Annotated in this window: 55 protein-coding genes, 1 pseudogene and 4 other annotated features (1 of these 60 running past the window's edge); of the genes and pseudogenes, 44 read left to right on the top strand and 12 right to left on the bottom strand. The window is 43.5% G+C overall.

The features are described 5' to 3' along the window. From QZ998_RS04405 to QZ998_RS04390, 4 genes are all read left to right on the top strand, one after another. A protein-coding gene (locus QZ998_RS04405) for a helix-turn-helix transcriptional regulator (RefSeq protein WP_296558346.1) crosses the window boundary here: on the top strand, nucleotides 1-281 show its 3' end. 1,201 nt of this gene lie to the left of the window's left edge; the window shows 281 of its 1,482 coding nt (coding positions 1,202-1,482); its start codon lies off the left edge, out of view; its stop codon occupies nucleotides 279-281. 95 nt (nucleotides 282-376) lie between these two features. Next, on the top strand, nucleotides 377-1,003 hold the full coding sequence (locus tag QZ998_RS04400; protein WP_296558345.1) for a toxin-antitoxin system YwqK family antitoxin: 627 nt from the start codon (nucleotides 377-379) through the stop codon (nucleotides 1,001-1,003). Nucleotides 1,004-1,185: 182 nt separating this feature from the next. Then, entirely contained in the window at nucleotides 1,186-2,406 is a 1,221-nt protein-coding gene (locus QZ998_RS04395) for an EAL domain-containing protein (protein WP_296558344.1), read from the top strand. Between the two features lie 306 nt (nucleotides 2,407-2,712). Continuing rightward, a complete protein-coding gene (locus QZ998_RS04390; protein WP_296558342.1) occupies nucleotides 2,713-4,182 on the top strand; it encodes a helix-turn-helix transcriptional regulator in 1,470 nt (489 codons plus the stop codon). Between the two features lie 135 nt (nucleotides 4,183-4,317). Here QZ998_RS04390 and QZ998_RS04385 read toward each other — a convergent pair whose 3' ends face one another. Beyond that, complete coding sequence (locus tag QZ998_RS04385; protein WP_296558340.1) at nucleotides 4,318-5,271, bottom strand: calcium/sodium antiporter; 954 nt, start codon at nucleotides 5,269-5,271, stop codon at nucleotides 4,318-4,320. A gap of 301 nt (nucleotides 5,272-5,572) precedes the next feature. On the opposite strand from QZ998_RS04385, the gene QZ998_RS04380 reads away from it, so the two are divergent. Then, nucleotides 5,573-5,998: a VOC family protein gene (locus tag QZ998_RS04380; protein WP_296558338.1), complete on the top strand. Its 426-nt coding sequence runs from the start codon at nucleotides 5,573-5,575 to the stop codon at nucleotides 5,996-5,998. Between the two features lie 229 nt (nucleotides 5,999-6,227). Then, nucleotides 6,228-7,829 (top strand): cation:dicarboxylase symporter family transporter, encoded by a 1,602-nt coding sequence (locus QZ998_RS04375; RefSeq protein ID WP_296558337.1) that lies wholly within the window; start codon nucleotides 6,228-6,230, stop codon nucleotides 7,827-7,829. A gap of 29 nt (nucleotides 7,830-7,858) precedes the next feature. Here the strand turns inward: QZ998_RS04375 and QZ998_RS04370 are convergent, their stop codons facing one another. The 4 genes from QZ998_RS04370 to QZ998_RS04355 all read right to left on the bottom strand — a co-directional run bounded on the left by QZ998_RS04370 (nucleotide 7,859) and on the right by QZ998_RS04355 (nucleotide 13,062). Then, nucleotides 7,859-9,064: an acetate/propionate family kinase gene (locus QZ998_RS04370; protein WP_296558336.1), complete on the bottom strand. Its 1,206-nt coding sequence runs from the start codon at nucleotides 9,062-9,064 to the stop codon at nucleotides 7,859-7,861. A gap of 216 nt (nucleotides 9,065-9,280) precedes the next feature. After that, nucleotides 9,281-10,654: an MATE family efflux transporter gene (locus QZ998_RS04365; RefSeq protein ID WP_296558332.1), complete on the bottom strand. Its 1,374-nt coding sequence runs from the start codon at nucleotides 10,652-10,654 to the stop codon at nucleotides 9,281-9,283. A gap of 166 nt (nucleotides 10,655-10,820) precedes the next feature. Further along, nucleotides 10,821-11,270 carry a MarR family winged helix-turn-helix transcriptional regulator gene (locus tag QZ998_RS04360; protein ID WP_296558330.1) on the bottom strand — a complete coding sequence of 150 codons (450 nt, stop codon included), beginning with the start codon at nucleotides 11,268-11,270 and terminating at the stop codon, nucleotides 10,821-10,823. Nucleotides 11,271-11,559: 289 nt separating this feature from the next. Further along, nucleotides 11,560-13,062 carry a carbon starvation CstA family protein gene (locus tag QZ998_RS04355; RefSeq protein WP_296558329.1) on the bottom strand — a complete coding sequence of 501 codons (1,503 nt, stop codon included), beginning with the start codon at nucleotides 13,060-13,062 and terminating at the stop codon, nucleotides 11,560-11,562. A gap of 254 nt (nucleotides 13,063-13,316) precedes the next feature. Between QZ998_RS04355 and budA the strand changes: the two genes are divergently transcribed. Next, complete coding sequence (gene budA, locus QZ998_RS04350) at nucleotides 13,317-14,111, top strand: acetolactate decarboxylase (RefSeq protein WP_296558327.1); 795 nt, start codon at nucleotides 13,317-13,319, stop codon at nucleotides 14,109-14,111. 47 nt (nucleotides 14,112-14,158) lie between these two features. Continuing rightward, nucleotides 14,159-15,238 (top strand): 4Fe-4S binding protein, encoded by a 1,080-nt coding sequence (locus QZ998_RS04345; RefSeq protein ID WP_296558325.1) that lies wholly within the window; start codon nucleotides 14,159-14,161, stop codon nucleotides 15,236-15,238. 198 nt (nucleotides 15,239-15,436) lie between these two features. Here QZ998_RS04345 and QZ998_RS04340 read toward each other — a convergent pair whose 3' ends face one another. Further along, a complete protein-coding gene (locus QZ998_RS04340; RefSeq protein ID WP_296558323.1) occupies nucleotides 15,437-15,619 on the bottom strand; it encodes a hypothetical protein in 183 nt (60 codons plus the stop codon). A gap of 192 nt (nucleotides 15,620-15,811) precedes the next feature. Here QZ998_RS04340 and QZ998_RS04335 point away from each other — a divergent pair, with 192 nt between their 5' ends. Continuing rightward, nucleotides 15,812-16,420 carry a flavin reductase family protein gene (locus tag QZ998_RS04335; protein ID WP_296558321.1) on the top strand — a complete coding sequence of 203 codons (609 nt, stop codon included), beginning with the start codon at nucleotides 15,812-15,814 and terminating at the stop codon, nucleotides 16,418-16,420. Between the two features lie 40 nt (nucleotides 16,421-16,460). Here the strand turns inward: QZ998_RS04335 and QZ998_RS04330 are convergent. Next, nucleotides 16,461-17,492 (bottom strand): annotated as a pseudogene (locus QZ998_RS04330) (branched-chain amino acid aminotransferase); the annotation flags it as partial. Between the two features lie 95 nt (nucleotides 17,493-17,587). Next, entirely contained in the window at nucleotides 17,588-18,484 is an 897-nt protein-coding gene (locus QZ998_RS04325) for a DUF445 family protein (protein WP_296558320.1), read from the bottom strand. 195 nt (nucleotides 18,485-18,679) lie between these two features. On the opposite strand from QZ998_RS04325, the gene QZ998_RS04320 reads away from it, so the two are divergent. From QZ998_RS04320 to QZ998_RS04295, 6 genes are all read left to right on the top strand, one after another. Continuing rightward, nucleotides 18,680-19,930, top strand: a complete 1,251-nt coding sequence (locus tag QZ998_RS04320) for an MFS transporter (protein WP_296558319.1) — start codon at nucleotides 18,680-18,682, stop codon at nucleotides 19,928-19,930. A 109-nt stretch (nucleotides 19,931-20,039) separates the two neighbouring features. Further along, entirely contained in the window at nucleotides 20,040-20,222 is a 183-nt protein-coding gene (locus QZ998_RS04315; protein ID WP_296558317.1) for a transcriptional regulator, read from the top strand. Nucleotides 20,223-20,608: 386 nt separating this feature from the next. Then, complete coding sequence (locus tag QZ998_RS04310) at nucleotides 20,609-21,313, top strand: ABC transporter ATP-binding protein (protein WP_296558315.1); 705 nt, start codon at nucleotides 20,609-20,611, stop codon at nucleotides 21,311-21,313. Continuing rightward, nucleotides 21,303-22,115: a protein kinase gene (locus QZ998_RS04305; RefSeq protein WP_296558313.1), complete on the top strand. Its 813-nt coding sequence runs from the start codon at nucleotides 21,303-21,305 to the stop codon at nucleotides 22,113-22,115. Before QZ998_RS04310 ends, QZ998_RS04305 begins: the two co-directional genes overlap by 11 nt. Next, entirely contained in the window at nucleotides 22,108-22,539 is a 432-nt protein-coding gene (locus QZ998_RS04300; protein WP_296558311.1) for an EamA family transporter, read from the top strand. The genes QZ998_RS04305 and QZ998_RS04300 overlap by 8 nt, the downstream gene beginning before the upstream one ends. A gap of 28 nt (nucleotides 22,540-22,567) precedes the next feature. Then, entirely contained in the window at nucleotides 22,568-23,371 is an 804-nt protein-coding gene (locus QZ998_RS04295; RefSeq protein ID WP_296558309.1) for a class I SAM-dependent methyltransferase, read from the top strand. A gap of 86 nt (nucleotides 23,372-23,457) precedes the next feature. Here the strand turns inward: QZ998_RS04295 and QZ998_RS04290 are convergent, their stop codons facing one another. Next, nucleotides 23,458-25,020 carry a Na+/H+ antiporter NhaC family protein gene (locus QZ998_RS04290; protein ID WP_366512390.1) on the bottom strand — a complete coding sequence of 521 codons (1,563 nt, stop codon included), beginning with the start codon at nucleotides 25,018-25,020 and terminating at the stop codon, nucleotides 23,458-23,460. Between the two features lie 228 nt (nucleotides 25,021-25,248). Here QZ998_RS04290 and QZ998_RS04285 point away from each other — a divergent pair, with 228 nt between their 5' ends. From QZ998_RS04285 to QZ998_RS04270, 4 genes are all read left to right on the top strand, one after another. Continuing rightward, nucleotides 25,249-27,096, top strand: coding sequence for a TIGR03960 family B12-binding radical SAM protein (locus QZ998_RS04285; protein ID WP_296558307.1), 1,848 nt, complete (start codon nucleotides 25,249-25,251; stop codon nucleotides 27,094-27,096). Continuing rightward, nucleotides 27,089-27,772, top strand: a complete 684-nt coding sequence (locus QZ998_RS04280) for a TIGR03936 family radical SAM-associated protein (protein WP_296558305.1) — start codon at nucleotides 27,089-27,091, stop codon at nucleotides 27,770-27,772. Before QZ998_RS04285 ends, QZ998_RS04280 begins: the two co-directional genes overlap by 8 nt. Before the next feature lie 745 nt (nucleotides 27,773-28,517). Further along, complete coding sequence (locus tag QZ998_RS04275) at nucleotides 28,518-29,009, top strand: nucleoside-diphosphate kinase (protein WP_296558303.1); 492 nt, start codon at nucleotides 28,518-28,520, stop codon at nucleotides 29,007-29,009. A gap of 207 nt (nucleotides 29,010-29,216) precedes the next feature. Continuing rightward, on the top strand, nucleotides 29,217-30,632 hold the full coding sequence (locus tag QZ998_RS04270) for a sodium:alanine symporter family protein (RefSeq protein ID WP_296558302.1): 1,416 nt from the start codon (nucleotides 29,217-29,219) through the stop codon (nucleotides 30,630-30,632). A 120-nt stretch (nucleotides 30,633-30,752) separates the two neighbouring features. Here QZ998_RS04270 and srtB read toward each other — a convergent pair whose 3' ends face one another. Beyond that, on the bottom strand, nucleotides 30,753-31,487 hold the full coding sequence (srtB, locus tag QZ998_RS04265; protein WP_296558298.1) for a class B sortase: 735 nt from the start codon (nucleotides 31,485-31,487) through the stop codon (nucleotides 30,753-30,755). A 252-nt stretch (nucleotides 31,488-31,739) separates the two neighbouring features. On the opposite strand from srtB, the gene rplU reads away from it, so the two are divergent. The 25 genes from rplU (at nucleotide 31,740) to zapA (ending at nucleotide 54,852) form a co-directional block, all read left to right on the top strand. Continuing rightward, on the top strand, nucleotides 31,740-32,057 hold the full coding sequence (gene rplU / locus QZ998_RS04260; RefSeq protein ID WP_296558296.1) for a 50S ribosomal protein L21: 318 nt from the start codon (nucleotides 31,740-31,742) through the stop codon (nucleotides 32,055-32,057). A gap of 6 nt (nucleotides 32,058-32,063) precedes the next feature. Then, nucleotides 32,064-32,396 carry a ribosomal-processing cysteine protease Prp gene (locus QZ998_RS04255; protein WP_296558294.1) on the top strand — a complete coding sequence of 111 codons (333 nt, stop codon included), beginning with the start codon at nucleotides 32,064-32,066 and terminating at the stop codon, nucleotides 32,394-32,396. A gap of 12 nt (nucleotides 32,397-32,408) precedes the next feature. Then, complete coding sequence (gene rpmA / locus QZ998_RS04250) at nucleotides 32,409-32,696, top strand: 50S ribosomal protein L27 (RefSeq protein ID WP_014356380.1); 288 nt, start codon at nucleotides 32,409-32,411, stop codon at nucleotides 32,694-32,696. Between the two features lie 112 nt (nucleotides 32,697-32,808). Then, nucleotides 32,809-34,092 carry a GTPase ObgE gene (gene obgE / locus QZ998_RS04245; RefSeq protein WP_296558290.1) on the top strand — a complete coding sequence of 428 codons (1,284 nt, stop codon included), beginning with the start codon at nucleotides 32,809-32,811 and terminating at the stop codon, nucleotides 34,090-34,092. A 51-nt stretch (nucleotides 34,093-34,143) separates the two neighbouring features. After that, nucleotides 34,144-34,506 carry a YhbY family RNA-binding protein gene (locus tag QZ998_RS04240; protein ID WP_296558288.1) on the top strand — a complete coding sequence of 121 codons (363 nt, stop codon included), beginning with the start codon at nucleotides 34,144-34,146 and terminating at the stop codon, nucleotides 34,504-34,506. A 16-nt stretch (nucleotides 34,507-34,522) separates the two neighbouring features. Beyond that, nucleotides 34,523-35,164, top strand: coding sequence for a nicotinate-nucleotide adenylyltransferase (nadD, locus tag QZ998_RS04235; RefSeq protein ID WP_296558286.1), 642 nt, complete (start codon nucleotides 34,523-34,525; stop codon nucleotides 35,162-35,164). After that, the gene (yqeK, locus tag QZ998_RS04230; protein ID WP_296558283.1) at nucleotides 35,151-35,735 is read left to right on the top strand and encodes a bis(5'-nucleosyl)-tetraphosphatase (symmetrical) YqeK; all 585 of its coding nucleotides are present in this window, start codon (nucleotides 35,151-35,153) and stop codon (nucleotides 35,733-35,735) included. Before nadD ends, yqeK begins: the two co-directional genes overlap by 14 nt. A 51-nt stretch (nucleotides 35,736-35,786) precedes the next feature. Then, entirely contained in the window at nucleotides 35,787-36,131 is a 345-nt protein-coding gene (rsfS, locus tag QZ998_RS04225; protein ID WP_296558281.1) for a ribosome silencing factor, read from the top strand. A gap of 274 nt (nucleotides 36,132-36,405) precedes the next feature. Then, the gene (gene ychF, locus QZ998_RS04220; protein WP_296558279.1) at nucleotides 36,406-37,503 is read left to right on the top strand and encodes a redox-regulated ATPase YchF; all 1,098 of its coding nucleotides are present in this window, start codon (nucleotides 36,406-36,408) and stop codon (nucleotides 37,501-37,503) included. Nucleotides 37,504-37,603: 100 nt separating this feature from the next. Continuing rightward, complete coding sequence (locus tag QZ998_RS04215) at nucleotides 37,604-37,885, top strand: cobalamin B12-binding domain-containing protein (protein ID WP_296558277.1); 282 nt, start codon at nucleotides 37,604-37,606, stop codon at nucleotides 37,883-37,885. 19 nt (nucleotides 37,886-37,904) lie between these two features. Beyond that, on the top strand, nucleotides 37,905-39,314 hold the full coding sequence (locus tag QZ998_RS04210) for a DUF4080 domain-containing protein (protein WP_296558275.1): 1,410 nt from the start codon (nucleotides 37,905-37,907) through the stop codon (nucleotides 39,312-39,314). A 155-nt stretch (nucleotides 39,315-39,469) separates the two neighbouring features. After that, nucleotides 39,470-39,708, top strand: a binding site (T-box leader). Nucleotides 39,709-39,895: 187 nt separating this feature from the next. After that, nucleotides 39,896-41,812, top strand: coding sequence for a threonine--tRNA ligase (gene thrS, locus QZ998_RS04205; protein ID WP_296558274.1), 1,917 nt, complete (start codon nucleotides 39,896-39,898; stop codon nucleotides 41,810-41,812). Between the two features lie 111 nt (nucleotides 41,813-41,923). Beyond that, nucleotides 41,924-42,165: a binding site (T-box leader), on the top strand. Between the two features lie 138 nt (nucleotides 42,166-42,303). Continuing rightward, nucleotides 42,304-43,299: an ABC transporter substrate-binding protein gene (locus tag QZ998_RS04200; RefSeq protein WP_296558273.1), complete on the top strand. Its 996-nt coding sequence runs from the start codon at nucleotides 42,304-42,306 to the stop codon at nucleotides 43,297-43,299. Nucleotides 43,300-43,387: 88 nt separating this feature from the next. Next, on the top strand, nucleotides 43,388-44,284 hold the full coding sequence (locus QZ998_RS04195; protein ID WP_296558272.1) for an ABC transporter permease: 897 nt from the start codon (nucleotides 43,388-43,390) through the stop codon (nucleotides 44,282-44,284). 1 nt (nucleotide 44,285) lies between these two features. Next, nucleotides 44,286-45,080: an ATP-binding cassette domain-containing protein gene (locus QZ998_RS04190; protein ID WP_296558271.1), complete on the top strand. Its 795-nt coding sequence runs from the start codon at nucleotides 44,286-44,288 to the stop codon at nucleotides 45,078-45,080. A 43-nt stretch (nucleotides 45,081-45,123) separates the two neighbouring features. Continuing rightward, nucleotides 45,124-45,255: a sequence feature (ribosomal protein L20 leader region), on the top strand. 7 nt (nucleotides 45,256-45,262) lie between these two features. Further along, nucleotides 45,263-45,787, top strand: coding sequence for a translation initiation factor IF-3 (gene infC / locus QZ998_RS04185; RefSeq protein WP_296558457.1), 525 nt, complete (start codon nucleotides 45,263-45,265; stop codon nucleotides 45,785-45,787). Nucleotides 45,788-45,900: 113 nt separating this feature from the next. Then, a complete protein-coding gene (rpmI, locus tag QZ998_RS04180; RefSeq protein WP_026393216.1) occupies nucleotides 45,901-46,104 on the top strand; it encodes a 50S ribosomal protein L35 in 204 nt (67 codons plus the stop codon). Between the two features lie 23 nt (nucleotides 46,105-46,127). Further along, nucleotides 46,128-46,484, top strand: coding sequence for a 50S ribosomal protein L20 (gene rplT, locus QZ998_RS04175; protein ID WP_296558454.1), 357 nt, complete (start codon nucleotides 46,128-46,130; stop codon nucleotides 46,482-46,484). Between the two features lie 131 nt (nucleotides 46,485-46,615). Beyond that, nucleotides 46,616-47,992 carry a TrkH family potassium uptake protein gene (locus tag QZ998_RS04170; protein ID WP_296558266.1) on the top strand — a complete coding sequence of 459 codons (1,377 nt, stop codon included), beginning with the start codon at nucleotides 46,616-46,618 and terminating at the stop codon, nucleotides 47,990-47,992. A gap of 14 nt (nucleotides 47,993-48,006) precedes the next feature. Then, nucleotides 48,007-48,675 (top strand): TrkA family potassium uptake protein, encoded by a 669-nt coding sequence (locus QZ998_RS04165; protein ID WP_296558264.1) that lies wholly within the window; start codon nucleotides 48,007-48,009, stop codon nucleotides 48,673-48,675. Nucleotides 48,676-48,677: 2 nt separating this feature from the next. After that, nucleotides 48,678-49,469, top strand: a complete 792-nt coding sequence (locus QZ998_RS04160) for an RNA methyltransferase (protein ID WP_296558452.1) — start codon at nucleotides 48,678-48,680, stop codon at nucleotides 49,467-49,469. Between the two features lie 79 nt (nucleotides 49,470-49,548). After that, nucleotides 49,549-49,777, top strand: a binding site (T-box leader). A gap of 81 nt (nucleotides 49,778-49,858) precedes the next feature. Further along, a complete protein-coding gene (gene pheS / locus QZ998_RS04155) occupies nucleotides 49,859-50,881 on the top strand; it encodes a phenylalanine--tRNA ligase subunit alpha (RefSeq protein WP_296558263.1) in 1,023 nt (340 codons plus the stop codon). A gap of 13 nt (nucleotides 50,882-50,894) precedes the next feature. Then, the gene (gene pheT, locus QZ998_RS04150; RefSeq protein WP_296558261.1) at nucleotides 50,895-53,273 is read left to right on the top strand and encodes a phenylalanine--tRNA ligase subunit beta; all 2,379 of its coding nucleotides are present in this window, start codon (nucleotides 50,895-50,897) and stop codon (nucleotides 53,271-53,273) included. A 42-nt stretch (nucleotides 53,274-53,315) separates the two neighbouring features. Continuing rightward, nucleotides 53,316-54,194 carry a DNA-processing protein DprA gene (locus tag QZ998_RS04145; RefSeq protein WP_296558259.1) on the top strand — a complete coding sequence of 293 codons (879 nt, stop codon included), beginning with the start codon at nucleotides 53,316-53,318 and terminating at the stop codon, nucleotides 54,192-54,194. A gap of 97 nt (nucleotides 54,195-54,291) precedes the next feature. After that, a complete protein-coding gene (zapA, locus tag QZ998_RS04140; RefSeq protein ID WP_296558258.1) occupies nucleotides 54,292-54,852 on the top strand; it encodes a cell division protein ZapA in 561 nt (186 codons plus the stop codon). Between the two features lie 76 nt (nucleotides 54,853-54,928). On the opposite strand, the gene lexA is transcribed toward zapA, so the two are convergent. Continuing rightward, entirely contained in the window at nucleotides 54,929-55,573 is a 645-nt protein-coding gene (gene lexA, locus QZ998_RS04135) for a transcriptional repressor LexA (protein WP_296558256.1), read from the bottom strand. Nucleotides 55,574-55,750: 177 nt separating this feature from the next. Further along, nucleotides 55,751-56,734 (bottom strand): tyrosine recombinase XerC, encoded by a 984-nt coding sequence (locus QZ998_RS04130; RefSeq protein ID WP_296558254.1) that lies wholly within the window; start codon nucleotides 56,732-56,734, stop codon nucleotides 55,751-55,753. Between the last annotated feature and the right edge of the window lie 937 nt (nucleotides 56,735-57,671).

The following is a 57,671-nucleotide window of genomic DNA, read 5'->3' as shown; positions in this document are numbered from 1 at the left end:
GACGGCTTCTTTTTGCCCTTGATGATGACAAGCTTTTTTTAAATTCAGCGGTAGAATTCATCTATGAAAGCGACTGCTGCTTACGACTGATTCTGCATTATAAAATTGATGGTCGGGTGGTTTATAAAACCGTTGAGCTTCGCGAACCCGGGATCATTGCGGCATTTAAAGATTTTTTTTGCAATCTGCCGGACAGTGATTACGTTCTGCCGACCGAAAAAACACTGGCAGAAATGGATGCGATGATTCAGGAATACGAATTTGCCGCGGTTACCGGATAAACCTGACAGAGGCTAGCTTAATTTAACAGAAAAACGGGTCGGATTAAGGCAAAAAGGTTTATAATAAAGGTATCAAATCATAAAGCGAGGTAGCTATGGGCGGCATTATTTTTCTTATCCTGGTGTTCATCGTTGGCGTTGGCATCTGGCTCTATCTGCGGTCATCACATAACAGCAGCGGCAGCAGTCAGCAACCGCTGATAAAAATTCCCTGCAAGGACGGTTATATCATGGGTTATTATCTCGGTAGCCGTTTTTTTGGACAACGCTTTGTCAATAACCGACTGGCCTCGGAAGGGGTATTTGTAAATGCCCTCCAGGTCGGAACAGGCAAGGAGTATTACGAAAACGGGACGCTCAAATACGAAGGCTCCTTTGTTAATGGGTTGGCCTCCGGTCAGGGAAAGCTCTATGAGGAAAACGGCAAGCTCAAATATATTGGTAATTTTGCCAATGGTTACGCTTCCGGTCAGGGGCGGATCTTTGATAAAAATGGCAAACTTAAATGCGAAGGCAACTTTGCCCGGCTCCCCAGTAATCAGGAAAAGATCAAAGATCCATCGGTACCGACCGGGTATTGCAAAGAGTATTACGATAATGGCCAGCTCAAATATGAGGGCGAATTTGTCAATGGCGTCTGGCATGGTGAAGGCCGTTCCTATGATCGCAATGGCCGACTTGTTTTTAGAGGAAAATTTAGCAATGGAAAGCCGGCCAAATAAAGCCGCAAGTCGTAGCTGGGCTGGCTTTTGCTGGCAGCACCGGTTCTCTTATTTCAATTACAACGATTCGAGTTACTTGTTAATTTGCATCGCTTGTGCTAAAATATAATTATTATGAATTAGCTCAAAAGTATGATCAATTTTGAGCGGTGAAGCGCAACCGACGCTTCAAAAGGAGGATCATGTTTATTGCGAGACAACCAATTTTTAACGCTGAGCTTGAAGTCTATGGCTATGAGCTTTTATTTCGGCTCAATAATCAGTCTACTCAATTTGGTGGGGTATCATCGCAGGGGGCAACGGCGGGAGTTATCACCGGCCTCTACGAATCGGGGATTGAAAATATCGTTGAAGACAAGCTGGCCTTTATTAATTTTGACGAATTGTTCATCCATTCCAATGCCCTGGAGCTGATCAAGCCCGATCGGATGGTCGTCGAAATGCTCGAAAAAATTCGGATTGATGAAGGCTTAATTGAGCGCCTTAAAGCAATCAAGGAAAAGGGCTATCAGATTGCCCTGGATGATTTTGAAGAAGCCTACCAGAGTTATCCGCTCAGCCCCTATGCCGATATTATCAAGTATGACCTGATGACGACACCATTGGGAACGATTACGACCGATGTCGCTTTGGCGCTGGCGCAGGGAAAAACCCTGTTGGCCGAAAAGGTTGAAACCCAGGATGAATTTAAGCAGGCTAGCCTAATGGGTTTTACCCTGTTTCAGGGTTGCTTTTTTAGCAAGCCTATTATTGCCGGCCATTCGGTCAGCAAGTCGCCGACTAAGCTGCAATATTTCCGACTGATTGCTGAGCTTAAAAAAGAAGATCCCTCCTATGAGACCCTCGCCGATCAGATCGGGCAGGATGTCACCCTGACTTATCGGGTCATGCGGATGGCCAGTGTCCGCTCTAATCACGACCTCGTCAGTTCGATCCGCTATGCCCTGACCTATATGGGGCTTAACGAAATTGAACGGTGGCTGACAATATTAATGCTCCAGGATCTTGGCAAGGACAAGCCTGACGAATTGATGAAAATCTCACTGATCCGTAGTCGCTTTGCTCAAATTGTCGCTAAACGGGCGATGATGTCTTATGATTTCCAGCACGCCGCCGGGATGATGGGCTTGTTTAGTGTCCTCGACGGTATTCTTGATCAATCGATGGCCGAGGCCTTGGCGGGTATTTCCTTACCGCCCTCGATTCCCGAAGCACTGCTTAATGGCAGTGGTCCCCTTTATCCGATTTATGAATTAATCCAAGCCTATGAAAAAGGTGACTGGACAACGACGCTGAACCGTTCCCAGGAGCTAAAAATCGAAAACTATAATTTGTATCACGATTATCGTGAGTCGATCGCTTGGGCCAATGAAATCATCGCCAGTATCAGCCTGGAGCCGTAAGTCGGACTAAGATCGACTCAATCGAATTGAATTAAGATAAATGTGCATTAAAATTGAATTGCATTAGAATAAAATAGAATTATTTCAAAAATAATCGTTTTTTTCAGTTAAGCTGAATAAAGCGATTCTTTTTGATTCTGGATTTGGCATCACCAATGGTCAAGCGCTAAGAAATAAAAATACAAAAAAACATTGGCACACCAAACGCCACATCTTGTTTTAAAGACAAACAGGGCTATAATAAAAGTATCCGATAGTTTTACAAGGTATGATAAAAGTTTAAATAAACCCGAACAGGAGCTGAGCATGACACAATTTAGTAAAAGAATATCAGAACTGATTGACGAGAGCGGCGAAACGATTCAATCGCTAGCAGAGATGGGAAGAATAAACCGTACCACCCTGCAGCGGATTAAAAGCGGGGAGCGGCTGCCCACCAAAAGAGTCTTTGACAATTTGTTAAAAGCATTGCGTCTTTCAAGTGTTGAAGCAGAAGAGCTTCAGACGCTGCTAGAAATAAGTCAGGTAGGTGAACGAGTTTATTATAACCGTCAAAAAATAATCGAGCTGATCGCGATTATTTATGAGCTGACCACTTACCAGATTCCCTTTTCAAAGGAAATTAAGCAAGCGCCGCGGGAAAACATGACGACCCTTTCCCAGGAGCAAATCGAGATTGTCACTGGTCAGCGACCAGTCCTTGCGATGATCGAAAACAGTATCGACCGGGAGCTGTTTGTTAACGATTCGCCCCATTTAAAGCTGGCTATTCCCAGCCATTTTGAACAGGTTTACCATTATATTTTTGGGCAGATGTTAGGAAATCGGAAGCACCTGAGCTTACAGGATGTTCAAAGTTTTCCTGAAACCGGCGACCAAACTGCAGCCGATCCTGGTCTGGGGGCGCTCAAAACACTGATTGGCCTGAGCTTGCTCGATAATGTTACCTATCACTCCAATTACTATTATCAGTCACCCGCTGATAACCAGGAAATCAATGTGCTGTTTCCATATTTTATCCTGACATCGGAAGATGTCGTGACGATTTCCCGCGATTTCAGCCGCGCGGTCCGCTATCATGATCCCGACCTTTATCATTTTTACCAACAGGGATTTGTGACGATCCTGCAACAGACCGAGCCCTTTATTGAAGAAAGCCGCGACCTATTTGCGATCTATTCGCTTGATAATACCTATCGCATCCGTCAGGTGGTTGAACCCTTGCCTTGTTTTGCCTACTATGCTAGCCATCAGATGGTCGCCGACAAGGTACGCAAGGATTTACCCTTCTATGAACCGCTAGTGGCCGCCACCAATCGCTTTTATGATTATTTTAAACAGGAAAACCGCGCCATGATCAATGTCTTTTCGCTCAAAAATCTGGAAACATTTATGGAAGATGGTAATATGTATTTCCCTGAGGAGATCTGTGAACCCTTTAGCGCGGCGGAGCGGTTGATGCTGATAAAACAAGTCAGGGACGATATTGAGGCCGATAACCGCAAGACCTATGCTTTCGATGAAGAAAAAATTGTCCTCAATTCAGCGGTTGAATTTATCAACGAAGCAACCCTCGTTCATTTTATATTGCATTATAAAAATGCTCATAACCAGGTCTTTAAGACGATTAAATTAAAAGAAGCCAACATTGTCGCAGCCTTTGATGACTTTTTTAGAAGCTTGCCCGGTAGTGACTATGTGCTGCCCAAAGAAGTGACGGTCGCGGCGATTGATGGGCTGATTGGCAAATACGAAAGTCGAGCATCGCTTTTATAGCAAATAGATTTAGAGCAAATATTTTTTAGCAAGTGATTCTTAGTAAATAAAAAAACGCGGGTATAAACCGGCGCTTTTTTTATTTTAGGTTCTATTTGTATTTAGGTACTTACCAGTCTTTAAGTTCTTATCAGTTTAAGACACCGCCCGGGTAATAATGAAGACCGTATAGGCGACATAGCCGAGCATCATCAAGACCCCTTCCCAGCGACTGATTTTTTTTGAGGTATACATCATCGGCACGACAACCAACATCGCAGCTAGCAAGATCCACAGATCAGCATAGTTTTCGATGGCAATATCAACGGGATAGATTACCGCGGAAACACCCATTACAAAAAGGACGTTAAAAATATTGGAGCCAACAATATTACCGACGGCAATATCATTTTCACCCTTCTTCGCTGCCACCACCGAGGTGATCAGTTCTGGCAGCGAGGTGCCAATGGCGACGATGGTTAAACCAATCAAGGTTTCCGATAAACCAAACAAAGCGGCGATCTCACTGGCTCCGTTAACCACCAGGTTAGCTCCAAAAATAATTGTTAGCAAGCCACCAATGGTAAAAATAACACTTTTGGGCATCGGCAGGACAAGGATCTCTTCTGCTGATTCTTCTTTTCCCATAATCGAAATCTCGACCATCGAATACAGATAAATCGCAAATAACAACAGTAGAATCCAACCTTCGGAATGGGAGATCACACTGATCGGGTCACCGTTGATCAGGCCATCCATGACCATCAGCATTAATGCGATGGTAGTCAGGATCGCAAAGGGCATTTCTTTAAAGATTGTTTTCGATTTGATACTGATGGGGGTGATAAAGGCCGAGATCCCCAGAATAAAGAGGATGTTGACAATATTGGAACCGACCACGTTCCCAAAAACAATCCCATTGGCCTGATTCAGTGATCCCGAAACACTGACAGCCAGTTCCGGAGCACTGGTGCCAAAGGCCACCAGGGTCAAGCCGATAACCATACTGGGTATATTAAAACGCTTGGCAATAGAGGAAGAACCTTCCACGAAATAATCAGCGCCCTTGACTAATAGTACCAGCCCGATAATTAAGAACAATATACTCACAAAAAACCTCCCAATTTATAATAGTCTTGTTAATTTCAGGCAAAAGTTGTCTACAACCAGATAGGAATGAATAAAAATAAAACTGCCTTTAAGACCCTTATAACAATAACAGCAGATTCGCGTTTGGTCAATTTTATTTTACAGAAATATGTAAAAATTTTACTCGTAACCGTTTAAATTGTAAAATCAAGGCTATATAATGTATCAAAGTGTCTTGGTTCTGTAAAATTGATCCATATTGAAATAACGGCGCGAGCCACAAAAGCTTTGTGTTCGTAGCGAAACAAAAAGGAGTGTTGAGATGCAGATACAACCCTATCTTAGTTTTAATGGAAATTGTCCGGAAGCGATGGAATTTTATGCGGATGTTTTCGGTACTGACCATCCGGAAATCAACTTGTTTGGTGAAATGATACCAGAACAGCAAAAAGCAACCGCGGATCAGATAACCCATCCGGCGGAGTCTGAATCCGATGGTACCCGAGTATTATTCTCAGATATCGCCCCCAAACCTTGGGATGTCCAAAAAAACAAGATTACCCTGGTGATCTTCAGTGACGATCTTGATGAGATTGAAATGCTCTATAATAAATTAAAAGATCAGGGTATCGTGGAGGTCGAACTCCAGGAAACCTTTTGGAGCAAGGCCTATAGTTCAATTATCGATAAATATGGGGTGGTTTGGCAATTAAATTATGATGACGGCCGCATGCATCAGGTGGTATAATAGAGACAAGCTTAGACTAGGATTTACCTCTGATGATAACAATTGCTCAATTAAGACGAATAACACAGGGTAGCACTATCCTGTGTTATTTGTGCGAAAGCCCCCAGCCGATGCTGGCCAAGTTTTTATTGAGATCTTTTATTGAGATCCTTTTTTCCAAATCCGTCAACAGTCAGCGGATGGTTCTTTAAGAATCGCAGTCTTAAGCTACAACGCATAAGGGGGAACCATGGAAATAAAAAAAATCTTACCACTGCAATTATCCAGCCTCGATCAGGCCAATGGCTTTGTTGCGGAGCTGCTCCAAAAATACAAGTGTCCCAAGTCCGACAATATCAAAGCGCAGCTCTTTGTCGAAGAAGCGATTGTCTATTGGGCGGAAAAGGCGGAAGCCAATGCCAGTTTTGAATTATCAATTCAGAAACGCTTTAGAACCATTACCCTGACGATGAACTACTGGGGCAATCCTGAGAACCCATTGACCTTGCCAGAAACCTCAGACGATGAGCAGGCCGACTACCGCCTGATCGGTCAGAATATTTTAATTGGCTTGTCTTCGGTCACCTACTCTTATGAAAAGGGCTGTAACAATGTCTCCTACACCCTCAAACAAAAACCACTTAATCCGGCGCTGACCACCACAATCGCCCTGGTTGGGGCGATCATGACCGGGCTGCTTTTTCAGGCACTGGCACCAGCGCTCGGCAAACAGCTCGGCAGTGTTATACTGACTCCGATTAGTAGTACCTTTTTTGGCTTTCTTAACGCGATTGTCATCCCAGTGCTGTTTTTCTCGGCGATCGGCAGTATTTTCAATATGGATAACCTGGCTCAGATGAAGCGGATCTTTCGGCTACTGCTGACCTGGTCGATGGCAGTTATCCTGGTGGCGGCGGCAGTTTCGCTGGTCGTCGCGCAGCTTTTTCTGCTGGGCGAATCAGGCGCGGCGATACAAGGCGGCCAGAGTGATCTGTGGAATCAGATCGGCGTGATGGTCTTTGGGATTATCCCGACCAATATTATTAAGCCCTTTCTCGACGGCAATACCCTGCAGATTATCTTTCTGGCGATTATCAGCGGGATTGTGATGTTGACCTTAAAGGGTCGCTTTCCGTCGATCACGCGGGTGATTACTGAAGCCAATCTGATCTTTTCAACGATTCTCGATGCGGTCTGCGCGCTGATGCCCGGAGTCGTCTTTATCAGTATCCTGAACATGATCATCTCTGGTGAAGGCACCGCTTTACTGGGGGCCTTTCGACTGATAGCGTTGATTCTCGGCGCCTTTTGGTTAATCGATCTGTTGATGCTATTGAGCCTGGCTGTTTATGAAAAAATCAGCCCGCTAACTTATTTGAAAACCGTATCGCCATTCCTGCTGATTGCCTTATCGACCGCCAGCTCCAGCGCTACCTTTGCCAGCCATACCGCGACCGCCCTAAAAAAACAGAAGATCCGTGATTATTTGGTTCATTTTTCAATCCCGGTCGGGGTGCTCTTTAATAAGCCGCGGATCATTCCGCTGTTATTGTTGACTTCTGTCTTTGTCGGGAATATTTATGGCATCGCTTTTTCATTGCCAGAAATGATTCCGGTGGTGATCTTGTGTATGATTCTCTCGGTGGCGGTGCCGCCCTCGCCGGGAATGGGCGCCTTTCTCTTTACGATTGTCTTCAACCTGCTGGGGATTCCGATCGAAGGCTTGGCGCTGGCGGTCACGATTGCGATCTTTATGGATTACCCGGCCACCACTGGCAACGTGATGACCACCAATATCGGGATGGTCCACACCGAACACCGGCTCAGAGCCATTGAAGCAAAAAAAGCTTGAGCCTCGGTTAAGGATTGCAGCCACTAGATTTATTGATCATGACCATCCAGGATGGCAAAGGTGTCGGCGGCAATAACCTTTTCTTCATTGGCACTGACGACCAGAATTTGAACTGCAGAATCGGCCGTGCTGATCATCCCTTGGCCAGACAGGTTGCGGTTTTTTTCAGGGTCTAAGACAAGGCCCATAAATTCAAGTCCGGTGCAGACGGCTTCGCGGATATACCAGGCATTTTCACCGACCCCGCCGGAAAAGAGCAACAAATCGAGACCGCCCATTTCAGCTGCATAGGCGCCAATATATTTACGAAAGCGGTGACAGACGGCGGCGATGGTATCGCTAGCGCGCGAATTGCCATCTAATGAGGCCTGATAAATTTCACGCATGTCATTGCCGATCCCTGATAAGCCCAGCCAGCCGCTCTTTTTATTGATCAGCGTATCAGCTTGGCTCAGGGAGAGCTGCTCTTTTTTCATTAAATAAAGCAAGGCAGCGGCATCGATGTCACCAGCGCGGGTCGACTGGATCAGGCCTTCCTGAGGGGTGAAGCCGGTACTGACGTCAATCGATTTGCCATAATAAACAGCATTAGCGGTGGTACCACTACCCAGCATCATATTGACAATCCGATAGGCTTGGTAATCCTGGGGCAGTAATTTTTCAGCCTCAGCTACCATGCTGCGAAAAGCGATGCCATGAAAGCCGTAGCGGCGGATTTTATGCTTTTCGGTAAGCTCCAGCGGCAGGGCATACAAATAGGCATGGCGGGGCAGGGTCATATGGAAGCCATTGTCAAAGGCCGCGATCTGAGGAATGCCCGGTAGCAGCTTTTGACAGGCATAAATGCCAGACAGATGATGGGGGTTGTGGAGCGGCGCCAGCTCCTTAATGCTTTCGATATAGTCAATGATGGCGGGCGTAATTTGAATCGACTCATTACACTGTTCACCGCCCTGAACGACTCGATGGCCAACGGCAGCGAGATCAGTCAGGGCAAAACCTAAGGACTTTTCGCGCGACTTTAAGGTAGCAAGAATCAGATCGATAGCGCTCTCGTGATCGGCTATCGGCAGTGTTTCCTGGACTTGGATGTGATCCTTGATTTTTAGTTTGAATTCGGCATCGGCGTAGCCGATCTTTGCGATTGAACCTTTGACCAGCACCTGATAGTCGGGCATCTGACAAACCTGAAATTTCACCGACGAACTTCCACAATTCAAGACAAGCATAATCATGGTTGACCCCCTTATTAATTTGATATAATGGTTATACCCGAATTAGCCGTGTTCATCCATTCATTATCGGTTTAAATCAGCACACTAGTAATAATGGCTGATCAAAAAACGAATTGAAAAAAAAGTATTTCATCTAAAAGCATTTCAACTAAAAGTATTTCATCTAAAAGCATTCAAAACAAAAAAGCATCCTATCGATTAGGATGCTTTTTTCGTTTAGGCCAGGCCGTCTTCGATGACTAGCGAAAGCGGTTCGGCTTTGCTGGCACGCAGTTTGCGGTAGGTGACGGTGTACATCGACACTGCCAGCACGATCGAGAAGACATCGGCCAGCGGCTGTGCCCAGATCACACCTTGAAGCTGAAATAGTGAGGAGCCGATAATCAGAATCGGGATAAATGCCAGACCCTGTCGGCAAACCGTAAGGATCAGTGAAGGAATGGCCTTGCCGAGCGATTGATAGACGGTCGTAACAATAAACTGAAGCCCCAGAAAGGGGCTGACCAGCATCTGGATTACCAGAATATAGGCTCCGATTTCAACCACTTCGGGATCATTGATAAAAAAGGAAATAATTTCGGTCGCGAAAATCATCGTCACTACCATCACCACAGCTCCCATGATCATCCCGATGACGGCAGCAAATTTGATCGCATCATTCATCCGTTGATAATTCTGCTGGGCGTAATTGTAGCCAATAAAGGGTTGTATCCCCATCGCCAGACCTAAAGCCAGCATCACCACGATCGAAAAAACCCGACCGGAAACGCCGAAAGCGGCAATCACGATATCGCCATATGAGGAAGCAAAATTATTCAGAATCATCATTGAGAAACTCATCAGAATATTATTGATCGAGGCTGGCAGACCGATGGCAAAGGTATTCTTGGCGATGGCGCTATCAAATTTTAAATCGCGGGGCGAAATCGATAAGACATCGGTTTTTTTAGTCATATAATAGATAAAATAAATGACGGCACAGGCATTTCCAATCACTGTTGCCCAGGCTGCCCCGACAACACCCATGTTAAGTGTTAAAATCATAATCGGATCGAGGATAATATTGACCACGGTTCCAATCATCATCCCGATCATCGATTCTTTGGCCGCGCCAACTGAACGGACGATCTGAGCCAGCGAATTCTGAAGGCAGATGGCAACAGCGCCATAGGCAATTACCGTCAGATAACCCTTAGCAAAACCAATCGTGTTATCACTCGCTCCTGCCATCCGCAGTACCGGTTCCATAAACAGCAGGAAGGCAGTCATACCAATTAGCCCCAGTGCAATAGAGCCATAAAAACTAAAGGCGGAGGTGTGTTTGATATCGCTGTTGCGGCGTTCGCCCAAAAGCCGGGAGATATAGGATCCGCCGCCGATCCCAAAAATATTGCCAAAGGCCATCAGCAGGAAAAATATCGGCATCGTCAGCGAGACTGCCGCCACCTGATTGGGGTCTCCGGTTTGGCCGACAAAAAAAGTGTCGGCCATGTTGTAGACGATCGTCACCAGCATGCTCAGCATCGTTGGAATGGCCAGGGTTAGCACCGCCTTGGGGACGGGGTACTTTTCAAATAAATCGTTTTTCATCATTGTTCCTTTCGTTAATCACAGTGATTGATGATTGCCAGGTAAGCCGAGGGTCAAACTAAATCTTTAATCTAAGTCTTCAAATAAAATAGTCAATCAAGATAACCATTGAGCCAGGCATCATCCAGTCTTATCAATTTTCCAGCCATTCTAAGAAGGCTTAGTCCTATTCAGTAGTCGGGGAGGGGTCGGTGAGGTTTTTTAGAATTTGGGAAAGGAGCGCTTCGAGCAGATCAAGATGGTCGTCTGAAATACCGCGAAGGGTAGCAGCTTCGAGTCGGGTGATCTCGGCGCAGACAATCGTTTCTAGCGCCAGTCCTTTTTCAGTCAGCTCCAGATAATTAATCCGCCGATCCAGAGCATCTGGCCGCCGTCGGATAAAACCCTTTTCGACTAAGCGTTTGACAATCCCGGTAACCGTTGGGCCTTTAAGTAAGAAGGCCGTTTCAATCATTTTTTGATTAATTTCCTGATCCTGATTGTGCAACAGATACATAATCACAGAAAACTGCGATGAGGTCAGATCCCATTGTTTCAACGAATGATTGAATTGCATTTCCATGATATTGTTTAATTGTTTCACCGTTTTTCCAAAATTAAAGCTTTGTTTATTCATCACGCCTCCTCAATACATAGCATGCTATCTATATTAACGAAAGAATTTTTAATTGTCAAGTCAACTTTTGCACGCATCGTTTTCATAAAATAAAATCCCGTAAATGAGATAAAAAAAGAGTCGCAGATATCAATACAGTACCTTGACAAGCCCCCGGGTTGACGTGATGTAATGGGTTCATCCAACGTTAAAAAATCAAATAATCCCAACAAAAAAATAAAAGGCCCATGATTATCGTCTACGATGATCATGGGCCTTTCGCGTTACGGGAGACTAGGTGGTATTGATTTTAAAGATCGTCAGGCAGTGATGAGGGTTGGAGCTGATCCACATCCGGTCGGCCGTGTTTTAAGATCAGCACCATATAGAGTATCGACGCCGCTGCACCAACCAGATAGGACAGGATATAAGAGTTGGGGTCAATGCCGACCAAAGGGCCGAGTCGCGGTTCCAGCCCCAGACCAATCGGGGCATGACAGATATAACTAATCACGATAAAGGTGTAAAACATCCCCGGGATTAGGGCAATCCAGACTGTTTTTTGCTTGCTCATCAAATAGACCGCTGCCATCGCCAACGCGAAAAGAGCCACAAATTGATTGGTAAAACCAAAATACTGCCACAGTAAATTAAAACCATTAGGCGAGGTTTTAGCAAACACCAAAATCACGATCGCCGGGACAAAGATGATCAGGGTGGTTAGCAAGCGTTTTTTGAGGTTGGTCTGATCAATGTTGAAGGTCTCGGCCATCATCAGCCGCAGCGAACGAAAAGCGGTATCGCCGGAAGTGATTGGTAAAACGATGACTCCAAGGATCGCAAAATAGGCACCGATTGGTCCCAGAAATTGCTGCGAGATCAGGCCGACCATGGCGGTCGCCCCGGTGCTTAAATCGACGCCCTGATCAAACAGAATCATCGCTCCGGCAGCCCAACACATCGCAATGAAGCCTTCCACGATCATCATATTGTAAAAGGTTCCGCGCCCCTCTTTCTCCGAGGCCATCGTCCGCGAAATCAGGGTCGCCTGGGTACCATGGAAACCGGAAAGGATCCCGCAAGCAACAGTGATAAAGAAGACAGGAACAAAGCTCTGGCCGAGGGGGTGCTGGGGTAAGGTTTCCCAGGATAAGTTTACCAGATTGATTCCACCATTTCTTAAAACGCCGACAAAAATTCCAACCGCTGAGATGATTAAAAAGGCACCAAAAATCGGATAAACGCGGCCGATTATCTTATCGATTGGAAAAAAAGCGGCGATTAAATAGTAGATGAAGATACCGCCATAAACAATCCAGACGGTTAAGCTCTGGGGGCTGGCATCCTGTTTTAGGATATCTTTGGTAATCAGATCGCCAGGCGTATAGATAAAAACGCCGCCGACTAGAAAAAGTAGCAACCATAACACCAGGGTATAAAAACGCTTGGTTTTGGTGCCCAGATACTGGCCAATCAGCCGCGGCATTTGGGCGCCACCGTTGCGAATCGAGATCATTCCAGTAAGATAATCATGCGCCGCCCCGGCCAGCACGCAGCCGATCGGGATGGTAATAAAGGCCAGCGGCCCAAACAGAATCCCCTGAATTGGACCGAGCACCGGACCGGTACCGGCAATATTTAGTAACTGAATTAACTGGTTTTTCCATTTTGGCATCACGACAAAATCGACGCCATCGGCCTGGCTGATGGCCGGGGTCGGCCGATCATCTGGGGCAAAGACCCGCTCGACCAGCTTGCCGTAAAAAAAGCCGCCCAGGATTAAAATAAGTAGTCCGATAATAAATGTAGTCATAATTCCTCCTTTGTGGCTGTCAGGGCTTTTGTAGGACGAAAGAAGCCATAGTCTCAACCGCTATCATTTTAGCATTGCTTAAAACCGCCGTCAATACCGATCAGTCGTTGCCAAATTAATTTATTTGCGTTTTTTTGGTGGACAGCAAGAAACATTTGATTATTTCGATTGCATCGATTGGAATTGCGGTGTAAAATCGGATTATTAATTTGAATTATTATTTTCGAATTATAAATACAGAAATGAGGAGCACTATGAAAACAAAAATTAAAGTAATCGTTTTATCGCTGCTAGCGGTCTTAAGCTTTGCCGGATGTGCGGCAACTACCAGCAGCAGCGATAGCGCCGCTGTAAAAGAAGAAACCCTCTTCCAGGTGTCGACCATTAATTCCCTGCTAGCCGGCAATTACGACGGCTTTGTCAGCTTTGGCGAATTAAAGCAACACGGGGATGTCGGCATCGGCACCTTTAACGCCCTCGACGGCGAGCTGGTGATGATTGACAAGACTGTCTACAAGGTTAAAGCCAGTGGTCAAGTGGTGGAAGTTCCCGATACTGAGACTACCCCCTTTGCCGCAGTTACCTATTTTGATGAGGAGTTCACCCAGTCGCTGGGAAAAATAGCCAGCCTCGAAGCCCTGCAAGAAGAACTCGACAAACACATAACCAATCCGGCTTCTTTTTATCTGTTTCGGATTGATGCCACCTTTAATACCATTAAAGCGCGGTCAGTAGCCAGCCAGCAAAAACCCTATCCGGTGCTTTCTGAAGTTGTCAAGAACCAGTCGATTTTTGACTATCAAGAGATTCCAGGCACCTTAGTGGGATTGTGGTGCCCGGAAGAGATTGGTGGTTTAAATGTCAAAGGCTATCATTTTCATTTTATTTCTGATGACCGCAGCAAGGGCGGGCACCTCCTGGATGTCAGCTTTGATAGCGCTGAGGCCTTTATCGATCAAACCAATGGTTTTTTCATGACCCTGTCGCCAACCACCCCCGAGAAAACCGTCGACGATGCCGAATCGGCCATCGATGCGGTTGAGAAATAGTTTTTGTGATCAAGAGAAAATAAATTTAACCGGAGGAAAGGAGCGCCATGACAGATCAACAAAATTCCCGAGAAGTAAAAGTACTAAAAACAATCTTAGCGGTTTATATCATTCTCTGTCTGATCATTGCCGGCCTAAATTTTGGTTATCTCAGTCGCGCTAGCCCTCAAGTGGCGGCATTTATCACCTGGTTATGGGGATTTTATGAAAACTGGGTCAAGACCATTTTTATTGTTGTGGGCAGCTTTTTAACGCTGCGAATTATCGGCTCATCAAAACGGACTGTGATGCGAAAGCGCAATCTGATCGGTTTTATCCTAGCGGCCTTGGTCGTCCATATTTTTGGGCCAATTCTATTAAACAATCAGGAGCTCTACTTTTTTGCGATGCCGCTACCCTGGACTACCATCCCGCTACAGCTGATCGACCCTAACACCGCCTTTTATCTTAAATATTTGCCGATCTTTGGCCTCACCGGGATCTCTTTGGCGCTGCTTTTTTATCTAATTGTCACCATCTTGGTCTTTGTCGGAACCTTGCTATTGGGACGACGCTGGCAATGCGCAACGCTGTGCTTGTTTAATGGTTTTGCCAGCGAGGTTTTTGATCCAGTTTTCCCCTTGCTGGGTCAAAAGAAAAAAGTTAAGCCCGGTGGTTTGAAAATCTTTGCGATCCTGCGCTGGCTTTTTCTGGCGATTGCCGTCGCTTTTACTGCCTATTGGTTCTTATCTTTGTTGGGAATGCCAATGAACATCAGTGATACGGTGGCAAAAATTGAAACCTATAAATATCTCTCGGCCGAGCTGCTAATGGCAATGTTTTTCTGGGTTGTCTTTATTGGACGGGGCTATTGTTTTTATTGTCCGCTGGGAACGCTTGTCGGCCTGCTGGGCAAGTTGGCTGGTCAGAAAATAAAAACCAATCAGACCAATTGCATCCAATGCGGAAGCTGCAATAGCGCCTGTCCGATGGCGATCGATATAAAATCGATTGCCGCCACCGGCAGTCCTGTATCCGAGCTGCGCTGCGTCGGTTGTGGTCACTGTGTCGATAGCTGTCCGACTGAGACCCTGGCCTATTCAACCGATTTTCTGGAGCGGTTAGAAAAGCCTGAAAACAGAAAATAAAAGGCCGTAAAAACGGATTAACAAAAGAGCAGCGCTGTAATGCGCTGCTCTTTTGTCGCTAACGGGCAGTTTTTGAAATGGCAATAATGCTTAGGGTAAGGGCGGCTGCGCCGAGCACAAGGGCAACCATACTGGATACAAAAGCGGCTACTTTCATCGAAATTACCTCCTTAATTTTTTATTTCCTTTTAAACATTGTTAATCTTCGTCATAATAACCGCTCATTGAATAATCTTCAAGCGCTTCCAATAAAAAGACAAGACTTCCGGTCATGCTTTCAGCGGTGGTCACTACAATTTCTTTTTCTTCTTCGGTCAGCTCCATGAATTCTTCTTCGAGATCACATAGGCGTTTAATTAGGAATAATAATTCTGTTTTCATAATTCTCCTGTCCATTGTCTGTTGTTATTATAATACTATCGATTTATCATAAGAATTGCAAGAAAAATTGTCTTTAAATGGTTTAATTGAATCTTTTATCTCTGCGTGATGCCATAAGCAAGTTTTTATTATTTTTAATATCATCGTAAAACTGTTATAATGGTTCAATCGCAAATAAAGGAGAAAAGCTAAATGAGTAAAACAAAGTGGCCAGGATCGGTGCTATTGGCGCCGGTTCCGCCGGTATTGGTAAGCTGTGGCGAGGCGGCCTCGGCTAATATTCTAACCGTTGGTTGGACTGGGGTTCTCAATACCAAACCGCCGATGACCTATATTTCGCTGCGACCGAGCCGTTTATCCTATCAAATTATCACCAAAAGCCGGGAGTTTACGATCAATCTTTCGACCGAAGCCTTGGTTAAGGCGGTTGATTTTTGTGGGGTACGGTCTGGCCGGGAGATCAATAAATTTGAGACCATGAAGCTCAAAACAACCCCCGGAGATACGGTGGCCTGTCCGATCTTGTCAGATAGCCCGCTCAGTTTAGAATGTCGGGTCAAAGAAATCATCGCGCTGGGTACCCATGATCTGTTTATCGCTGAGATTCTGGCGGTCCATGTGGAAGATACGCTAATTGACGCCAATGGCAAACTCCATCTCGATAAAGCCAAGCTACTGGCCTACGTTCACGGCGAGTATTTTGGGCTGGGAGAAAAGCTCGGCAGCTTTGGATATTCAGTCCGGAAAAAGAAAAAGCAGAAACCACCAGTTCACAAAAAGCAAAAAAACGATGGGAAATAAACCCATCGTCTGAAGTAGTCAAAACCTACCGTACCGACAATTATAGTTTCGTAATCCAGCCTTGTGGCGCTTCCAGATCGCCGAGTTGGATGGCGGTGAGGGTGTCATAGAGTTTTTTGGTTACTGGACCGACCTCGGTTTCGCTGTAAAAAACGTGGAGTCGGTTGTGATGAAAAATTCCGCCGATCGGGGTGATCACAGCGGCGGTGCCACAGGCGCCGGCTTCGGTGAACTGATCCAGCTCGTCAATGAAAACATCGTCTTCCGAGACGGCCATGCCTAAACGATGTTCGGCCAGATACAGCAGTGAATATTTGGTGATGCTGGGTAAGATCGAGGGCGAAGCGGGGGTGACAAAGCGGTTGTCTCTGGTTATCCCAAAGAAATTGGCCGCCCCAACCTCTTCGATCTTGGTATGGGTGGTAGGATCCAGATAAATGCAATCGGCAAAGCCTTTTTTGACGGCAATTTCGTGTGCCAGCATCGAAGCCGCATAGTTGCCGCCAACCTTTTGCTGGCCGGTTCCGTTAGCGGCCGCCCGATCATAGTCGGTTACCATGAAATTGACCGGTCGCATGCCGCCCTTAAAATAGGAGCCCACCGGCATACAAAAAACGGTGAACAGGTATTCGGTGGCTGGCTTAACGGCCATGCTATTATTTACCCCAATCATCATTGGTCGGAGATACAGTGAGCCGCCGCTTCCATAAGGCGGAATATAGGCTTGGTTGGCCTTGATGACATCGAGGCAGGCGCGAATAAAGGTCTGCTCCGGAATAGCGGGCATTAGCAGCCGCTGGCAGGATTCCTTAAAGCGGCGGGCATTTTGTTCAATCCTGAACAAATTAATCGCCCCATTTTTAGTTCGATAGGCCTTTAATCCTTCAAAACATTGTTGCCCGTAGTGTAAACAGGGCGCTGCTTCGCCCAGGTGCAGGACATTGTCTTCGGTTAATATACCATCATCCCAGCAGCCATCTCTCCAGAAAGACAGATAGCGATAATCGGTTTTAAGATAATCAAAACCCAGTTGATCCCAGTTAATTTCTACTTTTTTTGTCATTACTAGCTCCTTTTTTAATAGCTGTTTTAAAACCTGTTCAAATCAATCCGCGGGGTTATTCAGATCGATGATCACTTGCGAAATTATTCTAATTTAAAATGCGCTTAGACAAAGGACATAACCAGTCCCATGATGCAGCCCAATAAGCCGCCCAGCCAGACAATCGCGTTTAGTTCTTTGCGCATGATTGCCAGAATCAATTTTTCAAAAGTCAGGACATCGTAGCCGTTAATCTGATCTTCGACCAGTTTTGAAAGATTCAGGGCGTGAATTAAGTTGCCGATATTTTTATCAATCAGCTGATGATAGGTCGAGATAAGCCAGGTGACAAATTCAGGAATCCGATCTTGGTATTCCGTATAAAGATCGCAAAGCCGTTTGTCCAAGAGGTTGTTACTTTCTTTTTCAAAGATACCAGCCAGGATCCCTTGGCCTTTGTCAACCACCATCGCTTCAATGATTTCAGACATTTTAAGCTTGGCCGAATTGATCAGGTTTTCATTGATCAGCATGGCAAACATCGAACCCTGAAGATTATTGACAATTTCGGTTACCGCAATTTCTGATAATAGCGGACCCAATTCCATTTTTACCATCCGCTGATAAGAAAAATCGACCATTTTATTGGTAACATCCGTGATCATTAGCTGACCGCGTTCATCGCCAGAAAATGAGTAAAACAGCTCCCGCAGGGTTTCCTCGCTGGTGCTTTTTTTAGTGATCAGATCATTGACGGCAAGGGCAATCTTATCGTCCATTTCGCGAGACAGCAGACCATTCTTAATCACGTCCTGATGCAAGAGATTGTTGGCTACCACATCTCCTAATGATTTGGCGATTCGTTCTTTTTCTTTGGGGATTAAGCCCGGGGTAAAGGGTAGGGTCAAGCCAAAAACCCGGATCGCTTTTAATGGGCGAAAGAGCATCCGAATAGCGATGCCGTTGGTGATCAGGCCGATAATGCCGCCGAGTATCGGGCCGATAAAAAATGTATAATCCATAGTTTCCTCCTGTTGTAACCGCCTGTAACTGCTATTTTAGTAGCTTCGGGTCTATTTTAATCTTTTTATAACACGCTGTCCAGTAGAATGATAAACAACAGTAAGATGTTAAACGATTACTGGTATTTGTGATTGTATTTACTTTAGCTAGCTGATACAATAAAACAAGAAAATTTTTGGAAGCAGAGGGAAATGATGAAAAATGAGAATTTAAAACGATGGATCTACCTATGTGTTGGAACCATTATGCTGTTGTTCCTGGGGTTATTGTATGCCTGGTCAATTTTTCGGGCACCACTGAACAAGGTCTTTGAGACATGGACAGTTACGGACTTATCACTTAATTTTACAATTTCAATTATCTTTTTTTGCATTGGCGGTTTTGTCAGCGGACAATTAACCCGCTTTATTAAAAACCAATACATTGTTTTAATGGCCGCAGCAATGCTGTTTGTTGGTTTTTTCGGGGTCTCGAAAATTGATCCGAGTCAACCGGGACAGAGTTTAATACTGCTGTATCTGTTTTATGGAGTGCTCTGTGGAACCGCCGTCGGGATGGGCTACAATTCGATCATCAGTGCCGTCGTGCCGTGGTTTTCAGAAAAAGCCGGTTTAGCATCGGGGATTTTGCTGATGGGTTTTGGTCTGGGTGGCTTAATCCTCGGAACCATGATCAACTCTTTGATTGGTGTTTTTGGAGTCTTAGAAACATTTTTTTATCTGGCAATTATGGGAGCGGTAGTGATGGCGCTGGGATCGTTCTTTATTAAAAAACCAGAGATGGCTCCGAAAAAAGCTGTCACTGCGGATGGGCAAGCCAGTCAGAAGAAAGACTATAGCGCAAGAGAAATGTTAAAAACCGGGGTATTCTGGACCTATTTCTGCTGGGGAATCATGATTACTGCATCGGGCTTACTGATCATCGGCAGTGCCGCAACGATTGCGGTGGCCTTTGGAGCACCGGCACAATTAGGGCTGCTGGTTTCTGTCTTTAATGGCGGTGGCCGGGTTGCAATTGGAACCTTATTTGATAAGGTTGGCCGAGCTAAGACGATGGCAACTAATACGATTCTGCTGCTGTTGGCAGGCGTGGCATTGTTTTTAGGAGCGTCCACTAATAATGTTATTTTAATCTTTGTCGGGCTCTTATCGGTGGGAGTCACCTATGGTGGGGTGCCAGCCTTATCCTCGGTGGTTATCAATTCCAGCTTTGGTTCAAAAAACTACCCACTAAATTTTAGTTTATCGAATTTTTTACTGGTACCGGCGGCAATCATCGGACCAATGATCTCAAGCTATTTACTGCAAAGCTCTGGCGGCAGTTACACCTCTACCTTTATCGTAATCATCGTTTTTGCAGCCATTGCTTTAGTGCTAAATTACTTATTGGGGCTGCAAAGTAAAAAAATGAATCAAGCTGCCGTTATTGCAATTGTCGAAAACTAATGCGTTTGAATTTTATGAATTTGAATAAATTCATTGGCATAAATTAAAACCCGAATTAAGACTATTTTGCTATAATTCTTAAAATTAGTGAATGAATCGGGAGGTTATTATGGAACTGAAGGATAAAATTTTAGCCTATATGGAACAGCATGGACAACCAATGACGGCCGGTGAAGTTGAAAAAGCTTTAAAGGTTGATCGAAAAGAAATCGACAAAGCCTTTAAACAGCTAAAAAAAGAAGAAGCCATTGTCTCCCCGGTACGATGCAAATGGGAACCAGCCAAAAAATAATTCAGAAAGAAAAGGTGACACTAAACTACCGTACCGACCAATTATTAATCTGTTGTTTGCTGCGCTATGCGAAATCCGCTACGCTCCTTTCGCATGAGTCGCGAGCAGTCGCCAACTACAAGCAAGCTTGTGATTGGCTCGTTGCTTTCGCGAAGAATCGGACAGGTTTAACAACCTGTTCGCCCCAATGCAAATAACATGATGTAATAATTGTCGGTACTGGGTTACCTTTTTTAACAGTCAGAAGAAAGGGAAACCTTTCTTTTTTTTCGAGCTGATCTGGCTTTTCGGTGATTTATTCGATATACTGATAGTAGCAAAATAATAGTAGCAAATAACTGCATCGGCAGCGACGCCGATAGGATGATAAAAGAAGGACTAAAAAGATGAAACATTTTATCGAATTTAAAGACGTGCATAAGCGCTATCATATGGGCGAGGTGACCATCAACGCGGCCAATGGGATCAATTTTTTTATTGATGAAGGCGAATTTGCGGTGGTTGTTGGCCCCAGTGGGGCTGGAAAAACGACGGTTCTCAATATTCTTGGTGGCATGGATAACTGCGATGAGGGTCAGGTCATTGTTGGTGACAAAGATGTGGCGGCCTTAAGCCGCCGGGAGCTGGCGGAATACCGGCGTTATGACACCGGCTTTGTTTTTCAGTTTTATAATCTGATCCAAAATTTGACCGCGGTTGAGAATGTTGAATTGGCGACCCAGATCTGTCATGATCCGATGGATGCTGAAAGCGTCTTAAAAAGTGTCGGCCTAGAAGAACGGTTGGGAAATTTTCCTTCGCAGCTTTCTGGCGGCGAGCAGCAGCGGGTGGCGATTGCCAGAGCCCTGGCCAAACGGCCAAAACTGCTGCTTTGTGACGAACCGACCGGCGCCCTGGACTATAATACCGGAAAAAATATTTTAAAACTGCTCCAGGAAACCAGCCGCAAAGAAAAGATGACGGTTATTCTGATCACCCATAACCAGGCCATTACCCCGATGGCTGACAAGGTCATTATCATGAAAAATGGTCAGGTACAAAAGTCTTATCTCAATGAGAAACCCTTATCGGTTGATGAGATTGAGTGGTAGCCGTCTAGGCACCCTCCGGGGAGCCCTAGCCCTTAATCATTTTGTGCTAATAAAAGCACTGGGTCAGGGACGTTTTGGCAGCTGCTATCTGCTTAGGCGAGATGAAAGCGACTATGTCTTAAAAATATTTAATGCCAATGACGTCAAGCGCCGCAAAGAAAAACTGGCACGGGAAGGCCGGTTTCTAAAAACAATCGACCATCCGGCAATTCCGAAATTGATTGAGGTGATTGATCGGGATGGTTTTTATGGACTGGTGATGGAAAAAATGCCCGGTCATTCGCTGGCAGATTTGTTGGAATGGGATCACGCCTTTAATAAAGCTGAGATAACAACCATCCTGGCGCAAATAATTGTCGTGATGGATTACTTGTCGGGGCTTAACATCAGTCACCGCGATATCAAGACCGACAATCTTTTATGGACTGGCCAGCAGCTGTCGCTAATTGATTTTGGTTCGGCCAGCGCTAAGTCACGGCTTAACAGCCGCTTTAATCCCGACTTCTGGGGTCTTGGCGATGTTTTTTTGCGACTGGCTTCAAGTTGTGACGACCTGATCAGCCAAGCAAATGGTTTATCGATCGCCCTGCTCGATTTAAAAAAAGACCAGCGAGGTGTCATCCAACGGCTGCTTTATATTGAAAAACCCTATTGCGATATCCGGGCTTTAACTGAAGATTTTAAGCAGGCCTGGCTAAAAAAGAGTGACGAAACGAGCGATTGTCCGCAAACAAAAGCCGACCATCTGGCGATTGGCCAAACCGTAATAATCGAAAGGGGAGGGCTTAACTGCTGTGAATGAAGCAACCTACTATCTACCGATAATTCTAATTGTCACGGCCAATGTGTTTTATAATATCTGTACCAAGTCGACCCCGGAAACCGCCAATCCATTTTTGTCACTGCTGGTTACCTATCTGGTGGCGGCACTATTGACACTGATCCTGATGGTCAGCAATGGTTTGGAAGAAGGAATTGTCCAATCATTTAAACGGCTTAATTGGACAAGCTACGCCCTGGGGATCTCGGTTGTGGCTCTGGAGTTTGGTTATATTACGGCCTACCGGGCCGGCTGGGATATCAGCCTGGGTTCACTGGTGGCCAATATTTCATTGGCAATTTTGCTGATACCGATTGGGATGCTGTTTTACAAAGAGGTACTGACCGCCAATCATCTGGTCGGAATTGCGCTTTGTCTGGCGGGATTGTTTTTTATTAATCGATAATTTAAGAAATAAAGGAGAATAATCGCGGATGCATTTAAATACCGAATATTTTGAAGAACTCTGGTTAAGTGATGACCAGAAAAAAGAACCAACCGTTGAATTTTGGGACTTCCGGGCGGAGGACTACAACCTGTCGTCGTCAACTGATGATGCCCAGTTAAAGCGAACCGAAAAGGTTCAGAGCTTACTCGACAAAGGGATCATCAGTGCCGAATCAAGGGTTCTGGATATCGGCTGTGGGTCGGGACAATTTGCGGTTGAATTGGCCAAAAAAACCAAAAAAGTGGTTGGTCTGGATTTTTCCGAAAAGATGCTATCTTATGCCAGCCAAAATGCCGCGGCCGCAGGACTAAAAAACACCGTCTTTATTCACACCGATTGGGACAGCTTTTTATCCGCGGAACCCTTTGATCTGGTCATTGCCAGTATGTCTCCGGCCATTCATAAGCCAGACCATCTCTATAAGATGATCGATTGCTCCAGAGGCTACTGTTATTTGTCATCTTTTGTGGAACGCCACAGCAGTCTAAAAGAAGAACTCTACCGCCTGACCGACCAGAGCTATGTGCGTCAGTTTAATAAGCTAAACTATATTTTCAACCTTTTATGGACTAAGGCCATGTTCCCGGAACTGACTTACGAAACTGGCATTCATAAACGGGTCTTTCCCTTAGCCAAAGCAAAGGAGATTTACGCCCGGGAACTGTCCGTATTGGAGAATCCAGACCAGTCCAGCCGGATCGTTCAATACCTTGAAGAAATTGCCGAAAATGAAGTCATTATCGAATCATTAAAGCAGCGAAAAGGTGAACTAATCTGGAGCTGTCGTTAGTTTAAAAAAGTGCCCAATATTTCAGTAGAAAGAAATATTGGGCACTTGAATTGTAGTGGTTATTTTTTCGTTATTTCTCACAAAATTTAGAGATTATTGACTAGCTCGTTGTGGTCAAGTTTCTTTTTTGAAATACGATGCAAAACGACTAAGGAGACAATTAAGAGTCCGATCGCCGATAGCCAGGTAAATAAAAGATTTCCGTAAGTAAAGCCAGCAACAAGATAGCCGACAAAACTACAGCCGGCAACTACAATCGCATAAAGCATTTGCGTTGAAACATGCTGGATATGGTCGCAACCAGCCCCAGTTGAGGACAGGATGGTGGTATCTGATATCGGTGAACAATGATCGCCAAAAACGGAACCGGCCAGGGTCGCCGACAAGGTCACAACCATCAGTTCCGGGGCAGCATACTGAGAAATCATCACGACGATTGGAATAAAAATCCCAAAGGTTCCCCAGGCGGTACCGATCGAAAATGATAAGAGTGCCGAAACAAGAAAAATAATCGCTGGTATTAAGCCCACCGGGATACTGCTTGATTGCACCAATTCGCCGATAAATAGGCCTGTTCCGAGCAGATCCTGACATAGTGCGCCGATCGTCCAGGCGAGCGTCAGGATGATGTAAGCCGGTACCATCGTTTTGATGCCTTCGCCAATGCCGCTCATAAATTCTTTAAAGCCGATCAGTTTGCGGGGCACAAAAAGAAAAAAGGTAACGACCAATGCCCAGAAACCACCCATCACCAGTGCAGCCGAGGCGTCGCAATTGCCAAAGGCCTCAGCCAGGGACAAGCCTTGGCCAGACCAGTAACCGCCGTTGTGAAGCATGGCAAGGACTGAGAACACAATCAGTGCGCCAATCGGAATAATTAAGTCCCAAATGGTGCCATTGCCATCGTTAAGAATATGATCATCGAGGGCAGTGTCGACCGCGCCAAGATTGCCAGTCGCTTGGGCGTGTTTTTCAATTTTTGCCATCGGCCCAAATTCCAGGTTGGTTACCGAAAGAATAATGACCATTAAGATACATAGGATGGCGTAAAGGTTATAGGGTATCGTGGACACAAAAGCGCCCAGTTCATTTTGAAAAGCGCCGGTTTCATAAAGCGTCGATCCGACTGCGGCAGCCCAACTCGAAATCGGCGCGATGATGCAAATTGGTGCTGCGGTTGAATCAATAATATAAGCCAGCTTTGCCCGCGAAACATTATATTTATCGGTAACTGGTTTCATCACCGTGCCAACAGTCAGGCAATTAAAATAATCATCAACAAAGATGATTGCCCCGAGTGCTGAGGTTGCCAGCTGCGCGCTACGTCTGGATTTTAGCTTGGTACATGCCCAATTACCATAGGCTCTTGAGCCTCCGGCAATGGTTACCACATAAACCAGGGCACCCAACAGGGCGAGAAATAAAATAATATTAAATTTGCTGGGAACCCCAACTGTGTCGGCCATCAAGCCAAAGGCAACAGTCCCCATTTCGATGATGCCGCCTCCGCTGGCCAATACATATATCAACGATCCGGATAAAATGCCGATTAATAAGGCAGAAATAACTTCCTTGGTTATCAGCGCTAAAATAATTGCAATCATCGGAGGAACAATCGATAAGACCCCTACATCTACTGTTTCAATCAATTTAGTCTCCTTTCAAAAGATTAGATTTTCAAAACAGAGTGTAGTTTATCATATTTAATAACCTTTATCAAATGAACTTTTTCGCTTAGTAGCCGGTTTTGTTGTGAGCAAGTGAATATTTATTCTGGGGCGGGACTATACAAGCTTATCAGAATCATGTAAGATAAGGTGTGTTAAAATCAGCAACTAAAAAAAAAACAATAAAAAATTATAAATATGAGGAAATGAATGAATAATTTTATCGAAAAAAATATTTTACCGCTGGTCACCAAACCAATCACCTATCTTGGCAATGAGGTCAATGCGGTGCATAAGATCCCGAATCCGGAAATGATTCGTTATGCCTTTGCCTTCCCTGATACCTATGAGGTGGGCATGTCTCATTTGGGCATGAAAATTCTTTATGGATTACTAAACGAACAAGCAGATATCTGGTGTGAGCGGGTCTTTGCTCCCTGGGTGGATATGGAAGAGCAATTGCGGCACCATGATCTGGCTCTCTATGGGCTGGAATCAATGATGCCCTTACATGAATATGATTTTGTCGGATTTACGCTCCAATATGAAATGAGTTTTAGCAATATTTTAAACATGCTGGCATTGGGAAAGATTAGCCTGCGTAGCGCTAGCCGAAAAGAAGATGAGCCCTTTGTTATGGCTGGCGGCCCCTGCGCTTATAATCCTGAACCGCTGGCCGACTTTATTGATCTCTTTGTCATCGGCGAAGCCGAAGAGGTGATCCTTAAAATCATGACCGCCCACCGAGCGTGGAAAAAAACTGGTGGCAACCGTCACGATTTTCTTAAAATGGCAGCACAGATTGAAGGGGTGTATGTCCCCGCTTTTTATACGGTCAGCTATGATGAAAACACCGGGGTGATTACCGGATTTACGGCGATCGTTGATGAAGCACCAGCGACCATCCGCAAGCAATTTATCGAGGATCTCGATCAGGCTTATTTCCCCGATAAAATTGTCGTGTCCTACACTGAAACGGTTCATGATCGGATCAGCTACGAAATTTTTAGAGGCTGCGGACGGGGCTGTCGGTTTTGCCAGGCCGGGATGATTTATCGTCCGACCCGCGAAAAAACCTTAACCACCATCCAGTCAAAAATTAAAGCCCTGATTAAAGCGACCGGTTACGACGAGGTTTCGCTGTCATCCCTGAGCACCGGTGATTACAGTGAAATTGAAGCCCTGATCAAAAACCTGGTTTGTGACGATGAAACCGGAAAAGTCAGCATTTCACTGCCATCGCTGCGGATTGATTCGCTAAGCATTGAGATGTTAGAAGAAATTCAAAAAGTCCGCAAAGCCGGACTGACGCTGGCGCCGGAAGCCGGAACCCAGCGGATGCGTGATGTCATCAATAAGGGTGTGACCGAAGAAAATCTGATCGATACCGTAAAAACCGCCTTTGAAAAGGGCTGGGGCCATGTCAAACTGTATTTCATGATTGGTCTGCCGGGAGAAAACTTAGAAGATATCGAGGGGATTGCCGATCTTGGTCAAAAGGTCGTTGACGAGTATTATAAAATTGATCGGGAGTCCCGTAATAAAAGTCTGAAGGTTGTTTTAAGTGCGTCTTCTTTTGTGCCAAAACCGTTCACCCCCTTCCAGTGGATGGGACAAAACAGCCCCGAAGAATTTAAGAACAAACAGCGTCATTTAAAAGCCAGCATCAAAGAGCGTAAGATTTCTTATAGCTGGCATGATAGCGGGGTCAGCTATCTGGAAGCTGTTTTTGCCCGGGGTGACCGCCGTTTGGGCTTGGTACTTGAAAAAGCCCATCAAATCGGCTGCCGCTTTGATGGCTGGGGCGAATATTTTGATCTGCAAAAATGGAGCGAAGCTTTTGAAAGCGCCGGGATCGATCCGGATTTCTATGCCTTACGAAACCGTGACTTTGACGAAATCCTGCCCTGGGATTTTATTGATACTGGCGTCACCAAAGAATTTTTAAAAGCCGAGGCACAAAAAGCCGAGGCGGCTTTAACGACACCCTTCTGCCCCGAAAACTGCTCAAATTGCGGCATGCTAGATTTTAAGAAAGGCTGGAAATGCAATGGTTAAAATACAATATCAGTTTAAGCGCACGACAGCCCTGCGGTTTTTATCGCATTTGGATCAGCAGCGTTTGTTTCAGCGGGCTTTTCGGCGGGCTGACATCCCGGTTGAATGCTCCCAGGGCTTTAATCCCCATCCGCGGATGTCATTTGCCCTGGCCATGTCTGTCGGTTTGACTAGCGACTCGGAGTATGGCGAGGTGATTGTTTCAGAGGACATCGAAGTGGCAGCGTTTATTGATCGGATGAATCAGGTGTTGCCTGGTGGTCTGGAAATCACAAGCGCAAAAATCTGTGGCGAAAAGGCGATCTCCCTGTCAGCATCACTTTGTAAAAGTGTCTATCGGATTCGGATCACAGTTGTGGCTGGAACAGATTTAAAAGCATTAGCCCAAATCATCGACATGTATCTGGAACAGCCGCAGGTTTTGATGCTGAAAAGAAATAAAAAAGGTAAGTTTGTCGAGAAAGATATTCGACCCTTTATCGAATCGATTTCAGTGTTTGCTGACCCGGAAAAAGACAAGTGCAATATCAAGATGACATTGCACTATATTGAGCAACAATGTGTCAAACCGGAACAGGTTTTAGATAGTCTTAATAACCAAAATAGCCAGCTCTTTCTGATTGATCCGACGATTGAAATTCATCGCCAAGAACTGCTGATTAAAGCCGATGCTTAAGGTTTACAAAAGAAATAAAAACGTTTACAAAAAAAGTCTTTACATTTCAAAAAAACGTGCTATAATTTAGCTAAATCAAAGATCAAGAGAATCCTTTTCGAGATTGACTGATACGGTCATAAAAAAGTGAATAAACCTTAACTAACGATAGAATTAAAGAAAGACGGTGGTCTGTAAGAGATTAAAATTTTTCATGGTGCCGAGAACAAGTATTTTATTTTATCGATTGTTAGCTCCTGATATGCCTTAAAATCAAGATTTAATTGCCTAAGTGGCTATTTTGATCGATTGCATATTCGCTCTTGGTGTGATTGATTGGAGATCGGTATTTACATTATGGAAGTTAAGCATCATGTTTTCAGTGATGTGGCCATACATAGAAATAATAGATCAACGATAGATAATCCGCAGGACAGGAGATTACAATCACCACAGAAAAAAAGGAAAACGATCAAAGGAAAAGGATCAAACGAAAAAAAATTAGATAAACAATCCCAAATAATTTAGTTTCAGTTTCCAGGTTAAGTGTTTATAACTTAGAAAAGCGAGCGAAGATTTTTGAAATGTAGTTGAAAGGGGTGAGTCCAAAAGGAATGACATCTGAAATTGAAAGCTAAAGCCGGTTCTGCATCGCGATGCGGGATCGGCTTCAGTATTTTTTGGATTTAATTACTTCGGTTAGCTTATCAAGTTCAAACAAATGAAAAAATTAGAAAGCACAAAATAGAGAAAGCGAGGAGCGGTGATGAAATCATACGCCTTAATTATTTTAAAGCCGGACGCACTGGCAGAACAATTAGTGGAGCCGATTATAAAACGGTTCATTGAGCACGACTATCAGATAGAGATGATCGGTTTTAAGTGCCCCGATGAAGGGTTGATCTTAACCCATTATGGCCACGTGGTTGAGAAATTAGGGGATCCTTTCAAGAAAATGGCAATTGCGGCTTTTGTTGGCAAGCCGATGATTCCGATTATTCTTAGTCAGAAGGGGGCCGATGCGATTGCCAATTCGCGGGAATTAACCGGTGCAACTGATCCAGCCAAAGCTTTAAAGGGTACGATCCGTGGTGATTTGGGGACAGATTCAATGGAAAAAGCTGACCGCGATGGCCGCTGTTGCTTTAATCTGATTCATTGTAGTGATTCAAATGAAGCCATATTAACCGAAATGAAGCTTTGGTTTGATCCTGAAACCGATGCCGTTTTTGCGCCTTTAATTTACCCGGCTGAATAATTACTAACGTAGGTCGCAGTTTAAGCAAGACTGAAGCTGTTAGCGTGATCTAAAAATTTTCAAAAAAATGACAATATTTACCTCTTCGTCAGCAGTTGCAAGCGCTGACAGTAAATACTTGTCATTAACACGTTTAGCTTAATTTAGCCTTGTGAAGTGAGAAAAATAATGATAAAATGATCCCACTATATTTTTAAGGGGGTTAAGATGAATTTTTCGGAAATTATTGCAGCTGTCAACAATTTTGTTTGGGGGCCTGTAATGCTGGCATTACTCATGGGAACCGGTATCTTTTTAACAATTCGGTTAAAATTTTTACCATGGCGAAACCTGGGTTATGCCTTGAAGTCGGTTTTTGCCAAGCAGGATCCATCAAAAAAAGAATCGAGTGGTGATATTTCACCCTTCCAGTCTTTGATGACAGCTTTGGCGGCAACCATTGGAACAGGTAACATTGTTGGTGTGGCAACAGCCATGGTTTTGGGTGGACCCGGCGCCTTGGTCTGGATGTGGATCAGCGCATTATTTGGTCTTTCGACTAAATATGGCGAAAGTGTCCTGGCGGTTAAGTACCGTGAAACAAATAGTGAAGGCGAAATGGCCGGCGGACCGATGTACGCGATGAAAAATGGCTTCAAGAACAAGACTATCGGATCGATTCTGGCGGTACTATTCTCGGCCTTTGCGGTAGTTGCATCTTTTGGAATCGGTAACATGACCCAGGCAAACTCCATTTCTGGTGCTGTGCTAGGAACCTTTGGCATCCCAACCTGGATTACCGGGGCGGTGATTACGATCTTGGCAATTGTTGTATTGTTAGGCGGAATTAAAAGTATTGGACGAGTTTGTGGTATTTTTGTACCATTTATGGCAGTATTTTATTTTGTTGCTGGGATAATCGTTATTATTATTAATTTTGCAAATTTACCAGCAGGACTCGCACAGATCTTTACGATGGCCTTTTCGCCAACAGCGATGGCTGGTGGTGTCGGTGGTACTATCATTGCTAGCATGCTCACCGCGATGCGTTGGGGAGTTGCCCGCGGGGTATTCTCAAACGAAGCCGGTTTAGGTTCGGCACCAATTGCTGCTGCCGCTGCTAAAACCGATCACCCATCACGGCAAGGTTATATCAATATGACTGGGACATTCTTTGACACCTTGGTCGTTTGTTCGATCACTGGACTGGTCATTGCATCTTCAGGGGTTTTAGGGACCATGACTGAAGCCGGCAAATTGCTCAGTGGGGCAGACTTAACGATTGCTGCATTTGAATCAGCACTGGGACCCATTGGTGGATACATTGTTACCATTGGTATTATGTTGTTTGCTTTCTCAACAATTCTAGGTTGGGAATATTATGGCGAAAAATCACTGGAGTATTTAATAAAAGCACCTATTGCTATAAAAGCATATCGGTTATTTTATAGTTTAGTTGCGTTTGTTGGTGCAACCACAGCATTACAAATCGTCTGGGACTTCTCCGATACGATGAATGGCTTGATGGCTATTCCGAATCTTATTTCACTGCTGGTGTTAAGTGGTGTTATCGCTAAAGAGTGTTTTGATTATGAAGATACGATAATCAAGCCCGAGCGCGCACTAAGAAAAGCCGGAAAATAAGCGGTCATTGATTATCAGTTGATGATAGTGAATGAGTTGATTATGAACTAGATGATTATAAATTAAAGTGTCCGCTACTAAAACATCACAACCGATGTTTTAGGGTAGCGGACACTTTTTTTATTTCACCTTACGCGCATGAACGGCAAAGCGGGCATCGTCAAAGGTGTAGATACAGGTAGAAAGCGTTAATACCTCATCGTCGGGATTAATGACGACTCCGGTGTCGTAGAGCGATCGCGCCTTCAGACGATTCATGTAGTGGGTAAACTCGCTATCATTAATAAATTCAGGCTGCCGATAATTGTAGTTGGCTTCGGTGACATAAACCGAGAAGATCTCCCAATCACCGGGATTACCAGGTTGATCAAACTGAATGATCGGATGGAGCGCAAAATAGGCCTGATCCTGATAATTCCACAAACTGCCAAATATCGATTCATCAGACATATAATGACCATAGAGGACGTGATTCCGGGTTGTTGTTGTGTTACTCAGGTAGTCCCGGAAAACGGCACCCTCAAACGATTCTTCCTTTAAAAAATTGTGGGACAGGTAGTAACTATTGTTATCCGTTTGAACGACCGGATACTCTAAGGGTGTTCCGGCGATTGAAACCCAGCCGACGGTGTCGGGATTAATCGCCAGTAAGGCATTAAAATCAATCCGATCGGCAATCTCATCGGCAATTTCATCGGCAACCACAATGGGACTTTCTTTGGCAACGGCAATAATGTTATCCTTTTGGACGGATTGATTGATCTTTGGATAATAATTATAAATGATGAAGCCCACGGCCAGGGCAATTAATAAGACGACGGCTACAATTTTAATTTTAGGCATACTTTTTTGCAATTTGATTTTCCTCCTTGGTTCTTGATAAAGTTCTACAAACTTAATTATACCCAATATTCCTGAAGAACCGCCAAATAAATAAAATATTTCGTTCTTTTTATCAATTTAACCAAGCTAGACGGTATTCTGATTATTTTAATTGACTTTATCCCTTGCCCATGTTATTATTTATAAAGTTATGTAGCCGCACACACAAGGTTTTAAGTCGAAAGCACCTGATGTGGCGAGTCTGGTATGAGGAGGTGTAGAATCATGTATGCAATTATTAAAACAGGTGGTAAACAATACCGCGTTCAAGAAAATGATGTTATTCAAATTGAAAAAATCAATTTCACAGAAGAGAATGTCAAAGAAATTACTTTTACTGAAGTTTTAGCAGTCAACAAAGATGGCGAAATGATCATTGGTAGACCAGTGGTAGAAAATGCTGTTGTTAAAGCTGAAATTTTAGAAGTTGCAAAAGGACCTAAGGTTATTATTTTCAAGTATAAATCTAAAAAAGATTATCGAAAAAAACAAGGTCATCGACAACCATTCATGAAAGTTAAAATTACTGGCATCCAAGCCTAGTCGGTTATGATTTCAGTTAAGATTCAAGGTAAGAATAATAAAGCAAATGAAATAAGAGTATCTGGCCATGCCGGTTTTGCGGATCATGGGGAAGATATCGTTTGTGCGGCTGTATCGGTTTTAACGATCAGCATCTTAAACGGACTCACCGAAATTGTTGGTCGAAAAGATCTTGGCGAAGTGGTAGAAGAAGGCTATGTCCACTTTACCATTCCCGAAATCACAGATGAACCAATGAGTTTAAAAACAGATACACTGATTTCGACCTATCTCCTGGGAATCCGGGGGATCAAGGAAGCTTATGGAGACTATATCCAGTTTGAAGAAGTATATAAATAGGAGGTGAACAACATGTTAAAAATGAACCTTCAACTATTCGCCCATAAAAAAGGGGTCGGTAGTTCAAGAAATGGTCGTGACAGTGAAGCCAAACGTCTTGGAGTAAAAAGAGGAGACGGTCAATTCGTACTAGCAGGAAATATTCTTGTTCGTCAAAGAGGAACAAAAATTCACCCAGGTACCAACGTTGGAAAAGGCGGAGATGATACATTATTTGCTTTAGAAGATGGTATCGTACGTTTTGAAAGAAAAGGCAGAGACAAAAAACAAGTAAGTATTTATCCTCGGGAAGCCATCTAGTTTTCCAGTGACAAAAATAATACATCCATAAAACCTCTTATGCTCGTTTTTACAAGATAAGAGGTTTTATTTTTTGTTGTTTGGGTAGATACCAAAAAAAAGCGAGGTAGCAATGTTTGTAGATAAAGCAGAGATTATTCTGAAGGCTGGCAACGGCGGACATGGCGGGATGAGTTTCCGCCGCGAAAAATATGTTCCCAATGGTGGTCCCGATGGCGGTAACGGAGGGCATGGCGGCAATATTGTTTTTATGGCCGACAATGGCTTTCGGACCCTGATGGAATTTAAATATAAGAGAAAACACAAGGCCGAAAATGGTGAAAACGGAACCGGCTGTCGTTCGACCGGTAAAACCGGAGCAGATCTGATCATCAAAGTACCGGTCGGAACGATAATTAAAGATAAAGAAAGCGGCCGGATCATCTGCGACCTTTCAGAACACGGACAAAAATACCGGGTCGTTGAAGGCGGCCGGGGTGGTCGCGGTAACATGAATTTTGCCACCGCCACCAGACAAGCACCGCGTTTTGCCCAGGGTGGCGTCAAAGGTCAGGAACGCACCGTAATTCTTGAGCTGAAGCTGCTGGCCGATGTCGGTCTGATTGGTTTTCCCAATGTTGGCAAATCAACCTTATTATCGGTGATCACCAAAGCTAAACCGAAGATTGCCAATTACCATTTTACCACCATCGTGCCTAATCTGGGGGTAGTTGAATGGCGAAATTTTGATCCTTTTGTGATTGCCGATATTCCCGGATTGATTGAAGGTGCCCATGAAGGTACCGGACTGGGCGACCAGTTCCTCAGACACGTCGAACGTACCAAGCTGCTGATTCACCTGCTCGATGCCTCTGGCAGTGAAGGCCGGGAACCCCTCGATGATTTTAAAAAAATCAATTATGAATTGGAAAAATACAACGAAAAACTGGCCAAGCGGGTTCAGATCGTCGCCTTGAACAAGGTTGACCTCTTGTCTGAGCCAGAAGAAACCGATGAGTTAAAAGCTGAGCTGGAAAAATTGGGCTATGAAGTTTTCGTCATTTCGGCTGTCACTGGTCAGGGGCTCAACGAACTGTTAAGCCGGACGATCAGCTTACTCGATGAAATCGGTGAAGTAGAACCGATCTTTGACTTTGAACCGGAGGCAGAAACCATTTTCACCCCGGACTTTAAAGAAAAGCAATTCACGGTTGAAAAATTCGATCATCTATTTGTCGTTAAGGGTGCCTTCCTAGAGCGGCTGATTACTTCGGTAAACTTTGAAGATTTGGATTCGATTGGCTTCTTTCAACGGGTTCTAAAAGATAAGGGCGTCTTTGAAGAGCTCGAAAAAATGGGCATCCAAGATGAAGATGTGGTTCAGTTAGAAGAGATCGAATTTGAGTATTTTAAATAGATTTCCCGCTTTATTATATGTTATAATAGCGTCGTAGAAAGTAGAGAAAAAATGTTAACAAGTAAACAAAGAAGTTATTTAAAAAAGCTTGCCATGGATATTCCTGATATCATTTTTGTCGGCAAGGATGGCATCACCCCGCAAGTCATCGTCCAGACCAGGGACGCCATCATTGCCCGGGAACTGATCAAGGGAAAGGTTCAGAATAATTCACTAGAAGATGTCGATAATGTGGCGCGGGAATTAGCTGCGGCTACAAAATCTGATATTGTCTGCACCATCGGCAATAAATTTATCCTCTATAAAAAGAATTTATTGAAAACCAAAATTGAGGTGCCGACTAAAAATCAGAAACCCCTTAAGCGGGTCAAGAAAAAAGCACTGAGTCCATCACGAAAATTCACTAATTCATAATAAGTAAAGGTTTGAGATGAAGAAAAAAATCGGTCTTCTGGGAGGAAGTTTTAATCCCATCCATACGGGTCACCTGCTGCTGGCGGAGTCGGCTCGCGATCAATACGAATTGGATATGGTGTTGTTTATACCCACCGGGAATAACCCATTTAAATTGTCACAGGATGAAATTGCCAGAAAACACCGGCTAAAAATGGTTGAGCTGGCGATTGCCGGCAATCACAACTTTGAAATTTTAACCCATGAAATTGATCAAAATGGCGTCACTTATACCATTGATACGATCAATAGCATTAAAGAAATCTATCCCGATTGTGATTTTTATTTCATCGCCGGGGCTGATTTAATGTTTGAAATCACCTTATGGAAGGGTGCCCCGGAACTATTAAAGTTGGTCAAGTTTATCACCACCTTCCGGCCGGGCTATAGTCATGATCGCTTGGATATGCGGATTAAAGAGCTGCAGGAAATTTATGGTGCTTCTATTTTTAAGCTGTACGCCACCGAAATGGACATCGCTTCTTCTGATATCCGGTCGCGCGTCAAAAATGGTTATTCAATTCGCTATCTGCTCCCTGAAACGGTGGAAGCTTACATTCATGAACACGGTCTCTATTTGCCAGCATACTCCAGTGGGGATAGCGATGAATTGGACTGAGATTGAGGATGATCTAAGAAGGGTGCTAAGCCCGAAACGGTTTAGGCACACCCAAAACGTCGTTGAAGTCGCCCATCAGCTGGCTGATCGCTTCGGATGCGATCACGAGCAGGCCAGGTTAGCGGCACTACTTCATGATTGTGCCAAACATTTATCCGGTCAGCAACAGCTTGATTACGCGAAAAAGCACCACATCAACATTGATTCTGTCTGTCAAAATGATCCGCAATTGCTGCACGGACCAGTCGCTGCGGTGCTTGCCAGCCAACGCTATGGGATTAAAGATCCGGCGATTCTAAAGGCGATTGATTGTCATACGACCGGGTCTAAAAATATGACCACCCTCGATAAGATCATTTATCTGGCTGACTATATTGAAAAAGATCGTTGTTTTCCAGGCGTCGATGCGATTCGACAGATGGCCGAAAGTGATTTGGATCGCGCCACCATTATGGCACTAACCAACTGCATCTGTCATGTCGCCGAAACGGAGGCGCTACTGCACCAAAATACGATTGAAGCACGAAATGATTTAATTATAAAACAAAAAAACTTACTGCAAAAAACTTAGTAAAAAAAATAGCATAAAAAAATAGCATAAAAAATTTATCAAAGAAAGGAAGTGATTTTTATTAATCCAGAAGAATTTGCAAAAAAAATAGAAGCGTGGATTGAGGCAAAAAATGGTGATGAGATTGAAGTGATTAACGTAACCGAAATGACCACCATTGCCAACTATTTTGTGATCGCCAGCGGGAACTCTGAACGTCAGGTAAAAGCGATTGCTGACAATGTCGAATATGAAGCGAAAGAATTGGAAATATTCCCCAAAAACATCGAGGGTCAAAGAGAAGGCCGGTGGATCTTACTCGATTACTATGATGTGATTGTCCATATTTTCCATACCGAAGAGCGTCAGTTGTACAACCTCGAAAAGCTTTGGAAAAACAGCCCAGTTACGCGCTAGGCAAAGTCTAAAAATCTGCTTGATGGTCATTTGTAGCCCCGTGAATTTTAAGAAGCGGGGGATGTGGCAGATGACAAGCTGATCGGCATCAAGTGAATCTACTTACTCAATTATAATGGTGGCACTTCTTGATCCTTCGGGACAGGAAAACCCACCTTTTTACATGCCAGGATTAATTTTTGCCAGACAGCAGTTTGCTTTTACTAAACAAAAATAATTTTAGTGATATGAAATTAAAAAAGAAAAATTGAATGAAAATTAGAAAGAGGTAACTATGAAAATAGGAATCGTTGGCTTACCCAACGTCGGGAAAAGCACCATTTTTAATGCATTGACGAAGGCTGGCGCAGAGTCGGCTAATTATCCATTTTGCACGATAGACCCCAATATTGGAGTTGTTACGGTACCAGATCCGCGGCTGGCGGTCTTGGAGAAAATGCACAACTCAAAAAAAGTCATTCCGACAACCATTGAATTTGTCGATATTGCCGGTCTGGTACGCGGGGCCAGCAAAGGCGAAGGGTTGGGTAACAAGTTTCTTTCGCATATTCGCGAAGTCGATGCGATTGTTCATGTCGTTCGTTGTTTTGAAGATGATAACGTCGTTCATGTGGAGGGGAAAATCGATCCCATCGATGACCTGGAAACCATTAATCTGGAACTGATTTTTGCGGATATTGAAATGCTCGATCGACGGATTGAGAAAAATAAGAAACTGGCCAAAACGAATCCTCAAGAAAAAGCAAACATTGACGTGGCAATGCGGCTGCGGGAAATTCTTGAGCTTGGTAAAATGCCCAATGATGACGATTTTTCTGCTGAAGAATGGGAATTTATTCAAACCATTCAGTTGATCTCGATTAAACCGGTGCTTTATATCGCCAATGTTTCCGAGGATGATCTCCATGAAGATAATGAAATGGTAACCCGCCTCAAAGCGACTGTTAGAGAAAATCACTCGGGTAGTCACAAGGATATTATTAAGATATCGGCAAAAATTGAAGAAGAGATTGCTCAGTTTGATGATGTTGAAAAAGCAGAATTCTTATCCGATATGGGATTGGCCGAATCGGGACTGGATCAAGTTATCCGTTGCGGCTATAAATTATTGGGTCTAATCACCTTCTTAACCGCTGGTCCCCAGGAAGTACGTGCCTGGACGGTTACCGAAGGCACGAAGGCGCCCCAGGCCGCCGGCAAGATCCATAGCGATATTGAGCGTGGTTTTATTCGCGCTGAGATTACCGGCTTTGAACAATTAATAGCGGCTGGTTCGGAAGTGAAAGCCAAAGAAAGCGGTGTTACCCGGGTTGAAGGAAAAGATTATGTCATGAAAGATGGCGATGTTACCTTTTTCCGATTCAATGTATAGCGCAGTAGGAAGTGTTCATCTCATTTCTGGCTAAGAATAAACTTCCGGGAAATGATGAACAGTTTTCGACCTATGCCACCTGATAAGCTTGGAGGCTCTTGTGAAAGATCTTGTTTTAGTCGCAATTAATGCAAAATATATCCATACCAATCTGGCGGTGCGTTCACTGAAGGCACAACTAGCGGATTTTGATGTCGAAATTGTGGAAGTCTCGATTAATGACCCGCTCCACCGGATCATCAAGTTGCTCCTCGATACCGATGCCAGGCGGATTGGTTTTTCCTGTTATATCTGGAATATTGAGATGGTTCTTAAGCTTGCTGAAGTGCTCAAAAAAGCCAGACCGCAGCTGCAGATTATTTTGGGGGGGGCCAGAGGTTAGTTTTGATGGCCTGGGATTAATGAAAGAACACCGCTTTTGCGATTTTATTATTCAGGGCGAAGCGGAAGATAAACTAAAAGCTTTGCTTAAGAGTGGTGACAATCTGCAAAAATTTTTTCAGGTGCCGGGTCTTTGTTATCGCAATTTGGCTGGCGAAATCATCGAAAACCCCGATGCTGAACCCGCCCCCTTAAATCAATTGGTTTTTCCCTATGCTAATGTCGATCTGGATCGTCTAAAAAATAAGATCATATATTATGAAACGATCCGGGGTTGTCCCTTTGCTTGTTCCTATTGTCTTTCTTCGACCAAGCCGGGCTTAAAGCTACTCGATCTTGATCGGGTTCTTAGCGAACTGGATTTCTTTATCGGGGCGGGTGTCAAGCAGGTGAAACTGGTCGATCGGACTTTTAACTGTGACCTGGCTCGTGCCAAAGCAATATTTAAACATTTGATTAAAGGCGGCGGTGATACTAATTTTCATTTTGAAATGACCGGCGATCGGATCGATGATGAAATGATCGACTTGCTAAAGACGGCACCACCAGGACTAATCCAGTTTGAAATTGGCGTTCAAAGCACGTCGCCGGATACGCTCACGGCGATTGGTCGAAAAATCAGTGTCAGCCGAACCGAAGAACATGTCAAAAAACTGCTTGACCAAGACAATATCCATATTCATCTGGATTTGATTGCGGGCTTGCCCCACGAAAGCTATGAACTTTTTAAATCATCCTTTAATCAGGTGATTGCGCTCCGCCCGGATATGCTGCAACTGGGCTTTTTGAAATGTCTCAAAGGGACCCGTATTCGCAGTCAAGCAGACCTCCATGACTATCAGTATGCCAGCTTTGCGCCTTATGAAATCATTTCAAATAAGTACATCAGTGCTAAAGAACTGTATCAATTGAGGCAAATTGAAGTGTTGGTCGATCGTTACTTCAATAGCGGCGCATTTAAAGATAGCCTGGCTTTTATTTTCACTGCGCAAATTTATCCCACCCCCTTTGATTTTTTTGAAGCCTTTTCGATTTATTGGGAGAGCTGCGGTTATTATGATCTGGGAAAATCAAAGGAACAACTCTATTTAATCCTGTCCGATTTTTTTGCTGGTCACGAAAAGAGCCAGCTGATCGGCGACTGGATAAAATTTGATTGTCTTGCTCAGGGCAATCTCAGACTGCCAATCGGTATGGCTGACACCAGTCCGGCAAAGGAATGGATCTTTGAATTTTTAAAAGAACCGCAAAATATAAAAAAATACCTGGCTCGCTTTGTTAATCTGGCACCCAAAAAAATCTATACACAGGTCAAATTTCAATATTTTTCGACGGCCTTTCTGAGCCAACTTTCCGGACAAGCTGCTTTGTCACACGATGGGCAGGGGTTGATGGTGTTTTATGAAGGCGGCTTTGAAATTATCAATTGAAATTATCAGTTCAAATCATCAGTAAATTGGATAAATGGATTCAAACATAAACTGATTCAAAAAAATGATTTGAAAAATAATAAGAAAATTAATTATACGAAAAAGTATTGATTCTTTTTTAGATAAAGGTTATACTAAAAGACAATTAAAATAGAAAAAAGACGCTGATAAGGACGAGTAAGTTATCCACCGGATTCAGAGAGTAGGCAACTTGGCTGTAATTGCCTAACCCAGAGATAACCAAAAACCACCTTGGAGTCGAAACCTGAAAGATTGGCATGCTGCATGCAGCTGCTTTTGATTAGGGTTTTACGGAGCTGACCGTTATTCAGAACTTAAGTGGATTCACGAAGGTGGATCAAATTGGGTGGAACCGCGTTTATACGTCCCTTTGTTTGACAAAGGGGCTTTTTTGTTTTAAAAATAAATGTTTTCATGAAGCAAAACGCAATACGATAGCGATTGAGGCGGTCGACATTCGGATAACCCCTACCGGCAATTGGTCGGCACAGGGGGTGTCAATACCCTAAATCGCTGGAAATTAAGTTGCTTTCATAATAAAAAATTAAAAGGAGAAAATTATGATTACTATTACGTTAAAAGACGGATCCATAAAGACTTATGAACCCGGAATCACGGTGCTTGAAGTTGCCACTGATATCAGCCCCGGTTTAGCCAAAAATACCATGGCGGGGGAACTAAATGGTCAGCTTGTCGATGTCCGTCAGGCGATTAGTGAAGATGCCACCCTCAATCTATTAAAATTTGAAGATCAGGGCGGCAAGCATTCCTTCTGGCATACTGGTTCGCATCTGCTGGCTCAGGCGGTAAAACGACTCTATCCGCAGGCAAAGCTAGCGATTGGCCCGGCGATTGAAAATGGTTTTTACTATGATATTGATGTCGATGTGATTATCACGCCAGAAATCATGGAAAAAATTGAAAAGGAAATGGCAAAAATTGTAAAAGAAGGGCTTGAAATTACCCGCTATGAACTAAGCCGAAACGATGCCCTGGCAAAGGTAAATGCTGAAGGAGAGATTTACAAAGCCGAACTGATCGCAAATCTACCGGAAGACGCGGTCATCAGTTTTTATAGCCAGGGTGAATTCTCGGATCTTTGCGCGGGTCCCCATATCCAAAATCTTAGTGGCATTAAGGCGATTAAGCTCTTAAGTCTGGCCGGTGCCTATTGGCGCGGTGATGAAAAAAATAAAATGCTGCAACGGATCTACGGGATCACCTTCCCCAAAAAAAGTGAATTGGAAGCCTATTTAACCCGTCTGGAAGAAGCCAAAAAACGTGATCACCGGAAGTTGGGAAAAGAACTGGATCTTTTCTCACTCCAGGAAGAAGGACCAGGCTTTCCTTTTTTCCATCCCAAGGGAATGATAATCAGAAATGAACTGGAAAATTTCTGGCGACAGATCCATCAGCTTCGCGGTTACCAGGAAATTAAGACCCCAATTATCTTAAATGCCGATCTCTGGAAACGTTCGGGTCATTGGGATCATTATCAGGAAAACATGTATTTCACTGAAATTGATGAGGCTTCTTATGCCGTTAAACCGATGAACTGCCCCGGCGGCATGCTGGTTTATAAACGCAAGGGTCATTCCTATCGCGACCTGCCACTAAAGATGGCGGAACTGGGTCTGGTGCATCGGCATGAACTGCATGGTGCTTTGCATGGACTGATGCGGGTGCGAAACTTTACCCAGGATGATGCCCATATCTTTATGACCCCGGATCAAATAGAAGCGGAAGTCATTAAGGTCATTGATCTGGCTGATGACATTTATAGGGTGTTTGGCTTTAACTACAAGGTTGAACTGTCAACCAAACCAGAAAAAGCGATTGGGTCTGACGAGGTTTGGGAAATAGCAACCGAAGCGCTAAGAAATGCGCTCGAGAAAAAGAACATCGACTATCGATTAAACCCAGGTGACGGGGCATTTTATGGACCTAAAATTGACTTCCATCTGGAAGACAGCCTCGGTCGTACCTGGCAATGCGGCACCATTCAGCTGGACTTCCAGATGCCGGAACGCTTTGACCTGAACTACATTGGTTCCGATGGTGAAAAGCACCGCCCGGTGATTGTACATCGAACAATACTGGGCAGTATCGAACGGTTCTTCGGGATCTTAATTGAGCACTTTGCCGGAAAATTCCCGGTTTGGCTGGCTCCGGTTCAGGTCGTAATTATTCCGGTTGCCGATGCCCACCATGATTTTGCTAACGGGATTGAAGCACAACTTACCGCAATTGGAGTCCGGGCTTCGGTCGATGACCGCGGTGAAAAGCTGGGTTACCGCATCCGCGAAGCACAAATGCAAAAAATTCCCTATATGCTGGTGATTGGCGATAAAGAAGCCGAAGGCGGCGATTTAGCGCTTAGAATCCGCGACACTGGCGATGCCGGCCTGATCAGCCTGAGCGATCTCAAAGAAAAACTGATTGAAAAAATCAAAACCAAATCTTTAACCTTAGACTGAGACTGGAATTATTTAAGAATTACTATCGAGTTTAGGTCAAGTGCTTAATAATAGGGGTCGAATTTGCAATAATGGTTGACAAATTCGACCCCTATAAATATAATAAAAAATAATATAGTGATGATCAGGAATAAGTAATAATAGGATGATCTTTTCAGAGAGCTTTCGGTTGGTGCGAGAAAGCGAGACACCGTTATGAATACACCCTGGGAGCTGCTCACCGAAATGGCTATGCCGTTCGGCTGGGTCGGATGCCAACCGTTATCGTGGCTAAGTGACTACGGTTGCTTGCAGAGCGTGATGCGTCAGCATCAAAGGCAAGGTGGTACCGCGAATTTTTATTCGTCCCTGTTATACAGAGACGAATTTTTTTTACGTGAAGGCAAAAAAGACACTTTAGGTGAACTGAGAATGCTTCTCATGAAAAGAAGGCCAACAATTCAACCTGAAAAGGTTTTATTGAATAAAATTTACAAAATGGAGGAAAAGAAATGAGAACACAGGGAAAAAAACGAATGACGCTACTTCTCGTTGCAGCAGTGGTTGCCTTAGGGGCTGGTTGCACCAATTCGGGAACATCAGGAACAAAAGAAGAAAGCAAGAGTGCAACCATCGGGATTGTTCAATATGTTGATCACGTCGCCTTAGACGCTGCCCGGGAAGGCTTTGTCACTGCGCTGGCCGATAACGGTTATACCGATGGTGATAATATTACCATTGATCTTCAAAATGCCCAGGCTGATCAAAGTAATTTATCAACCATCAGTGATCGTTTTATCAGCAACAAGGTTGATATGGTACTGGCCATTGCGACCCCGGCAGCCCAAGCCATTGCTGGCAAGACGACCGAAATCCCAATTCTGGGAACCGCGATCACCGATTATGAAGCAGCTCGTCTGGTTGACTCCAACGAAGCACCAGGCGGAAATGTCAGTGGGACAACCGACATGAACCCAATCAAAGAACAAATGGATCTACTGGTAAAATTGGTGCCGACAGCTAAAACAGTTGGTGTGCTTTATACTTCTAGCGAAGATAATTCGGTCATTCAGGCTAAAATTGCCAAAGAAGCAATTGAAAAACTTGGCCTTAATTATGTTGAGGTAACAGTGACCAATTCAAATGATGTTCAACAGGCGACCCAATCGATTGTCAGCCAATGTGATGCGATCTACATTCCCACCGATAATGTCTTTGCCTCAGCAATGCCACAGGTTCAAAACATTGCCTCGCAGTCAAAAACACCTGTCATCTGCGGTGAATCGGGAATGGTTGAATCCGGTGGATTAGCAACTTTAGGAATCAGCTACGCCGATCTCGGTTACCAGACCGGTCTAATGGCCGTCAAAATTCTTAAAGGCGAAGCCGAACCAGCAACCATGGCGATCGAATCAGCGACTAAATTTGAGTATGCAATCAATGGCGCTGTAGCCGAGGAAATTGGTTTAACCATTCCTGATGACTTAAAACAATACATCATAAAATAAGCAACATATAACAAGCAGTCATCGACAGCATGACTGCTTGCTAAAATTATAAAACAACATAATCATAGATAAGAAGTGAGGCAAAATAATGTTTGAGATTATACTAGGTGCAATATCGCTAGGCCTTTTATGGGCAATCATGACAATCGGCGTTTATATCACCTATCGGATCCTCGATATTGCTGATTTAACAGTTGAGGGAAGTATTGCCATGGGAGCTGCCATCGCAGCTTTCTCAATTTTTAATGGTATGAATCCTTTTATCGCTACCTGTTTAGCCTTTGTTGGCGGGATGCTGGCGGGATTGGTTACCGGAATTCTTCATACGAAATTAAAAATTCCTGCCTTGCTGGCGGGTATTTTAACGATGATTGCACTTTATTCTGTTAATCTGCGGATCATGGGAAAAGCCAATCTGTCGCTGCTGCGGATTGATACGGTCTTCACACCACTGGGTAATTTGGGAATAAACCCGACCAATGCGGTGATCCTCTTTGGATTGATCGCAGTGATGGTCATTATTGGTCTCTTATACTGGTTTTTTGGAACCGAAATCGGCTGTGCGATCCGCGCTACCGGAAATAACCCGCAAATGGCACGAGCCCAGGGGATCAATACCAATAATATGATTATCCTAGGCCTGGTGATCAGCAATGGTCTGGTGGCGCTTTCCGGTTCATTGATTGCTCAGAGTCAGAGCTTTGCTGATATCCAAATGGGAATCGGATCAATTGTCATCGGTTTAGCCTCAGTTATTATTGGCGAAGTTATCTTCGGCACCCGTAATTTTTTCAATTGTCTGATTTCCTTAGCTTTGGGCGCGATTACCTATCGTATTATCATCGCCCTGGTATTAAAATTGGGGATGCCGGCCAACGATTTAAAATTGTTCACCGCGATAACGGTGGCCATTGCCTTGTCACTGCCAGTCTTTAAAAGCTATCTGCGCCCCCTCAAAAAATCGATGAATGGAGGCGGTCAATAAAATGTTGGTAATCAATAATATCGAAAAAAAGTTTAATGCGGGAACGGTCAATGAAAAAATCGCCTTAAGTCATTTTAGTCTGTCGCTGGCAGAAGGTGATTTTGCAACCGTCATTGGTGGTAATGGTGCTGGTAAATCGACATGTCTCAATTGTGTGGCGGGCGTCTTTGGTGTTGATCAGGGCACCATTCTGATCGACGGCGAAGATGTCACCAAGCTGCCCGAACACAAGCGCTCTAGCCTAATCGGCCGGGTCTTTCAGGATCCGATGATGGGCACGGCTGGTAATATGGGAATTGAAGAAAACCTCGCCCTGGCCTATCGTCGCGGTAAGACCCGGTCACTGAGCTGGGGCATCAGCAATAAGGAACGCGAAATTTACAAAGAATATCTCAGTCATCTGGACTTGGGGCTGGAAAATCGCCTGCATGCCAAGGTTGGTCTATTGTCGGGGGGGCAGCGTCAGGCCTTGACCTTATTGATGGCGACCCTTAAAAAACCAAAGCTTTTGTTACTCGATGAGCATACCGCTGCCTTGGATCCTAAAACAGCCGATAAGGTGCTAAGTCTCAGTGATCGTTTCGTCCATGAAGGAAATCTGACGACCCTGATGGTAACCCATAACATGCGTCATGCCATCGAACATGGCAATCGCCTGATTATGATGCATGAAGGACGGGTGATCCTTGATATCAGCGGCCAAGAAAAACAGAAGCTGACGGTTGAAGATTTACTCAAACGATTTGGTCAGGTCAGCGGCGAAGAGTTTGCCAATGACCGGGCGCTACTTTCTTAAAAAAACAGTTGACAATAAGCGTGAATAGGCATATAATAGTCGAGTAACAAAGTAGAGGAATCCCACTTCTCACCTCATTTCTCAGGGAAATAGGTAAATATGAATGAACGCATTACAGATGTTCGTTAGTATTTTTTTGCAGGTGGAGTAACTCTACCTGCAATTTTTATATATGGAGGTATATTACTATTAGCAAAGATGTTCAACACGAAATTAATAACGAGATCCGCGATCGCGAAATCCGTGTCATTGACGAAGCCGGTGAAATGCTAGGAGTCATGATTACAAAAGACGCTCAGAAATTAGCCGATGAAAAAAATTTGGATCTAGTGAAAGTTTCACCAAACGCCAAACCGCCGGTTTGTAAGATTCTTGACTACGGAAAGTTTCGCTATGAAGAAATTCAACGATTAAAAGAAGCTAAGAAAAATCAAAAAGCTGTGGTTATTAAAGAAATTCGTATGTCGGTTCGAGTTGAAGAGCATGATATTAATGTTAAAATTAAAAATTGCATCAAATTCTTGGAACAAGGTAGTCGTGTCAAAGTGGCGATTCGTTTCCGAGGTCGTGAAATGGCTTACACAGAACAGGGAAAAGAAGTATTGCTTGATTTTGCCGAACGTGTTTCAGATCTTGCCGTGGTTGAAAAAGCCCCTAAAATCGAAGGCCGAAATATGGTTATGTATTTAGCCCCCAAGCAAAAATAAGTAAATCAACGTGTTAATTGACTATCTGCTACCGGAATTTAGCGGTCTTTGATTAAGTTCTGCAGATATAGTTTTTTATAAAAGATACCTTGTACAGGGAGGAGGAAATAGTTATGCCAAAAATGAAAACACACCGTGGTGCTGCAAAGCGTTTTAAAATAAAAAAATCAGGTTTTATTAAACGGACAAAAGCAGGAAAACGTCATATTCTTAATAAAAAAAGCAGTAAGCGAAAAAGAAACTTAAGAAAAGCAACTGGCTTGGCTCCTGGAGATGCTAAAGTCGTAATGAAAATGATCAAAATGGTAAAAAGATAATATTTGAAGATAGGAGGAAATAAATAATGCGAATTAAAAAAGGCGTAAATGCCAAGAAGAAACACAAAAAAGTACTTAAACTTGCAAAAGGCTATTATGGAGCCAAGAGTAAGTTATATAGATCAGCGAATGAAGCCGTTATGCGAGCACTCAGATCTTCATATGTTGGCCGAAAAGAAAAGAAGCGAAATTTCAGAAGATTATGGATTACCAGAATCAATGCTGGTGCCAGAATGTATGACTTAAGCTATAGCAAATTTATGTTTGGTTTAAAACAAGCTGGTGTTGAAATTGACCGTAAAATCTTAGCTGATTTGGCCATGAATGACAGCAATGCATTCAAAGACTTAGTTGAAGTATCAAAGAAAAACATGAACTAATCGTACGAAAAAAACTTCTCAACGGATTATCCATGCTTGGGAAGTTTTTTTATTGTAGATTATTGTTGCTTTTTCATAACAGCGTGTTAAAATGAGTATGGTTGTTAAATATTTTAGGTGGAGACAAGATCGTGGCAGAAAAATTACGTTGGAAGTTCAATAAGTTTGTTGGTCAGCGCTCCCCCGCGGAAATGCTGATTTATGGATTTGCCCTGGTGATTCTGCTCGGAGCAATCCTGCTTACCCTGCCGATAGCCAGTGCCTCAGGAGCGAGTGGTGGTTTTGTCAACGCTTTGTTCACCGCGACCTCAGCAGTCTGTGTGACAGGCCTGGTGGTTGTCGATACCGGAACCTTTTGGTCAAGTTTCGGGAAAATAGTTATTATTTTTTTGATTCAGATTGGCGGCTTGGGTTTTATGTCATTGACGACGATGTTTTTTGTGTTGGCCGGGAAACGGATTACCATCAAAGATCGGCTGTTAATACAATCTTCGGTGAATATGGATTCGATCTCAGGGATCGTCAAATTTACCAAGTATATTTTCTTCTCATCGCTGGTGATTGAAGCAATCGGGGCATTACTATTGGCACTCGTTTTTATTCCCGAATACGGGTTTTTACAGGGCACTGCCTATAGCGTTTTTCATGCGATCTCAGCTTTTTGCAATGCCGGCTTTGATCTGTTTGGGAACTATGCCAGTTTAACAAAATATGTCGGTAATTTCATTATTAATTTTGTTATCGGTGGTTTAATCATCCTCGGCGGCTTGGGTTTTGCGGTTACCAGTGATTTAATTAATGTCCGCAAGTTTGAGAAAATGAGTATGCATGCCAAGCTGGTTTTAACAGTCACTGGGATTTTTTTGATTATTGGATTTGTTTTCTTTTTTATTTTTGAGTATCATAATCCCAAAACGCTGGGCAATTTATCCCTGCCGGTAAAATTCATGGCCGCTTTTTTTCAGTCGATAACACCGCGAACTGCTGGCTATAATACCATCGATATCGGCGCCCTGACAGCTCCGTCCTTGTTTTTAACCATGCTTTTGATGTTTGTCGGTGCTTCGCCAGGCTCGACCGGTGGCGGTGTTAAAACAACCACCTTTGCGATTATCGTGATGACGGTTGGCTCGGTGTTGCATGGGAAAAAAGATGTTATTGCCTTTAAACGAACAATTATGGATCCCGCTATCCGGCGGGCAATTTCAGTTGTTGTGATTGCGTTGGCTATTGTCATCTTGATGATTTTTGTGTTATTATGTACTGAACCAGATGCTTCTTTTGAAACGATTGTTTTTGAGGTGCTTTCGGCATTTGGCACGGTCGGCTTAACAACCGGATTGACCCCGCAATTATCAATCGGGGGAAAAATAGCGATCAGTATTACCATGTTTGTCGGTCGACTGGGTCCTCTGACGGTAGCCTATGCGATATCACGTAGTGAAAAGCGATCGCGCGAAAACGTCGGTAATTTTAAATTGCCGGAAGGCAATATTATGATCGGCTAGAGGAGGAGTATTAATTGAAAGAAAAGCAGTTTGCAGTCCTTGGTTTAGGGCGTTTTGGTGAAGCACTGGCCATTACCCTGAGTGAGTTGGGCTGTAATGTTGTTGTTGTCGATAAAGACGAAGAAAAAATTCAAAGCATTGCAAACCAGGTTACTTATGCCGTTCAAGCGGATGTGACCGATATCAACACGCTCAAGTCGATCGGCTTAAAAAATGTCGATGCTGTTGTTGTTTCGATCACCTCTGATATTAATAGTAGTATCATGGGAATTGTCAATGCTCAGGAGCTGGGTATCAGCGAGATCTATGGCAAAGCCAATAATGCTCAGCATGAAAAGGTATTGCTAAAACTCGGGGTAAAGAAAGTCTTTTCTCCGGAGCGCGATATGGGTGAGCGGGTTGCACATAACCTTTTTTCAGGCGATTTTATCGATATTTTAGAGCTCGATACCAATCACTCGATTGTCGAAGTCGAGTCGCTTCATGCCTGGGAAGGCAAAACCCTCGATCAATTGAATCTTAGAGAAAAGTATGGCTTAAATGTGATTGCCATTCGCACCCTCGATGTTTTGAATGCTTCACCCTTAGCTAGTGATATCCTTCATAATAAAGATAAACTGATTGTCATGGGCGAAAACCGCTCGATTAATGAGATCAATAAGCTATCCCGAAAAGATCATTAGTGATGTTTTTAGAAATCAGCTCAAAAAATAATGATCAAATCAAATATTTGCGGAAACTCAGTAGTAAGTCTTTCAGGGATGGGCAAGCTGCCTTTGTAATCGAGGGAAGCAAGCTTTTTTTAGAGGCATACAAAAAGCAATTGCGCTTTAAACAGGTCTTTGTAACAAAAGAATGGTTAGCAATTAATCCGGATTTGGTCAGCCAGTATCTAATGGTTTTAGCTGGGAATGGTGTCAGTATCGCGGTTGTTGAGATGTCAATTTTGTCATCTGTTTCCAGTTTGCAAAAACCGGAAGGGATCATCTGTGTACTCGACAAAATAAAGCTCCAACCAGGAACATTCAAACGATATGTGATTCTCGAGGATGTTCAGGATCCTTACAATGTTGGTACGATCATCCGAACGGCTGATGCGGCAGGCTTTGACTGTGTCATCACATCAGTCAAAACGGCCGATATTTATAACGAGAAGGTGCTACGCGGCTCAATGGGTTCGGTCTTTCACCTGCCAATTTATCAGGTTGAGTCATTGTTTGACTATGTCAGGCACTTAAAAAGTCAGTCGGTTACGATCATTGGCACCGCCTTGACGGGCAGCTGCTTATGGGAACGCAAACCCTTGAGCGAACCATTTGCGATTGTGATGGGCAATGAGTCTCAAGGGATGTCGGATCAAATGTCTAAGTGCTGTGACGTTTTACTCAAAATTCCCATTTTTGGTCAGGCTGAATCGCTAAATGTGGCAACCGCAGCCGGGATTATTATGTATGACCTGGTTAGAGATTTTAAATAAGTTAGTTTTACTGAAAAATCACACAGTAAAATCACACAGCGAAATGATTACACAATTATAATAATAACAATTAAATAGATTATCAACAATGATAGAGCCAGTAAATAAATTTTAAATTTTACAGAGAAAAAATCCCAGGCTGAGAGATTTTGTATTTAGATTTATTGAAATTCCCTCTGGAGTTTTAGATGTGAACGCCATCGCAGTTTTGATGGCCGCTAGCTTCTAACGTTAATTGCGTTAAAATTTTGAGTGAATACATAAAGTATTAATTTAAGGTGGTACCGCGGAATTATTTCGTCCTTTATTATAAGGACGATTTTTTTATTGAATCATTTAATTTAGGAATTTATTTCAGTAGTTTAACATGATAAAAAAGGAGAGAAGTAATGGAATTAGAACTTAAACAAATAAAAGATCGCTGTTTGGCTGATCTAAATCAAGTTGCAGAATTAAAGACACTCGACAATGTCAGAATAAAGTACCTGGGCAAAAAAGGCGAGTTAACGATCGCCCTCAAGGGGATGGGTAAACTGTCCAATGAGGAACGTCCGATTATTGGAAAATTAGCCAATGAAATCCGCGAAGAAATCGAGACTAATATTTTAGCCCAGAAGTTCTTGCTTGAACAAAAAGAAATTGAAGCTCAGATAAAAGAAGAAGGCATTGATGTATCGCTGCCGGGCAAAAAGCACCAGGCTGGAAATCTACATCCACTCACCACAACCGTCAACGAATTAAAAGAAATCTTTTTGGGAATGGGATTTTCGATTGCCGAAGGTCCCGAAATTGAATGGGCTAAATATAATTTTGACTATTTAAATGTTCCCCAGGATCACTCTGCCAGAGACTTGCAGGATACCTTTTATTACCAGGACGATATTGTCCTGAGAACCCAGACCTCCCCGGTACAGGTGCGGGTCATGCAGGATCAGAAACCACCACTACGGATTATTTCGCCAGGCCGGGTCTATCGATTTGACGAGATCGACGCTACCCATTCGCCGGTTTTTCATCAAATGGAAGGCCTGGTCATCGACAAGGGCATTACCATGAGCGATCTCAAAGGAACCCTTGATTTGTTCGCCAAAAAACTATTTGGTGAGCAGACCAAAACGAAATTCAGACCACACCAGTTTTATTTTACCGAGCCAAGTGCGGAAATGGATGTGACCTGCTTTAAGTGCGGCGGGATTGGCTGTAAGGTCTGCAGCAACACCGGCTGGATTGAAATCCTGGGCTGTGGCATGGTTCACCCCAACGTCTTGCGATTCTGTGGGATTGATCCCGATCAATACAGTGGCTTTGCCTTTGGGATGGGACTCGATCGGATTACCATGATCAAGTATGGCATCAATGATCTGCGGTTATTATTTGAGAATGATTTGCGTTTCTTAGCGCAATTTAAATAGGAGGAAGCAAAGTATGCTCGTTTCACTAAATTGGTTAAAAGAATTTGTTGATATAAAAATGTCCCCATATGATTTTGGCGAGGCGCTGACCATGTCAGGTACCAAAGTCGAAACATTAACGGTTGTTGCTGAACAGGTTGAGGGTATCTTGACAGGCAAAATAACAAAAATTGAAGCCCATCCCAATGCCGATAAACTGATTGTCTGTACAGTTGATCTTGGAGACAAAGAACTGGTGATTGTCACCGCTGCCAAAAACGTCTTTGTTGGTGCGATTGTGCCGGTTGCCATTGATGGGGCGGTAATTGCTAATGGTAGCAAAATCGGTCGGAGTGATTTTAGAGGACTGATTTCTGATGGGATGTTCTGCTCAATTGAAGAACTGGGCATGAACAGTGATTTATTTGCCAAAGAAATTGGCGAAGGGATTTTGATCCTGCCGGACAATACCCCGCTGGGAATCGATACCAGAGAACTACTTTGGCTCGATGATGTGATCATTGATGTGGAGTTAACCGCTAACCGCTCGGACTGCCAATCGATCATTGGGATCGCCCGGGAGGCATCCGCAACCCTGGATCTTCCTATGTCCAGTTTTGCAACTTACGCGGCTGCTGAGACTCAAAATCAGATCGACGATTATTTGTCGGTAAAAATAGCAGATCCAGCCTGCCCCCGCTATGTCGCAAAGATGCTAAAGGTTAAAACGATCGAAGCGTCACCGCTGTGGCTCCAGGTTAAACTACTAAACAGTGGCGTTCGTCCGATTAACAATATTGTCGATGTTACCAATTTAGTGATGCTAGAGCTGGGGCAACCCCTGCATGCCTTTGATTATCATAGCCTTCAGTCACAGGAAATTGTGATTCAAAGAACCACGGATAAGCAGATCGTCACCCTGGATGATAAAGAACGCGAGATTGATCAAACGATGCTGATGATTACAAACGGCAAGGCGCCAGTCGCGATAGCCGGGGTAATGGGCGGTGCGAATTCTGAAATAACAGAAAAAACCAGTCTGATCGTTTTGGAATCGGCTAATTTCAACAAGGCTAGTATCCGTTTAACAGCCAAACAGCTTGGTCTTAGAACCGAGGCGTCAGCGCGTTTTGAAAAGGGCGTTGATCCAGAACTCGCCGGCATCGCGGCCCTGCGGGCGACCCAGCTGCTTTTAGAAATCGGTGCTTGCGAGGTGATTGAAGGGTTGATCGATGTTTATCCCAACGTCGCACCCTTAAAAAAAGTCAACCTCGATATTAATTGGTTTAATGCTTTTGTTGGGATAACACTGACTATTGATGAGATAAAAGCCATGCTGAGTCGCTTGTTTTTCAAGGTTGAAAAAATCAGTGATGCTATTTTAGAAGTTGAAGTACCCAGTTTTCGACCGGATATTGAGCTAAAAGAAGATCTGGCTGAAGAAGTGGTGCGGATTTTTGGCTACGATATGATCCCGGGGACGATCATGGGGGGAGAAACCATGGTTGGCGGAAAAACGCCGGTTCAAAAATTTGAAGATGCCCTTAAAAATATCCTGGTCGGACAGGGCTATTATGAAACCCTGACCTCCTCGTTTACCAGTGAAAAGCGTCTTCAGGGACTGAATTCACAACTCGGTGATGATCTTATTGCCCTGATTAACCCGCTCGGCGAAGAAAATAGTATCATGCGGGGTAGCTTAATCGGACATCAATTGGAAGTGATTGCCTTAAATGATAGCCGAAAAAACCCAAGTGGCCGATTTTTTGAATTGTCTTATACCTATCATAAAAATGACAAGCCCGGGGAATTGCCGATCGAGGAAAAGAAATTGGCAATTTCTAGCTATGGTAGTGGCGATTATTTTGAACTAAAAGGGATGGTTGAGCTGTTACTGACGCATTGCGGCATTCAATATCCACAATTTATTGCCGGTGGATCAGACTTTCTTCATCCCGGCCGTAAGGCAGAAATCTTTGTTAACGGCAGACGACTGGGCGAAATTGGTGAGATTCATCCGATCGTGGTTAAGCATTATCAGCTGCCAAAACGTTGTTATGTCTGCCAATTGTCTTTTGAAGCGATTTTTGACTGTGCAAAAACGGATAATAAATTTACCGATCTGCCGAAATTCCCGGCATCAAACAGAGATTTGGCAATTGTCTTAAAATCAGAAATTCCAGCTGCAGTCATTGAGACAACGATTCGCAATAATAGCGGTGAAATTCTTGAAAGCATCGAATTGTTTGATGTCTATACCGGGGCGCAAATACCCGACGGTTACAAGAGTCTGGCCTATGCCCTAAACTTTAGACATCACGAACGTACCCTTAACGACAATGATATCAGTCCGGTGATTGATCAAATCCTTTGCCAATTAAAACAATCCTTTGATGCCCAGCTGCGCGAGTAATCGCTTTAATTTGGGGTATAAATAAAAGTATGGATAAAAAGCATGAATCGCTTATCTGAACTTATTATCGGGCTGAGGCAATTAAAAGGGGTCGGACGTCAGAAAATTAAACAATTGCTGGACATGATTATTGCACCCGAATCGCTTTCATTTAACGAGATCATTGAAATTGGCCAAACCTTTCATTTAATTTCAAGTCAAATTTATCAAGCAGACATTGCCCAAGCCCTGGCTTATGCCAGGCGGGTAATTGATGAGTGTGATCAGTTGGGAATTCAAGCGGTTAGCTATTTCGATGATCGTTTTCCAGAGAGTCTTAAATTTGATGATCAGCCCATCTTACTCTATTATAAGGGCGATCTAAAAATTTTAAATCATTCGAAACGGGCGGCGGTTATCGGCAGCCGCAGTCCGTCACAACTAGGCTGTGATTTTGCCTTTCAGGCTGGTAAAATTCTTGCCGAAAATAATTTTGTGGTGATCAGCGGATTGGCTGTCGGGGCTGATGATTGCGGTCACCGCGGTTGTCTGGAAGTTGGCGGAAAAACCGTCGCTTTTTTGCCATCGGGTTTAAGCTCGGTCTATCCCAGTTCAAATTGCCGGCTGGCCGAAAAAATTTGTACTTCGGGGGGCGCCTTAGTCTCGGAGTACAGTCATCTTGAAACCGTGCAACCCTATAAGTTTATCGAACGCGACCGGCTGCAAAGCGGCGCGAGTGGGTTTGTGATCGTATCAAGTTTTTCACCGGGAAGCGGAACCATCCATACCCTTCGTTATGCCAGCAAATACAATAAACCGATTTACTCGATCCCGGTCATTTATGACCAATCACGGGATGGCTTTAATCACATCAGCCTAAAAAATATCGACTTTCAAATCAAGGAAAACACAGACCTTAATTGTCTGATCGAAAATTATTAATTGATAAATCATTTGTAATTCTTTAGGTTATTACATATAATAGAGTAGAACATCCTTAAACATTTAGAGAATTAAATTTATTTCACAGGAGGAAAAAATGCCTGAACAAACAATAATGGAATTACGCATATTAGATACCGAATTTAATTTGAAGGCAAAGGGAAACGAAGAGCATATAAAACATGTTGCTGATTACGTCAATGCTGAGCTAGAACGCGTCAAGACGGCTAATCCTTTTACCAATCATATTCGGATTGCGATTCTAGGCTGTATGAATATTACTGAGCGGCTTTTTATTGCAGAAGAAGAAGTTCGCAGCAGTGAAGAAGTCAAAGCCAAAGAAATTGGCGAGATTAATCAAGTCAAAGAAGAGCTTAAACAAACAAACCAGCGATTAGCTGAAGAACTAGAGAAATTTGAAACGCTGGCAGAAGAAAAAGAATTGCTGCAAAAAGAATTAGAAGAAAAGAATGATTTGCTGGCTCAATATCGTGAGCATTTACGACAAAGCAAGATCGAAAGCGAAACCAGCCGCAAAACAATCTTAGACTTGCAGAATCAACTATTTGAAAGCCAGATTGAACTGGTAAAAGCAAACAAGAATCATATTGAAAAAGATGTCTTTAAAAATATTGAAGAAAAAATGAAACTGGACTAGACAAATTTTCTTCAATTTAACGAACAAAAACAAACGAACAAAAACAAAAAAAGATGTTTGCACATCTTTTTTTTGTTTAGTATTTACGCATTAAACCGGTTACCTTGCCGAGAATTTTGATATCTTGCTCCTTGCAGATAATCGGATCCATGCTTTTATTATCCGGTTGGAGCCTGACTTTATTGGGCTCTTCATAAAAGATCCGTTTGACCGTGGCTTCATTATCTTCAAGCAGCAGCACCACAACAATGTCATTATTGTTTGCCGATTCCTGTTTTTTGACGATAATCTTATCGCCATCGAGAATACCGGCATCAATCATGCTGGTTCCCTTGACTTCAAGAATAAAGGCAGCCTCGGTGCCGGCAAAATCGAGCGGCAGCGGGAAAATATCAGTGATGTTTTCAATCGCCAGAATTGGTGCACCGGCTGTTACGCAACCAAGGATTGGCAGCGAGACAATTATTTTTTCGTCAAAGTAATTTGATATTGTTTCGTTGGGATCGTGACGCAGGACTTCAATGGCGCGGGTTTTTGTCGAGTCCCGTTTAATATAGCCCAGTTCCTCGAGCTTTTTTAAATAGCTATGGGCAGTGGAAGTCGATTTCAAACTAACGGCAGCACAAATTTCGCGCACCGACGGGGGATAACGCTTATCACGCATTTGGCTATCAATAAATTTTAATATATCAATCTGTTTGCTGTTCAAATCCTCATACATAAGAGTTCCTCCAAAATTTTATAATTCATTATAACATAATTAAAACAGAAAAACAAACGTAAGTTCTATTTTTGAATAATTAGTTTAGGTGATCAGTTTAGGTAATAAAATAAGCAGCGATAGTCTTGATCAAAATGTAGACGCTGTTTTTCTGCGGATGCTTATTTTAATGATAATTTAGTCATCATCGCTAACGAATTGCGACAAGGGGTTTTGATTCATGGTGTCCCTTAGGGTTTCTTCATTAATATGGGTATAGATCTGGGTGGTCGAAACATTCTGATGGCCCAGTATTTCCTGCACTGACCGAAGATCGGCATTGCCATAGCGAAACATCAGGGTTGCGGCAGTGTGCCTGAGCTTATGAACGCTGATTTCGTCGGTATTGAGGCCACAACTGGCCAGGTGTTTTTTGACCAGGTGCTGAACCGCACGATTGCTGATTGGGGTATTTTGCTGGCTAAGAAACAGATAGGGAGAGTCGGATTCCTGGCGCACCGCCAGATAACGATTGATTGCTTTTAAACAGGCATGGTTTAAAAAGACCGTCCGTTCCTTATTGCCTTTGCCGATGATCCGCAGGGCATCGTTTTTGATATCGGTTATTTTGATTTGGGTGAGCTCCGAAAGCCGCATCCCGCAATTTAGAAACAGGGTGACAATGGCAAAGTCCCGTTCTTTATGACGGCCGGTTATCCCTTTTAAAAGATCGACGGCTTCATCCCACTCTAAATAACGGGCGTGACGGGCTGGTAGTTTGGGCATTTCGAGTTCGGTCACCGGGTTGGGCAGAAAGTATTTTTGTTTGTTACAGAGATAATTAAAAAAGGAACGCAACGATGAGACCTTGCGGCTGCGGGCGGCATCTGAATTATGACGTTCCTTACTGGAATAGGAAAGAAAGGCATAGAGAATCCCTAAATTGACAGCTTTTAAATCATCAAGTGAGATATCATCGATCGCAATCGCATCAAAGTCGAGGGATTGGGGAACCATGGCAAAATAGCGCTTGATAAAGCGAAAAAAGATAATCAGGTCATAGCGGTAGGCCTGAGCCGATTTTTCGGAATAACCCTTGATGGTCAAGACATAATTGAGGAATTCATCGATGATGGTATTATTGGGTATCATTTTATCAGTATGATTGGTTGCGGTTGGCATGACAATACTCCTAAATTTTATTTGGTAGATCAGCTGTTAAATGGCGAACTCGAATTGGAGAGCCTGATCCACTGAGAAAGCCAATTAGAAAAGCCAATTAGAACAGATAATCTGGTTATGCAAGGATGACAATCATAGTTTATCACATTTTATGGCTTTTGTCACGAAACTTACATTTCGCGACAAAAGATTTTAGTCTTAATTTTAAATTTGATTGCTATTTTTATTTTCATACGATGTGCATTGACATATACTTCGGACATAGTTTGACATATAAGTGGTAAAAAATAATTCATTTATTTGCGCTTATGTATAATTTATCGGACTTAAATAACGAATTTAATTGAATTCTATGAACAATAATCAGAAATATGAAATTTTATTATCTCCGGTGAAGAAAATGCAAAATAAAATGACAGGTTCGTATGATACCTATTTTATTTTAAAAATAGGTAAAATTTGACATATAACCCGTAAAAAATGGAAGGTTTTCATGAAAAAAATAATTTCTATATGTAATGCCAACTTTCAGTAAAAAAAGTATTACGCCTTTTAATTATCCAATGGAAACATTGTAGCGTACAATCAGACTATATCCCCCAACCATTGTTTCCATATTATCTATATTGTTTCGATAATCTTCATTCACCTGAGACTCTTCTTCTTCGAAAAAATAGACATTATAAAAGAGATCATTCTCGATAATAATGCCTTTATAGGCTGGGCCAACTGAAATACCAGAATCTAAAAGATCTTCTGTGATTATTTTTATAAAGTCACCATTTCTAATATTATTCTCAATAAAACCTAATAGTCTACAAAAGTATTCAAATAAATAAAACTCGATAATTTTAGAAGCAAGCCGGAAAACATCAGCCGAATGTGTTTGGTATAATAATAGTTAAGCAAAGGGTCCCCAAAAAGTTGTGCACCCATT

Origin of the sequence: uncultured Acetobacterium sp. (assembly GCF_927416815.1) — a bacterium.
Taxonomy (GTDB): domain Bacteria; phylum Bacillota; class Clostridia; order Eubacteriales; family Eubacteriaceae; genus Acetobacterium.
This window is presented reverse-complemented; position numbering and strand designations above follow the sequence as displayed.

Coding starts and splice junctions, on each gene's coding strand:
- rplU (WP_296558296.1), top strand. CDS start 31,740: ATGTATGCAATTATTAAAACAGGTGGTAAACAATACCGCGTTCAAGAA.
- zapA (WP_296558258.1), top strand. CDS start 54,292: ATGCCTGAACAAACAATAATGGAATTACGCATATTAGATACCGAATTT.
- QZ998_RS04190 (WP_296558271.1), top strand. CDS start 44,286: ATGTTGGTAATCAATAATATCGAAAAAAAGTTTAATGCGGGAACGGTC.
- QZ998_RS04315 (WP_296558317.1), top strand. CDS start 20,040: ATGGAACTGAAGGATAAAATTTTAGCCTATATGGAACAGCATGGACAA.
- QZ998_RS04160 (WP_296558452.1), top strand. CDS start 48,678: ATGTTTTTAGAAATCAGCTCAAAAAATAATGATCAAATCAAATATTTG.
- QZ998_RS04240 (WP_296558288.1), top strand. CDS start 34,144: ATGTTAACAAGTAAACAAAGAAGTTATTTAAAAAAGCTTGCCATGGAT.
- lexA (WP_296558256.1), bottom strand. CDS start 55,573: ATGTATGAGGATTTGAACAGCAAACAGATTGATATATTAAAATTTATT.
- QZ998_RS04365 (WP_296558332.1), bottom strand. CDS start 10,654: ATGAAAAACGATTTATTTGAAAAGTACCCCGTCCCCAAGGCGGTGCTA.
- QZ998_RS04375 (WP_296558337.1), top strand. CDS start 6,228: ATGGAAATAAAAAAAATCTTACCACTGCAATTATCCAGCCTCGATCAG.
- QZ998_RS04400 (WP_296558345.1), top strand. CDS start 377: ATGGGCGGCATTATTTTTCTTATCCTGGTGTTCATCGTTGGCGTTGGC.
- budA (WP_296558327.1), top strand. CDS start 13,317: ATGAAAACAAAAATTAAAGTAATCGTTTTATCGCTGCTAGCGGTCTTA.
- QZ998_RS04255 (WP_296558294.1), top strand. CDS start 32,064: ATGATTTCAGTTAAGATTCAAGGTAAGAATAATAAAGCAAATGAAATA.
- pheT (WP_296558261.1), top strand. CDS start 50,895: ATGCTCGTTTCACTAAATTGGTTAAAAGAATTTGTTGATATAAAAATG.
- QZ998_RS04275 (WP_296558303.1), top strand. CDS start 28,518: ATGAAATCATACGCCTTAATTATTTTAAAGCCGGACGCACTGGCAGAA.
- QZ998_RS04320 (WP_296558319.1), top strand. CDS start 18,680: ATGAAAAATGAGAATTTAAAACGATGGATCTACCTATGTGTTGGAACC.
- QZ998_RS04210 (WP_296558275.1), top strand. CDS start 37,905: ATGAAAGAACACCGCTTTTGCGATTTTATTATTCAGGGCGAAGCGGAA.
- QZ998_RS04295 (WP_296558309.1), top strand. CDS start 22,568: ATGCATTTAAATACCGAATATTTTGAAGAACTCTGGTTAAGTGATGAC.
- QZ998_RS04270 (WP_296558302.1), top strand. CDS start 29,217: ATGAATTTTTCGGAAATTATTGCAGCTGTCAACAATTTTGTTTGGGGG.
- thrS (WP_296558274.1), top strand. CDS start 39,896: ATGATTACTATTACGTTAAAAGACGGATCCATAAAGACTTATGAACCC.
- QZ998_RS04390 (WP_296558342.1), top strand. CDS start 2,713: ATGACACAATTTAGTAAAAGAATATCAGAACTGATTGACGAGAGCGGC.
- rpmA (WP_014356380.1), top strand. CDS start 32,409: ATGTTAAAAATGAACCTTCAACTATTCGCCCATAAAAAAGGGGTCGGT.
- QZ998_RS04200 (WP_296558273.1), top strand. CDS start 42,304: ATGAGAACACAGGGAAAAAAACGAATGACGCTACTTCTCGTTGCAGCA.
- QZ998_RS04310 (WP_296558315.1), top strand. CDS start 20,609: ATGAAACATTTTATCGAATTTAAAGACGTGCATAAGCGCTATCATATG.
- QZ998_RS04395 (WP_296558344.1), top strand. CDS start 1,186: ATGTTTATTGCGAGACAACCAATTTTTAACGCTGAGCTTGAAGTCTAT.
- obgE (WP_296558290.1), top strand. CDS start 32,809: ATGTTTGTAGATAAAGCAGAGATTATTCTGAAGGCTGGCAACGGCGGA.
- pheS (WP_296558263.1), top strand. CDS start 49,859: ATGGAATTAGAACTTAAACAAATAAAAGATCGCTGTTTGGCTGATCTA.
- QZ998_RS04280 (WP_296558305.1), top strand. CDS start 27,089: ATGGTTAAAATACAATATCAGTTTAAGCGCACGACAGCCCTGCGGTTT.
- QZ998_RS04285 (WP_296558307.1), top strand. CDS start 25,249: ATGAATAATTTTATCGAAAAAAATATTTTACCGCTGGTCACCAAACCA.
- QZ998_RS04130 (WP_296558254.1), bottom strand. CDS start 56,734: ATGCCAACCGCAACCAATCATACTGATAAAATGATACCCAATAATACC.
- QZ998_RS04195 (WP_296558272.1), top strand. CDS start 43,388: ATGTTTGAGATTATACTAGGTGCAATATCGCTAGGCCTTTTATGGGCA.
- nadD (WP_296558286.1), top strand. CDS start 34,523: ATGAAGAAAAAAATCGGTCTTCTGGGAGGAAGTTTTAATCCCATCCAT.
- rpmI (WP_026393216.1), top strand. CDS start 45,901: ATGCCAAAAATGAAAACACACCGTGGTGCTGCAAAGCGTTTTAAAATA.
- QZ998_RS04345 (WP_296558325.1), top strand. CDS start 14,159: ATGACAGATCAACAAAATTCCCGAGAAGTAAAAGTACTAAAAACAATC.
- QZ998_RS04145 (WP_296558259.1), top strand. CDS start 53,316: ATGAATCGCTTATCTGAACTTATTATCGGGCTGAGGCAATTAAAAGGG.
- QZ998_RS04325 (WP_296558320.1), bottom strand. CDS start 18,484: ATGGATTATACATTTTTTATCGGCCCGATACTCGGCGGCATTATCGGC.
- QZ998_RS04340 (WP_296558323.1), bottom strand. CDS start 15,619: ATGAAAACAGAATTATTATTCCTAATTAAACGCCTATGTGATCTCGAA.
- ychF (WP_296558279.1), top strand. CDS start 36,406: ATGAAAATAGGAATCGTTGGCTTACCCAACGTCGGGAAAAGCACCATT.
- yqeK (WP_296558283.1), top strand. CDS start 35,151: ATGAATTGGACTGAGATTGAGGATGATCTAAGAAGGGTGCTAAGCCCG.
- QZ998_RS04335 (WP_296558321.1), top strand. CDS start 15,812: ATGAGTAAAACAAAGTGGCCAGGATCGGTGCTATTGGCGCCGGTTCCG.
- QZ998_RS04380 (WP_296558338.1), top strand. CDS start 5,573: ATGCAGATACAACCCTATCTTAGTTTTAATGGAAATTGTCCGGAAGCG.
- QZ998_RS04370 (WP_296558336.1), bottom strand. CDS start 9,064: ATGATTATGCTTGTCTTGAATTGTGGAAGTTCGTCGGTGAAATTTCAG.
- QZ998_RS04360 (WP_296558330.1), bottom strand. CDS start 11,270: ATGAATAAACAAAGCTTTAATTTTGGAAAAACGGTGAAACAATTAAAC.
- QZ998_RS04355 (WP_296558329.1), bottom strand. CDS start 13,062: ATGACTACATTTATTATCGGACTACTTATTTTAATCCTGGGCGGCTTT.